The following is a 56,111-nucleotide window of genomic DNA, read 5'->3' on the forward strand; positions in this document are numbered from 1 at the left end:
CCCAGGTTGTGGGTCGAGACCAGCATCACTCGCCCTTCGTCACGCAGCGCACGCAGCAGCGCGATGATGGCATCCTCGGTCTTCACGTCGACGCCGGTGAAGGGCTCGTCGAGCAGGATCACGCGAGCATCCTGTGCCAGTGCGCGCGCGAGGAACACGCGCTTCTTCTGGCCGCCCGAGAGTTCACCGATCTGCCGCTGGCGCAGCTCCAGCAGCCCCACGCGCTGCAGCGCCTGCTCCACCGCCGCGTGGTCGGCGCGGCCCGGGATACGCAAAAAGCCCATGTGACCGTAGCGTCCCATCATCACCACATCCTCGACCAGCACCGGGAAGTTCCAGTCCACCTCCTCGCTCTGCGGCACATAGGCCACGAGGTTGCGGCGCATGGCTTCGCGCGCGGGCATGCCCAGCACGCGCACCTGCCCTTCGGAGAGGCGCAGCAAGCCCATGATGGACTTGAACAGCGTGGACTTGCCGCTGCCGTTGACGCCCACCAGCGCGGTGATGCTGCCCAGCGGCGTGCAAAAACTCGCATCGCGCAGGGCCGTGTGGCCATTGCGGTAGGTGATGGTGACATGCTGCACATCCAGACCACCAGCGCACCGCGCATCGGCGGCCTCATCCGGTGCCACCGCCGCCACTGCGGGCACCGCCGCGCCGGCAGCATGCAGTGCAGCGTCGCCGGATGCCGTCAGGGCCTCCGCCTGCCGGGTCATTGCGCCAGTCCCTTGGCAATGGTCTCGGAGGTCACCCGCAGCAGGTCCAGGTAGGTGGGCACCGGGCCGCCGGGCTCGCTGAGCGAATCCACATACAGCACGCCGCCATAGCGAGCGCCGGTCTCGCGCGCGACCTGTTCGGCCGGCGCCGCCGAGACGGTGCTCTCGCTGAACACGGCCGGGATGTTGTGCGCACGCACCTGGTCGATCACATGCCGCACCTGCCGGGGCGTGCCCTGCTGGTCGGAATTGATGGGCCACAGGTACAACTCCTTGAGGCCGAAATCACGCGCCAGGTAGCTGAACGCACCTTCGCTGGTGACCAGCCAGCGACGCTGCTCGGGCAACTGCTCCAGCGCGTCATGGATGGGCCTGATGGCGGCGCGGATCTGCGCCTTGTAGGCCTCGGCATTGGCCCGATAGGTGTCGGCATTGCGCGGGTCGTGCTGGACCAGCGCATCGCGGATGTTGTCCACATAGATCTGCGCCGAGGTCGGCGACATCCACGCATGCGGGTTGGGCTTGCCGGCATAGGGCCCATCGCCGATGCCAATCGGCTCGACTCCGTTGGAGACCACCACGCTGGGCACGTTCCTCAGGCGTGCGAAGAACTTCTCGAACCACAGCTCCAGGTTCAGGCCGTTCCAGAGAATCAGTTGCGCGCCCTGCGCACGCACCAGATCGCCCGGCGTCGGCTGGTACTCGTGGATTTCCGCGCCGGGTTTGGTGATCGATTCGACCACGGCGGCATCGCCGGCCACGTTGCGCGCCATGTCGGCGATCACCGTGAAAGTGGTGACGACCTTGAACTTGCCGGCCGCAGCCGTCTGCGCCGCTGCCGGCAAGGCCAGGGCCAGCGCGGTGAATCCGAGACTGGCCAACGCCATGCGCCAGCCCAAACGGTGAAATTGCCTGCGTTGGTTATTCATTCCTGCTCCTGTCGTGAAAACATGAATACGCGCTGATGCGTACGCCTGGGCCGCCGGGTCTTCCCATGCATGAACCGGGGCCGGTTTCGTCCTTGATGGCGGAACGCCTCGGCGGATTTATAGCACTGGCTAATGCATGAATATAGCCTAAGCTAAAAATAGCCTGCCCGGCAACATGGGCGATTTCAGGATAATCAGCAGGTTGAAACTCCAGCGTCTGTCCACGAGATCCATACCCCATGACCAGAAACAGCCCCCTTCCCGACGCTGCTCCCGAGCTGCCGGATGCCAGCACCCAGATGGAAGGCTTCCAGCAGGTGCGCGAAGCCCACCGGCTCGAACTCATCGAGGATTACGTGGAGCTGATCTCCGACCTGATCCACAGCATCGGCGAGGCGCGGCAGGTGCAGATCGCCGAGCGGCTGGGCGTGGCGCAACCCACCGTGGCCAAGATGCTCAAACGCCTCGAAGCCGATGGCTATGTGCAGTTGCGCCCCTACCAGGGCACGCTGCTGACCGACAAGGGCGAAGCCATGGCGCAGTACAGCCGCGCCCGCCACCAACTGGTCGAGTCGTTCCTGCTGGCGCTGGGGGTCGACGAGGACAGCGCCCGGCGCGATGCAGAAGGCATGGAGCACCACGTCAGCCAGGCCACGCTTGACGCGTTCCGGCACTATCTGGACCGGCATGGCCGCTGAGCCACGGCACAGCGTCGATGCGCGCTCGCATCAACGCTCCGTCATGCAGCGCATCGGTCTCGCCGTGACTCGCCGCCTCAGCCGGCGCCCCACTCCAGATAACGCAACTCCTCCTCGGTAAAGCCAGCGGCGCGCCGTGCCGCGATGTTCAGCGGCGCCTTCGGGCGCGGCGCCTCGTACTGTGCCACCAGTTGCGGGTACAGTGCCACCGGCTCCAGATCGCGCTGCTGGCAGAGCCAGCGGTACCAGTGGTTGCCGATCGCCACGTGCCCGACCTCCTCGCGCAGGATGATGTCCAGCACCGCGTTGACGGCATGGGCATCGGCCGTATCGACCTGGCGCAGCTTGCGCTGGATCAGCGGCGTGGCATCCAGCCCGCGCGCCTCCAGCGTGCGCGGCACCAGCGCCATGCGTGCGAGGATGTCGCCGCTGGTCTTCTCGCACATGCTCCACAGGCCCTGGTGCGCAGGGAAGTCGCCATAGTCATGGCCCATGGCCTGCAATTGCGCCGCCAGCAACTGGAAGTGGCGCGCCTCCTCGGCCGCCACTTTGAGCCAATCCTCGTAGTACGCGGGCGGCATGCCCGCGAAGCGCCAGACGGCATCGAGCGCGAGATTGATGGCATTGAATTCGATGTGCACGATGGCGTGTACCAGCACCGCGCGCCCGGCCAACGTGGCCGGCGAGCGCCGCGCCACGTCGGTGTGCGGCAGCAGTTGCAGGCCGGGCGGCATCCCCGGCTGCACCGGCCCGGCCGGCGCGATGGCCCGCTGCGGGTCGAGCGGCCACTGCGCCCGCTGCGCGTAAAGCTGCGATGCGGCATGCGCCTTGCCCGCCGCATCGCGCATTTGCAGAATCTCCAGCGCGCGGGCGCGCCACTCGCCGTCCATCATCTCGGTGCTCACATCGGTCATGGGCGGCATTCTAGTGTCGCGGTACACATCAGATGTCGCAGGATGGGCGTCGCGATCGGATTGCGTCGCGACGCCAGGGTATGCAGACAGGCTGGCGCTTCCTTCATAATCGGAGCCGGTGCCCACGACGGCGCGCCAGCGCCAGCCCCCAAACAGCAGAACACCAAGGAGACGATCCATGGCCCTTTACGCCCTCGAAGACATCCAGCCCCAGGTCGACCCCAGCGCCTGGGTCGCCGACAGCGCCGCCGTGATCGGCAAGGTCACCCTGGCAGTGGACACCAGCGTCTGGTTCGGTGCGGTCATCCGCGGCGACACGGAGGATATCCGCATCGGCGCCGGCAGCAACATTCAGGACGCCAGCGTACTGCATGCCGATTTCGGCAAGCCGCTGACCATCGGCCGCGACGTGACCGTGGGCCATCAGGTGATGCTGCATGGCTGCACCATCGGCGACGAATCACTGATCGGCATCGGCGCGGTGATCCTCAATGGCGCGCGCATCGGCAGGAACTGCCTGGTCGGCGCCCGCGCGCTGGTCACCGAGAACAAGGAATTTCCCGATGGCAGCATGATCCTCGGCAGTCCCGCCAAGGTGGTGCGCGCGCTCAGCCCCGAGGAGATCGAAGGGCTGCGCCAAAGTGCCCGCCACTATGTCGAGAATGCGCGGCGCTTCGCCAAAGGGCTGCGCCCGTTGAAGCAGGGCTGAGAACCTGTTCACGATCTGTCCATGGGCACGGGGCTCGCCATCTTGCAATCCAGGGCTGGCACCCCCATGTGGACAGGCATGCGCGTGAAACATCTGCGGGGCACAATGCACACTGCGCACCGCCAAACAGACCACCTGCAGCCCGCCAGTCCCGCGCTGGCTGCCGGACCCTGTTCCTGACCCATCCGAATCTGCGAAACCCCACCGTGTCCGAAATCCAAAAATTCCTGTTTGACGGCCTGCCAGTGCGAGGCGCCATCGTGCGCGTCGATCACGCCTGGCAGGAAGTGCTGCGCCGCCGCGCCGCCAACACCGAAACCGGCCCCTACCCGCCCGATGTCACTCGGCTGCTCGGCGAAATGGCCGCGGCCGGCCTGCTGCTGCAGTCGAACATCAATTTCGAGGGCGCGCTGGTGCTGCAGATCCAGGGGGATGGCCCGCTGCGTCTGGCCGTAGCCGAAGTGCAGTCGAACCTGGAGTTTCGCGTCACCGCCAACCTCGACCCCAGCCAGCGTGAAGCGCTCGCCGAGGGCTGTGACCTGGCCACGCTGGTGAACCAGCACGGCCAGGGCCGCTGCGCCATCACGCTCGACGCCGATGACAAGCGGCCCGGTTACCGCCCCTACCAGGGCATCGTTTCGCTGTGCGACGAGCAGGGCGAAACCCTGCCGGACCTCGCCGCCATCCTGCAACAGTACATGCGCCAGTCCGAGCAGCTCGACACGGTCATCGTGCTGGCCGCCGATGCGCAGGTGGCCGCGGGCCTCCTGATCCAGCGCATTCCCGTCAAGGGCGAGGCCAACCTGGCCGGCCGCCAGCTCGATACCGAGGCGACCGACGCGCTCGGCCAGAACGAGGATTTCAACCGCATCGCCACATTGGCTGCCAGCCTGCGCCAGGACGAACTGCTCGGCCTCGACAGCGAAGCCATCCTGCACCGCCTCTTCTGGCAGGAACCGCTGATGCGCATCGGCACCAATGCGGCGGCGCCCGCCTTTGCCTGCCGCTGCAACCGCGAGCGCGTGGCCACGATGCTACGCACCCTGGGGGCCGAGGAGGTCGAAGGCATCGTCGCCGAACGCGGCCTGGTCGAGATCGGCTGTGACTTCTGCGGTCAGCAATACCGCTTCGACGCGGTGGATGTGGGCCGCCTCTTCAGCCCGCTGGCCTCGCCGCCGGGCAGCGAACACCTGCAGTGACCTGCAGTGAACGGCACAGGCGCGGCCTGGAAACCTCCTGGTCTGCTGGCCAGCGCCCTCAGAACCCGTTCACACCGTCGCCTTGACGCTGCGCTGCAGCACGTCCAGCAACCACTGGATGGCGGCCGGGTGGCGGTTCTGCCGCAGCCATAGCATGGTCACGCTCACCGGTGCGAGCTGGATGGGCAGTTCGCGCATCACCAGATGATGCGCCAGTCCGCTGGGTGCCAGAAAGTGCCGGGGCAAGGCGGTCAGCAGTTGCGTTTGCGCAACAACTCGGGCAGCCGTCAGGTACTGGTTGACGGTCATCACAACCTGGCGGCGCAGGCCGCGCGCGGCCAGAGCCTCGTCGATGAAACCGTAGGGTCGGCCGGAAAAGCTCACCAGCAAGTGCCGGGCATCGCAGAAGCGCTCCAGCGTCAACGGTTGCTCGGCCAGTGGATGCTGCGCATTCATCACGCACACATATTCGCGCTGGTACAGCAGCCGCGCTTCGAAAGCCACACCGGCTTCGGCCTGGGCCCGCGCAGTCAGGTCCGCCAGCACTGCCGGGAAATAGCCCACCGCCACATCGATCTCGGCCGATTCCAGCATGCGGCGCGGGTCACGGGTCGTCAGCGGCATCACCTGCACACTCACGCGTGGGGCCTCTTTTTCCAGAATTTGCACCAAATGAGGGAGAAGCAAGGCCGCTGTGGCATCGATCATGCCCATGTGCACCGTCATGTCGGTGCGGGCCGGGTCAAAGCTTTCCGGCGATATGGCGTCGCGTAATTGCAACATCACATCGCGTACCGTGTCCCACAGCTCCACCGCACGCGCCGTCGGCTCCAGGCCCTGGCCGGAGCGCACCAGCAACTCATCCTCCAGAGCTTCACGCAGACGTCGCAGCGCATTGCTGACAGCAGGCTGCGTCAGGTTCAGGCGCTCAGCCGCCTTGGTGAGCGAGCGCTCCTGCATCACCACGTCAAAGACGCGCAGCAGGTTCAGATCCAGCGAGCGGAAATTGGCCATGCGATCCTCCTCGCCAAAATATTCACATCATGAATATTGATGATTCAATAAATAAACTTGAGCGGCACTGGGGCAAACCCTAACATTGCGTCATTCGATATTTTTCAAGGCGCCATCAGCGCCGAGCAACAGACAGACTCCCAAAAGGAACCTTCATCATGACCGCCTTTGTACACTCCGACGTCCATCAAGAACACGATGGCATGAACCGCATCCTCAACGGCATGGCCGACCTGGTCCGCCGCGCCCACGAATCGCGCCTGTTCTTCGCCGCGATGATCGCTGGCGCCGTGGTTGCCACCGACTACCTGATCAGCCCCGCCGGCACCAGCCTGACAGCCTGGCTGCTGCTGTGGGCCGTGGCCTTCGGCATCGCCTCGCTGCTCAACCCGTCCCGTCAGGTGCATGCCCGCCGCGCCGGCCTGTTCGAACGCTGGATGCAAAGCCAGCGCGACGCCCGCGCCAACGAACAGATGTGGCAACTGGCCATGAGCGACCACCGCGTGATGGCAGATCTGGTGCGCAGCATGAACAACCAGCACTGATCCCCCCGGATCGGAAGGAACGGCAGGAAAATCTTCCTGCCGTTTTTTTTTGTTTGTCAGTTGCCCACGCGCAACAGTCAAGAAAATAGTACTCCGCCGGTCGAAATCGCCCGGAACCCCGCGGCAATTTCTCAGGGGCGGCCAGCCGCCGCGCGCGCGCGCGCACGTTCCTCGGTGGTCTGCGCCACCTTGTCGCGCACATAGAGCGGTGCGATGTCCTGCGCCTCCTGGCTCCGGCCCTGCGCCATCAGGGCCGGAGCCAGGCGCAGCATGGCCTCGGCCGCAGGCAGGGCCGGCAGCCATGGCTGGCCGGTGAATGCCTCTGGATAGACCTCGAAGGCATTTCCAGCCAGTGCATGACCGGGGGGCACCTGCAGTTGCGCGGGTGGCAGCACGGCAATCGCGGCCTCGCGCTGCCAGGTACCACCGTCAGGCGCCCCCTCATCGGGCTGCCAGCGGTAAGGTGCCGCATACACCTCCTGCATGCGTGCATCGAGCACCGCCATGACCTGCTCTGCGCCATACTGCCGGCGCGCCTGCTCGGCCACCGCCAGCAGGGACTCGACCGGCACGGCCGGCAGGCCGCTGCCCCAGGCCAGGCCCTGGGCCACCGCGCAACTGGTGCGCAAACCGGTGAAGGAGCCCGGCCCGCAGCCATAGACGATGGCGTCGAGCGCCGTCAGCGCCAGTTGCGCCTGGCGCAGCAACTCGAGAATGGCTGGCAGGGCCTGCTGCGAGGACTGTGGCCCGCCCGCGCCTTCATACTGCCAGAGGCGCTCGCCGCTTTGCAGCGCAATCGACAGCCGTTCGGTGCTGGTATCCAGGGCAAGCAGTTTCATGGGGATGGAGTTCAGGGTATTCTCGGCCAGGCGCCATTATCGGCGCCTTGGCAACTGCGCCACAGCAGCGCGGGCGTTTGCCACACAGGCCCTGCAGATGGCACACAATGCGGCTTGCTTTTTCCGATTCAGACCATGCGATCGATCCACACCCGTTTCCTGCCTCGCGCCTGCCTGGGTACCCTGGCGCTGCTTGGCCTTGCCGGCCTGCCGGCGGCCCAGACACCACAGGCCGCACTCGCGACATCTCCCAATCATGCGGCGCTGGTGGCCAGCGGCGAAGCCAGCGCCCAGCCTCAGCTGCCGGCCGGTTTCGTCGCCGCACTGGATCGCGCCAAGATCCCCTCCGGCGCCGTCTCCGTGTGGGTGCAGGAGGTCGAGGGCCAGGCGCCGCCGCGCATCGCCTACCATGCCGACACCCCTGTCAGTCCGGCATCGGTGATGAAGCTGGTGACGACCTACGCCGCCCTCGACCAGCTCGGTCCGGCCTACACCTGGAAGACGCGCGTCTACGCCGATGGCCCCATCGAGGGTGGCAGCCTGCGCGGCAATGTCTACATCCAGGGTGGCGGCGACCCCAAGCTGGTGATGGAGCGCCTGTGGGCGCTGCTGCGCCAGCTGCAGCAGCGCGGCATCCGCGTGGTGCTGGGCGACATCGTGCTCGACCGCGGCGCCTACGAGTTGCCCGACCACGACCCGGCCGCTTTCGACGACGAGCCCCTGCGCCCCTACAATGCTGCGCCCGATGCACTGCTGATCAACTACAAGTCGGTGGTGCTGCGCTTCGTGCCCGATCCAGCCAATGGCGTGGCGCAGGTGCTGCAGTCACCACCGATGGCTCAGCTTGCCATCCCCGCCACCGTACCGCTGTCGAACGGCAAGGGCTGCCCGGCCACTTGGCGTCAGAACCTGAAGCTCGACGTCAGCGAGCGCGGCCGCTGGAGCATGGCCGGCAGCTACCCGGCGGCCTGTGGCGAGCTGAACTGGCCAGTGGCCTACCCGGACCCGCAAGTCTTCGCCGGCAAGGCCATCGAGGGCATGTGGCGCGAGATGGGCGGCAGCCTCACCGGCACGGTGCGCACCGGCGCCACGCCGCGCGGCCTGCGTCCGCTGGTCACCGAGCTCTCGCCTCCGCTGGCCGAGGTGATCCGGGACGTCAACAAGTACAGCAACAACGTGATGGCCGACCATGTCTTCCTGGCGCTGGGCAACGACCAGGCCGACGACAGCGGCCAGAACGGCGCCTCGGTCAGCCAGCACGACAGCTTTGCGCTGGCGCAGCAACATGTGCAGCGCTGGTGGACGCGACGCATCGGCAACCCGGAGGGCTCGCTCGTCATCGACAACGGCTCGGGCCTGAGCCGCGACGCGCGGGTGACGGCCCACGCGCTGGCGCTCATGCTGCGCCATGCCTGGCAGGCGCCGGTGATGCCAGAGCTGGTGGCGTCGCTGCCGGTCACCGGCGTCGATGGCACCATGCGCCGCAGCAAGGCCCAGGCGCCGGCCCACCTCAAGACCGGCTCGCTGCGCAACGTCAATGCCATCGCCGGCTACGTACACGGCCACAGCGGCAAGCGCTACGTGCTGGTGGCCATCGTCAATCATGCCAACGCGGCCGGCGCGCGCGGCCCGGCGTTCGACGCGCTGATCGACTGGGTGGCAGAAGACTGACGGGTCCGAGCGACCCGGCCCGAGCGGCGCGGCGGGGCTCGGCGATAATCGGCGGCATCCATGCCATCATCGACCACGGGGAGTGACTTTTGTTTTCCATCATCCAAGCCGCAGGCTGGCCGATCTGGCCACTGATCGCCTGTTCGATCCTGGCCCTTGCCATCATCGCCGAACGCCTCTACAGCCTGCGCCGCCCACTGGTCGCGCCCAGCGGCCTGCTGGACGAGGCACTGAGCGTCTCCGCCAAGTACGTGCCGCCCGCCGACGTGATCGACAAGCTCGCGCAGAACTCGCCTTTGGGCGAGGTGCTTGCCAGCGGCCTGCAGACGCTCAAGAACAATCCCAAGGCCAGCGAGGATGAGCTGCGCTCGGCCATGCAGAACAGCGGCCGCGTCGTCGTCAGCCGCCTGGGCCGCTACCTGCAGGCGCTGGCCACCATCGCCTCGGCAGCGCCGCTGCTGGGCCTGCTGGGCACCGTCATCGGCATGATCGCCATCTTCGCCTCGCAGGGCACGATCGACTCGGGCATCATCACCGGCAACCCTGGCCAGCTCGCGCACGGCATCTCCATCGCGCTTTACAACACCGCCTTCGGCCTGATCGTGGCGATTCCGGCGCTGATCTTCTGGCGCTACTTCAAGAGCCGCGTCGACGGCTACGTGCTGGAGCTGGAGGTGGCCGCCGAGACCTTCGTCAAACACCTCAAGGGTCTGCAGAAATGAACTTCCGACCCCAGGCGGACAGCGAGCCGGAAATCAACCTGATCCCCTTCATCGACGTGCTGCTGGTGATCCTGATCTTTCTGATGCTGACCACCACCTACAGCCGCTTCAACGAGCTGCAGCTGACCCTGCCGCTGGCCAATGCCGAGCAGTTGAGCGAGCGCCCGCAGGAAATCACCGTGGCCATCGATGCAGGCGGCCAGTACGCCATCGACGGCCAGTTGCTGGGCAAGGCCACGCCCTCGCAGCTGACGGCCGAGCTGCGCCAGTTCGCCAGCAGCCGGCCCGAGGCCATTCTCATCATCAGCGCCGATGCCATGGCCTCGCACCAGTCGGTGATCTCGGTCATGGAGGCGGCTCGCAATGCCGGGCTGGTGCGCGTGACCTTTGCCACCCAGGCCGCCTCCGGCGACTGAGCCCGTGCGGCACCATTCTTTCGGCCGCATGTCTTTCTCCCTGCAACAAGCCTGGCGCCGCCGCAGCGGCCTCGCAGCACTGCTGTGGCCGCTCTCGGTCCTCTATGGCACCCTCGCCGGCCTGCGCCGCGCCCTCTACCGGCTGGGCCTGCGCCAAAGCCGGCACCTGCCGGTGCCCACCGTGGTGGTAGGCAATGTGATCGCCGGCGGTGCCGGCAAGACGCCGGTGACGATTGCACTGGTGCAGGCGCTGCAGCACGCCGGCATTGCCGCCGGCGTGATTGCGCGCGGCTATGGCCGCCAGAGCCGGGACTGCCGAGCCGTGACGGCCACCAGCAGTGCCGGCGAAGTCGGCGACGAGCCACTGCTGATCCACCGCGCCACCGGTGCCCCGGTCTTCGTGGCGGCGCGCCGCCACGACGCCGGCATGGCGCTGCTGCAGGCCCACCCCGAGGTGCGCATCATCGTCTGCGACGATGGCCTGCAGCATCTCGCGCTGGAGCGCGACTTCGAGATCTGCGTGTTCCCGGCCAATGGCATCGGCAACGGCTGGCTGCTGCCGGCCGGCCCCTTGCGCGAACCCTGGCCGCGCAAGGTCGACGCCGTGCTGCAGGCGCCCGGCATCGCGCCGGCGCTGCCGCTGCCAGCGGCAACGCCAAGCTGGACCCTGCAGCGGCGCCTCGCCGATGCCGCGCACAACGCCCAGGGCCAGACCATCCCGCTGGCGCAGCTGGCCGCGCTGCAGGCCGAAGCTGGCGCCGCACCTCTGGCCGCTGTCGCCGGCATCGCCCGACCCGAATCCTTCTTCGAGATGCTGCAGGCGCGCGGCCTGCACCTGCACACGCGCATCGCCCTGCCCGACCACTTCGACTATGCCGCGCCGCCTGCTGCAACTCCAACGCTGCAGGCATGGCAAGCCTTGCAAGTGCTGCCGGTCGGCACGCCGCTGCTCTGCACCGAGAAAGACGCCGTCAAACTCTGGTCGCTGCGACCCGATGCCTGGGCGGTGCCGCTGGAGGTGACGCTGCCTCAGCCGCTGGTCAATGCCGTGCTGGCGCTGTTGGATACAAACGATGCCGCGTCGCTGCGCTCAAGCAGCATGCAGTCGCCATAGCTGAAGAAGCGGTAGCGCCCGGCCACCGCATGCTGGTAGAGCGCGCGGATATGCGCATAGCCGGCCAAGGCGCTCACCAGCATCATCAGCGTGCTCTTGGGCAGGTGGAAATTGGTCAACAGCAAATCGACCACCTGAAACCGGAAGCCCGGTGTGATGAAGATTTGCGTATCCCCCTGCACCTGGCCCGTGCGCGCCCAGGATTCGAGCGTGCGCACACTGGTGGTGCCCACCGCCACCACGCGCCCGCCCCTGGCACGACAGGCCTCGACGGCCTGCACGGTCTCGGGCGGAATGCGGTAATACTCGCTGTGCATGCGATGCTGCGAAAGGTCCTCGGTCTTGACCGGCTGGAAGGTGCCGGCACCGACGTGCAGCGTGATGCTGGCACGCTCGACGCCCGCCGCCTGCAGCGCCGCCAGGGTCTTCTCATCGAAATGCAGCGCTGCCGTCGGCGCGGCCACCGCGCCGGGGGTGCGGGCAAAGACGGTCTGGTAGCGCTCGGCGTCCTCCTCGGCATCGGCATCATCGCCCTCGGCCTGGTGGCGTTCGATGTAGGGCGGCAGCGGCAGGTGGCCAAAGCGCTCCATCAGGCTCCAGGGTGTCTCACCGGCGGCGCCATGGAGGCGCAGCAGAAAGAGCGGGCCATCCGCATCGGGCCAGCGCCCCAGCAGCTCTGCATCGAAGCCGCCGGCCGCGAGGCCACCGGCCAGATGCAGCACCGCGCCGGCCGCCGGCTTCTTGCTGACCTTCATGTGTGCGGCCACGCAGCCGTCCTGCAGCACGCGCTCGATCAGGATTTCCAGCTTGCCGCCCGTGGCCTTCTCGCCGAAGATGCGCGCCTTGACCACCTGGGTGTCATTGAAGACCAGCAGATCCCCCGCCCGCAGCAACTGCGGCAACTCGTGAAAATGCCGGTCCTGCGGCGGCAGGCGGCGCCCATCCAGCAGCCGCGAGGCACTGCGCTCGCTGGCCGGATGCTGGGCAATCAGCTCGGGCGGCAGTGTGTAGTCGAAATCGCTGAGGCAGAACTCACCGGGGGAGCGGTGCGCGGAATCGGGCATGGCAGGGCGTGGGCAGGCAAAACCGGGCATTGTATGCTTGCGGCTTGTTCACCATGCAAAGCTCTCCCATGCCTTCCGAACTCGACGTCAGACTGCGCCCGCTGGAGCGCGACGACCTGCATTTCGTCCACCAGATGGACAACAACGCCAGCGTGATGCGCTACTGGTTCGAAGAGCCTTTCGAGACCTTCGCGGAACTGACGTCGCTCTACGAGCAGCACATCCACGACCAGGGCGAGCGCCGCTTCGTGGTCGAGTTCGCCAGCCAGAAGGCCGGCCTCGTGGAACTGGTGGAGATCGACCACGTGCACCGCCGCGCGGAATTCCAGATCATCATCGCGCCGGACTTCCAGGGCAAGGGCCTGGCCACGCGCGCGACGCGACTGGCGATGGATTACGGCTTCAGCGTGCTCAACCTCTACAAGCTCTACCTGATCGTCGACAAGGAGAACCACCGGGCCATCCACGTCTACACCAAGCTGGGTTTCAAGGTGGAGGGTGAGCTGATCCACGAATTCTTCATCAACGGCGAATACCGCAACGCCACCCGCATGTGCCTGTTCCAGCACGAGTACCTGGAGAAATTCCACCGCAAGGGCAGCACGCTGTTGCGCCCGACTGCGCAATGAGCGGAGGTATCCACGTACAAAGGGCGCACGTGGCCTCCCTGACCTGAAGGCTGGATTCGGCTTCTCCGACAATGCCCTTGAGGATGGCTCCGGGTTTGTACCCGGCCCCAAGCAGCGAGCCTCTGGAAGATGGGTGCGGTTTGACCTTGTCGCTGGAATCCGCATGCCATAACGGAGTCACGAATTGACTTGCGTGGCCTGGCGCTGCGCATGCTTGCGCACCCGCTCCTTGCACGTGCGCGGCCAGCCGTGGCCGCCCCGCATTTGAGCGTGGATCACCTTAAGGTGCGCCAGCAGTGTGTCGTCGCTGAGATGGTGTCGCTGGACCGCGCTGGCTCTACGAACGAAGTGTGTTCGTGGTAGCCGGCGATGCTGGCCTGCCGCCGGCAGGCCTCCATCTGCTCGGCGCTCACACCCCTTGCTCCCAGGCGATCCACCTCGACCCAGTTGAACAGCATCCGCTTTCCCCCAGCATCCTGGCCGCCGCTGCCATGCTCCGGCCACCGTGAACCAGTCGCACTGCCTCCTGCTTGAATTCCAGCGCGTGGCGTGCCCGCACTGCATGGTCCTCGTCATTTCCGTTTTCCTTGCTTGCATTGAACCATGCAGCAAGGGAGACGTTTTTCGGGCACAGGGTCAAGAGGCAGAGCGCGAATCCAGTCCGGTTCGGCTCACCCGCCGCACCATGTCACCACCGGCGATCGCACGACCGCCGGGCATGGTCACGCGGCGGCATACGCCGATAGGCACCCCGGCCAATGCCTTGCGGAAGATCATTCGTCCGGCGTTCATAGCGGCTCAACCCGTGTAGGCCAACCACAAAACCGCCCAAAGCCCGCGGCCATTGGGCCCGCGGGGCGACGCCGCTTGCTCTGCACCCACCTGGAGCCGCTTACCTGAGAATGCGCAGCCGCTGCAGCAGCGCAATCAGCTCGCCCATGACGCCGCGGCGGAACAGCAGCACGCAGACCACGAAGATCAGGCCGGTGACGATGGTGACCGATTCGCCCAGCGAGCGGAACCAGCCGATGCCCGAGAGCTGCGCCAGCCAGTTGCCCCATTCGCCCACCTTGTTCTCGATGGCCACGATCACCAACGAACCCATCAGCGGCCCCGACATGGTTCCCACGCCGCCCACCAGCGTCATCAGCACCACGTGGCCGGACATGCTCCAATGCCCGTCACTGAGCGTGGCAAAGCCCAGCACCAGCGTCTTGAGCGCGCCGGCCAGGCCCGCCAGCGCCGCCGAGAGCACGAACACCAGCAGCTTGAAGCGGTTGGTGTCATAGCCCAGCGAGATGGCGCGCGGCTCGTTCTCCTTGATGCTGCGCAGCACATGCCCGAAAGGCGAATGCACGATGCGCACGATCAGCAGGAAGGCCAGCACCACGATGGCCAGCGTGACGTAGTACATAGTCAGGTCGCTGCGCAGATCCAGCAGGCCCAGCAGGCGCCCGCGCGGTACGCCCTGCAGGCCGTCCTCGCCGCCGGTGAAAGGCGCCTGCAGCCAGACGAAGTACAGCATCTGCGCGAGCGCCAGCGTGATCATAGTGAAGTAGATGCCCTGGCGCTTGATGGCGAGGTAACCCATCACCAGGCCCAGCAGAGCACCGAAGGCGGTGCCCAGCAGCAGGCCCATCTCGGGCGGTACGCCCCAGACCTTGAGCGCATGGCCGGTGACGTAGCCCGCCCCGCCCAGGAAGGCCGCATGGCCGAAGGAGAGCAGCCCGGTGTAGCCGAACAGCAGGTTGAAGGCGCAGGCAAACAGTGCGAAGCAGAAGAGCTTCATCATGAAGATCGGATAGGCACCGAGGAATGGCGCCGCCAGCAGCGCCAGGAGCAGCGCCGCGTAGCCGATGGTTGCGAGTTTCTGGTTCATGGCGGGCGTCCTTGCGCGTCTCACTGTTCTTTGCCAAACAAGCCGGCCGGGCGGATCAGCAGCACGATGGCCATGATCACGAACACCACTGTCGAGGAGGCTTCCGGGTAGAACACACGGGTCAGGCCCTCGATCACGCCCAGCAGCAGGCCGGTGACGATGGAGCCCATGATGGAGCCCATGCCGCCGATCACCACCACGGCGAAGACGGTGATGATGAGGTTCTGCCCCATCAGCGGCGAGACCTGGTAGATGGGCGCGGCCAGCACGCCGGCAAAGGCGGCCAGCGCCACGCCGAAACCGTAGGTGAGCGTGATCATCAGCGGCACGTTGATGCCGAAGGCCTCAACCAGACGCGGGTTCTCGGTGCCGGCGCGCAGATAGGCGCCCAGCCGCGTCTTCTCGATCATGAACCAGGTGAAGAGGCATACCAGCAGCGAGGCCAGCACCACCCAGGCACGGTACTTGGGCATGAACATGAAGCCCAGGTTGAAGCCGCCCTGCAACAGCGCCGGGGTCTGGTAGCTCAGGCCCGAGACGCCGTAGGCGGAGCGAAAGCCGCCCTCTATCAGCAGCGCCAGCCCGAGCGTCAGCAACAGGCCGTAGATGTGGTCGAGCTTGTAGATCCAGCGCAGGAACAGGCGCTCGAGCACGATGCCCAGGAGCCCCACCACCAGCGGCGCGAGCAGCAGCATCGCCCAGTAATTGATGCCCAGGTAATGCAAGCCCATCCAGGTGACCACCGCACCCGTCATGAACAACGCGCCATGCGCGAAGTTGATGACGTTGAGCAGGCCGAAGATGACCGCCAGCCCCAGGCTCAGGATGGCATAGAAGGAGCCGTTGACCAGGCCCAGCAGCAATTGGCTGAGGATGGCTGGCAGGGATACACCGAAGAGTTCCATGGTTGAGAGGCCCGAAGTTGGCAAACCCAGTGCGCCATGTCCGCCGCCTGCCGGCGGCATCGCGCCGCCGGCATGGCCTCGGGCGCGGCGCCCGTCACGCGCTGCGCGCCTGGCTCACTTCCAGAGCGCGCACTTGCTCTCCTGCCGGGTGGTGAAAACGTCGCTGCCTTTGAGGGCCTGCACCACCTTGAGGTAGTCCCAGTCCCGGCTGGATTCACCCGGCTGCTTGACCTCCACCAGATACATGTCATGCTCGTAGCGGCCATCGGGGCGGATCTGGCCGCTGGCGTAGAAGTCCTTGAGCGGCTTGCTGCCCAGCAGTTCGCGCACTTTGGCACCGTCGGTGGTGCCGGCCTCCTGCACGGCCTGCAGCCAGTTGTAGACGGCCGAGTAGTTGGCCGCCTGCACCGAGGTTGGCATGCGCTTGGTCTTCTCGTAGAAACGCTGCGCCCAGGCACGTGACTCGTCGTTCAGGTCCCAGTACCAGCTGTCGGTGAACTGCAGGCCCTGCGTGGTCTGCAGGCCCATGCTGTGGATGTCCGAGAGGAACAGCAGCAGGCCGGCGAGCTTCATGGTGCTGGTGATGCCGAACTCGCTGGCGGCCTTGATGGTGTTGATGGTGTCGCCGCCCGCGTTGGCCATGCCCAGGATCTTGGCCTTGGAGCTTTGTGCCTGCAGCAGGAAGGAGGAGAAATCCGAGGCATTGAGCGGGTGGCGCACCGAGCCCAGCACCTTGCCGCCATTGGCCTTGACGGTGGCGGCGGTGTCGTTCTCCAGCGCGTGGCCGAAAGCGTAGTCGGCCGTCAGGAAGAACCAGGTGTCGCCACCGGCATCCAGGATGGCCTTGCCGGTGCCGCGCGCCAGCGCCACCGTGTCGTAGGCATAGTGCACCGTGAGCGGCGCACACTGCTCGTTGGTCAGCGCCGAGGTGCCGGCGCCATTGTTGATGTAGAGCACCTTCTTCTCGTTGGCGACAGTGCTGGTGGCCAGCGCGGTGCCGGAGTTGGTGCCGCCCAGGATCAGCGCCGCGCCCTGCGTGTCGATCCATTCGCGCGCCTTGGCGGCGGCGATGTCGGCCTTGTTCTGGTGGTCGGCCGTGAGCAGCTCGACGGGCTTGTCCAGCACCTTGCCGCCAAAGTCCTCGATGGCCATCTGCGCGGCCAGCACGCCACCGCGGCCGTCGACGTCCGAATACAGGCTGGACATGTCGGTGACGAAGCCGATCACGACCTTGTCCTGCGCCTGCGCGGCGCTCATCCACCCGGCCGCGCCCAGCATGGCGGCGATGAGGGTCAGTCTGGTTTTCATGAGGGTGTCTCCTTCGATCTCGATGGTCATGGTTGCGGGGAAATAACGGGACTCTCCAAAGGCGGTGCCGGTTGTGGCGGTGGCAATGGGCTGCGCGCGGCGGGCGTCGGAATCGGCGCTCAAACGCCCAAGCTCAGACGCCCAGAAGCTCGCCCAGCACGGGCATCTTGGCCTCCAGTTCGGCGGCGGCGAAATGCTCCACGACGCGGCCATGCTCGATGACATAGAAGCGGTCGGCCAGCGGCGCGGCGAAGCGGAAGTTCTGCTCGACCATGACCACCGTGTAGCCCTTCTCGCGCAGCGTGGCGATCATGCGCGCGAGCGCCTGCACGATCACCGGCGCCAGGCCTTCGGAAATTTCGTCGAGCAGCAGCAGGTTGGCACCGGTGCGCAGAATGCGCGCCACCGCCAGCATCTGCTGTTCGCCGCCCGAAAGACGGGTGCCGGGGCTGTGGCGGCGCTCGGCCAAGTTGGGAAACATCTGATAGATCTCGGCCACGCTCATGCCCGCGCTGGTGCCTGCGCCGGAGACGGCACCAGCGCTCTTGAGCGCGGGTGGCAGCAGCAGGTTCTCCTCGGCCGAAAGGCTGGCGAAGATGCCGCGCTCCTCGGGGCAGTAGCCCACGCCTAGGCGTGCGATGCGGTGCGTGGGCAGGCCGATGGTCTCGGTGCCGTCGATCTGGATCGAGCCCTCGCGCCGCCCGATCAGGCCCATGATGGCGCGCAGGATGGAGGTACGCCCGGCGCCATTGCGCCCGAGCAGCGTCACCACCTCGCCGCGCCGCACTTCCAGGTCCACGCCGTGCAACACGTGCGACTCGCCGTACCAGCCCTGCAGCTGGCAGATCCGCAGCGCGGACGTGCCGACCGTCTTCACCATGCTTGCGGAATCCACCGCGTCCGCCATGCTCGCCGTGTTGGATGTGGCCACGCCCATGTCAGTGTGCTCCTTGCAGTTGGCCTTCGGTGGTGCCCATGTAGGCCTCCATCACCTGCGGGTTGCGCGAAACATCGGCATAGCTGCCCTCGGCCAGCACGGCGCCGCGCTGCAGCACCGAGATGCGATCGGCGATGGTGGAGACCACTTTCATGTTGTGCTCGACCATCAGGATGGTCCGCCCTTTGGCGACCGCCTTGATGAGCTGGGTGACGCGGTCCACGTCCTCGTGGCCCATGCCCTGGGTCGGCTCGTCGAGCAGCATGAGTTCGGGCTCCATCGCCAGCGTGGTGGCAATCTCCAGCGCGCGCTTGCGGCCATAGGGCAGGTTGACGGTGACTTCCTCGGCCCAGTCCTGCAGGCCGACCTCGGCCAGCAGATCCAGCGCACGCTGGTTGAGCCGATCAAGCGAGCGCTCGCTCTTCCAGAAGTGGTACTGCGTGCCGAGCTGGCGCTGCAGCGCCACGCGGACGTTCTCGCGCACGCTCATGTGCGGGAACACCGCCGAGATCTGGAACGAGCGGATCACCCCGCGCCGGGCAATCTGCGCCGGCCGCTCGCCGGTGATGTCGATGCCGTTGAAGTGGATGCTGCCCTCGGTCGGCACCAGGAACTTGGTCAGCAGGTTGAAGCAGGTGGTCTTGCCCGCCCCGTTCGGGCCGATGAGCGCGTGGATGTGGCCGCGCTGGACCTGCAGGTTGACATCACTGACGGCCGTGAAGCCCTTGAACTGCTTCGTCAGATTTTGCGTTGCCAGAATGACATCACCCATGCGCGCCCCATCCCATCGACCGAGGAACGGCAGGTGCCGACAACCCGGCCTTCAGACCGGCGGCATCCGCCAACGAATGGGATCGATGCTAGGTTTGCTGCAACGCACACACAATGGGGAAAGCCTCCATCGTAGTTACCCGATGGAGGCTTTCCCGGTATGGCCCGATTGCGGCTTGATCACGGCATCTTCTCGGCCTGTTCATGAGCCCTTCACGGCCACACCATCTCACCCTTGGCCACCTTGGCGCTCAGTACCAGGCCGCCTTCTCCCTCCAGGCCGGGGTAGCGTTTCTCCATCGCGGCAATCAGCGCATCGGCATCGCGGGCCTTGGCGGCCTCCTCGTCGAAAGCGCGGATGTAATCGGCGGTGAATGCCACGGCGCTCAGATCCAGCCTGGCACCCGGAGCAAAGTGGCCGGGCACGACAACCCTGGGCTGCAGTGCCTCGATGGTCTCCAGCATGGCCAGCCAGTCGGCATGCGATTGCGGGGTCTGGGTGTCGGCCATCCAGACATGCAGACCGGCTTGCACCGGGATGCCGCCCGCCACGGTCTGGATGGAGGGGATCCACACGACACTGCGGTCGGGCGCGGGGCCGGCGAGCCCCACGATCTTCAGCTCCTGCCCTTCCAGCGTCAGCGTGTCGCCCTGCAAGGGCTGCGGCACGACGATGGCCTGCGGGGCGTTGCTGCCCAGTTGCGGGCCCCATACCTTGAGCTTCTCATCCTTGGTGGCCTGGATGTGGGCAATGGTCTGCGGCGTAGCCACAATCGCCGCTTGCGGAAAGGCCTGCCGCAGGGTGTCCAGGCCGAAGTAGTAGTCGGGGTCGCCGTGGCTGATGTAGATGGTGCGCAGGGTCTTGCCGGAGGCCGCAACCCGTTCGGCCAGCTTGCGGGCCTCGGCGGCGGAAAACTGCGCGTCGATCAACAGGGCGTCGGACTCGCCGCTGACCAGCACCGAGGAGACGGCAAAAATGGCCTCCTCGCCGGGGTTGAAGACCTCGATGTGCAATGGCGCACCGGCAACCGCAGGCACTGCGCCGGCCGCCAGGGCCGGCGCGCTACCGGCAGCCATGGCCAGGCCAAGTGCACCTGCCAGTGCGAAGGGGCGCCAGAACGAGAAAACATGCATTGAATTCACCTTGTCAGTGTGGAAAAACCGTTGAAAAAACCGTGGCGCAGAACCGCCGAGACATGCGCCGCCCGCACACGCCATCAGGTCGCCACCACCTGCTCGACCAGGGCCTCTGGCTGTGTGAATGCCGCGCCGGCCTGCAACAGCTGGCACCGGCCACCGGTCTCCAGCACGAAGGTAGGCACGCCCCGCGCGCCCATGGCCTGCATCAACTGCCGGGCTTGCCCGACCCGGCTGCGATTGACCTCCAGCGGTTCGGCCGAGGGTGTGCACAGCAAGACCGCAGCGGCTTCCAGGCCCAGGCCTTGCAGCACGGCGGCCAAAGTGGCCGGCTCGGTGATGTTGCGGCCATCCACATAGCGGGCCCGCTGCATGGCCTTGAGAGCTGCCAGTTCCTGTTCCGGCGCAGTCAGGGCCACGGCGGTCAGAGCCATGGTGGCGGGGCCGCTGTCGAACATCTGCAGGTGGTCGGCCAGCACGCAACGGCGGTAGGTCTCGCTGAAGGGCTGACCGGTCAGAAGCTGGATGCGCTGGTCGTTGTCCCATGCATAGTCGGCAAAGTCACGTGTCATCCGGCGAGCGCCATTGCCGGCGAACAGGCCGCTGGGCATCAGGTGCAGTTGCACGTCCCCGCCACGGGCCAGCGCGTCCAGCGCCGCGCTGGCGCCGTAGCACCAGCCGCACAGCGGATCAAAGAGGTAATGCACGGTTTTCAGCGGCTGTTTCTGCATGGTCCATTCCTGGACACCGCTCGACCATGGGGCGGCGGCTTGTTGAGGCGTCGTTGGAATCGCTGGGGTTCGTGCTGGTCAGGCGCTTGTCCTGCGACGCCGATGGGGTGAATGGAATTCTAGGAACAAGCAATTGATAGATAAATACATATTGAATATATTAAGAGTATGTCAAAAGCAAACAATGAAGATGGTGCTGGCCATGGCAACTACGCAAACCTCAAACGGCTGGCCTACTTTGTCGCGGTGGTCGAGACCGGCTCCTTCACCGCGGCGGCCGAGCGCCTGGGCATCACCAAGGCGGTGGTCAGTCAGCAGGTGGCGCGGCTCGAGCGCGAGTTCCGCACCAGCCTGCTCACACGCACCACACGCAAGGTCGTTCCCACCGAGACGGGCCAGGCCTTCTACCAGCGCTGTGCGCTGGTCCTGCGCGAGGCCGGTGACGCCTTTGACGAGCTGGCCCAAAGTGCCGAGACGCCAGCGGGCACGCTGCGCCTGACCGCCCCGCTGGACTTCGGCATTGCGGCGGTAGTGCCGGCCATCGCCACCTTCGCAAGGCGCTACCCGCAATGCCGGGTGGAGGCGATCTACAGCGATCAGGCGCTGGACCTCATGTCCGGACAGGTGGAACTGGCCATCCGCGTAGGCTGGCTCAGCGAGCCGCATCTGCAGGCGCGCCAGGTGGGCAGCTTCAGGCAGCTCCTGGTGGCCGGCGCCGACTGGGCCCGGAGTGCCGGGGAACTGCGCCATCCGCAGGCGCTCGCCACCCTGCCGTTTGTGGCCAACACCGCCCTGCGCGAGCCGCTGCAGTGGCATTTTTCGCATGAGGCCCAGGAACGCCAGTTCGTGCATCTGCAGGCCAGCGTCTACCTCAACGAAACCCTGGCGGTGCGCGAGGCAGTGCGCCTGGGCATGGGCCTTTCCGTGCTGCCCGATTTCGTCGTGGCACAGGATCTTGCCGCCGGCCGGCTCGCGCAGGTTCTGCCCGATTGGCAATTGCCGGCCGGCGGCATCCATGCCGTGTTTCCCACTGCGCGCTTTCGTCCGACCAAGGTGCGTGCCTTCGTCGAAGTCCTCGCCGAGCAGCTGGCGCAGCGCCAGTCGCTCGGCGATTGACAGGCGTTGTGCCTGGGCGCGTGGGCCGTAGAAAAATAGTCGGCTACGAAACGGCCATAGCGAGGCCTCTTCCCGCTTCGCCATTTTCTACCGCCCACGTTCCTCACTGGCGCCACGACACTGCCAGGCCCTGTTGACGATCTTTGCGCCGGCTGCAGGGCTGGCCATTGGGTTGCGCATACCATTGCAGGTTTCTGTCGTGCTGCGGCACTGGCCACCCCAACCTCGGCGGGCATGCAAGACAAGGCTCATCACGCCCTCATCAGCCCAGACGCCTCGAGTAAAAACATACGCCATTGATTCTGATGAACAAAACAGACCAATCCTCGCACACGCCGATGATGCAGCAGTATCTGTCGCTCAAGGCCGAGCATCCGAACACCCTGCTGTTCTATCGCATGGGTGATTTCTACGAACTCTTCTACGAAGACGCCCGAAAAGCCTCGCGCCTGCTCAACATCACGCTGACGCAGCGCGGCCAGTCGGCCGGCCAGCCTATCCCGATGGCAGGCGTGCCGTTCCACTCGGTCGAGACCTATCTGGCGCGCCTGATCAAGCTGGGCGAATCGGTGGCGATCTGCGAACAGATCGGCGACCCGGCCACCAGCAAGGGGCCCGTCGAGCGCAAGGTCGTGCGCATCATCACGCCCGGCACGCTGACTGACAGTGCGCTGCTGCCCGACAAGCAGGAGGCCGTGCTGCTGGCCGTCAGCGAGGCCGCCGGCAAGCCCGGCCGGGGCCGCGGCCAGCCGCGCCATGGCCTGGCCTGGATGAGCATCACCCAGGGCGTGGTCCACCTGGCCGAATGCCCGCAGGATGCACTGCCGGCCTGGCTGGACCGCATCGGCGCCAGCGAGGTCATCTTCAGCGGCGGCGCCTCCGAAGCGCTGGAGACGCTGCTGCGCCAGCGCAATCAGTCCGGCCAGGCGCAGGCGGCATTGCAGACCATTGCCGCCTGGCAGTTCGACGCCACGCTGGGCGAGCAGGCGCTGTGCCGCCACCTGCAGGCCGCCAGCCTGCAGGCCTGGTCGGCCGACAGTCTGCCCGCCGCCCATGCGGCCAGCGCCGCGCTGCTGCACTATGCGGCCCACACCCAGGGCCGCGCGCTGCAGCACGTGCAAGGCATCCAGGTCGAGCAGGATGATGCACTGATCCAGTTGCCAGCCACCACACGGCGCAATCTCGAACTGGTGCAAACCCTGCGCGGAGAGGCTGCGCCGACGCTGTTCTCGCTGCTGGACACCTGCGTCACCAGCCTGGGCAGCCGCAAGCTCAAGGACTGGCTGCTCAATCCGCGGCGCGATCGCGGCGAGGCCCGCCAGCGCCTCGCGCACATCGCCACGCTGCGCGACGAGGCCGCGCCCCTGCCGCTCTGGCAGCATTACCGCCAGCAGTTGCAGGGCGTGGCCGACGTCGAGCGCATCAGCGCCCGCATCTCGCTCGAACAGGTGCGTCCGCGCGAGCTGGTGGCCCTCAAGCACACGCTCTCGCAGGCCCGCGTCCTGGCTGCCGCCACAGGCACCCCAGACACCATCGAGGATGATGCCAAGGCCGGCCTCGCCAGCCTGCTGCAGCGCCTGGCGCCACCCGAAGGCGTGATCGAGCTGCTGCAGGTGGCCCTGCTGGAGGAGCCCGCCATGCTGATCCGAGATGGCGGTGTGATCGCCCCCGGTTTCGACGCAGTGCTCGACGAGCTGCGCGGCATCCAGGACAACGCCGACGGCTTTCTGCTGGAGCTGGAAGCGCGCGAGCGCGAGCGCACCGGCATCAGCAATCTGCGCGTGCAGTTCAACAAGGTGCATGGCTTTTACATCGAGGTCACGCAAGGCCAGCTCGACAAGGTGCCCACCGAATACAAGCGCCGCCAGACCCTCAAGAACGCCGAACGCTTCATCACGCCCGAACTCAAGGCGTTCGAGGACAAGGCCCTCTCCGCGCAGGAGCGCGCGCTGGCACGCGAGAAGCTCCTCTACGCACAGTTGCTCGAACAGCTGCAACCCAGGGTGCATGCGCTGATGCAGGTGGCCGCCGCGCTGGCCGAGCTCGACGCCCTCAGCACGCTGGCCGAGCGCTCCATCACGCTGGGCTGGTGCCAGCCGCAGTTCGTCATCGAGCCCTGCATCGACATCGAGCAGGGCCGCCACCCCGTCGTCGAGGCGCGTCTGGCCGAGACCGTGCAAGCCAGCTTCATCGCCAACGACACGCGCATGGGCGGGCGCACCCGCATGCAAGTCATCACTGGCCCCAACATGGGCGGTAAATCGACCTACATGCGCCAGGTCGCGCTGATCGTGCTGCTCGCGAGCATGGGCAGCTACGTGCCGGCCGGAAGCTGCCGCCTCGGCCCCATCGATGCCATCCACACCCGCATCGGCGCCGCCGACGATCTGGCCAACGCGCAATCGACCTTCATGCTGGAGATGACCGAGGCCGCACAGATCCTGCACAGCGCCACGGCGCACTCGCTGGTGCTGATGGACGAGATCGGCCGCGGCACCTCCACCTACGACGGCCTGGCGCTGGCCGGCAGCATCGCCAGCCACCTGCATGACAAAACCCAGGCCTTCACGCTGTTCGCCACGCATTACTTCGAGCTCACCGAGCTGCCAGCCACCCATCCGCATGCCGTCAACATGCATGTGGCCGCCACGGAAACGGGCAATCGCATCGTGTTCCTGCATGAGTTGCAACCCGGCCCCGCCAGCCGCAGCTACGGCATCCAGGTGGCCCGGCTGGCCGGCATGCCCGGCGCCGTGATCACCCAGGCCCGCCACACGCTGGAGAAGCTGCAGCAACAGGACCACGGCAACCAGCAGCCGGACCTCTTCGCCATCGACCCAGCGGTGCTGCACACCGAAACCCGGGCCGCTGCCGCGCCAGAGAACCTCACCCCGAGTGCCGTCGAGGAGGCCCTGCAGGTGTTGGATGTCGATGCGCTGTCGCCGCGCGAGGCGCTGCAGCAGCTCTATGCGCTCAAGGACCTGCTTCGGAACGATGGCGCATGACTTGCCGGGAAGGGACGGCCCCTGCTGTCCGGCCCCCCTCCGCCCACGAAAAAGCGCAGCCATGGCTGCGCTTTTTTTGCGAAGAGACGGGGCCTGAAACAGCATGGATGCCCGGCCTCCGGGGGTGAATGAGCGCGCTGCAGCCCCTCGGACATCGGACTGGACGGAGTTCCACCAAAAAGTAAGGCAAACTGACTATTTTTTGCTTCTTTTGCTCGGTATTCCGCAGGTAGGATAGCGCCACTCCACTCCCCATGCGTTGATGCCAGACAGTCCGGCCGGCGGACGATCAAGGACAGGAGGGGATGCCGTGAAGCAGTGATGGCCCCTAGAGCCCTTGTCTCTCACGATAGGTGCCGGGGCGTTGCGCCAACAACGCCCCGGCGTGTCACAAAGCGATAACTGTGCAAGGAATGTCGCCATGAAACACGTCAAGTCTAGCAGTTTTGATGCTGCCTACCCCGAGCCCCCGATCGGCGTGACCCGCCAGCCTCTCGGGCCCGATACCGAGACCCAATCCTTTGCGTCCGCCATCAACGCGCTGGCCATGGCGCGGCGCTATCTGATCGAGGGAGACGAACGCGCAGCCGAACGCAAGGCCAGCGCCGCGCTGGAAGCCTTGCGGACCCTGGTCATGACAGCCGCGCCATCGCGGGTGGCGCACTGAATGCATGGCCCGCCGATGCGGGCTTTGCACCTGCAGGGCATGGTGTATGCCCATGGCAGGCGCCGCGCCGCAAAGCGTGTTCAAAGTCCCGGTGCGCTTGCCGTAGTGCCTGAAGAATCGTGGCTGCAAGACGAAACCCCAGCCGGGCTTGCTGGCCCGGCGAGGATATAAAACGCCGCAAACGCGGTTTTCAGGTGCAATCCGAAGGAACGGGATCGCAGAACGCATGAGGTATGCGGCCGCTCCTGAGGTAGGTCGGGACGGATAAAAAAAAGCAGCCGACTGTCAGGACAGGGCTGCTTCATCTGGGAAGTACGCGCTGCGAGCACCGCGTCGCCTATCCCTGCATTTTGCTGATCTATCTGGCGGAGACGAAGGGATTCGAACCCTTGATGCAGCTCATCACCGCATACTCCCTTAGCAGGGGAGCACCTTCGGCCTCTCGGTCACGTCTCCGCGAAAGACGCACATTATGCCTGAAAAATCACGTCATTCCAGGCCGGATGCTCACTTTTCGTCATTGCGTTTGGGCACTTCGATAACCGTGTCGCCGTCGAGGCCGAAGGCGGTGTGCAGCGCACGCACGGCCAGTTCCACGTACTTCTCGTCGATCACCACCGAGGTCTTGATCTCGGATGTCGAGATCATCTGGATGTTGATGCCTTCCTGGCTGAGCGCGCGGAACATGGTGCTGGCCACACCCGCGTGGCTCTTCATGCCGATGCCGACGATGCTGACCTTGCTGATCTGGGTGTTGCTCACCACGCTGGTGCCCTCGCCCAGCTTGGGCAGCACGACTTCCTTGAGCAGCTTGACGGTGCGCTCGTATTCCGGACGGGCCACGGTGAAGCTGAAGTCGGTCTTGCCGTCCTTGCTGAGGTTCTGGATGATCACGTCCACCTCGATGTTGGCATCGGCCACCGTGCCGAGGATGCTGTATGCGATCCCCGGCTTGTCGGGCACGCCCAGCACCGACACCTTGGCTTCGTCACGGGTAAAGGCGATGCCAGAAACGACTGCTTTTTCCATTTTTTCGTCTTCCTCGAAAGTGATGAGTGTGCCCGACTGCGCTTCCTGGGCCAGGTCGATGTCCCACGGCGTGAAACTCGAGAGCACGCGCAGCGGCACGCGGTACTTGCCGGCAAACTCCACCGAGCGGATCTGCAGCACCTTGGAGCCCAGGCTGGCGAGTTCGAGCATTTCCTCGAAGCTGATGGTCTTCAGGCGCTGGGCATTGGGCACCACGCGCGGGTCGGTGGTGTAGACGCCATCGACGTCGGTATAGATCAGGCATTCGTCGGCCTTGATGGCCGCCGCAATCGCCACCGCCGAGGTGTCCGAGCCGCCGCGGCCCAGCGTGGTGACGTTGCCCTGCTCGTCGATGCCCTGAAAGCCCGTGACGATGACGACCCGGCCGCCATCGAGCTCCTTGCGGATGCGCTGGCCGTCGATCGATTCGATGCGCGCTTTCATGTAGGCGCTGTCGGTGCGCACCGGCACCTGCCAGCCGGTGAAGCTCACCGCCGGCTGGCCTTCGGCCTGCAGCGCAATGGCCAGCAGCGCCGAGGAGGCCTGCTCGCCAGTGGCCGCCAATGCATCGAGCTCGCGGCGCACGGTCTGGGTGCGCTCGGCCGGCTCCAATTCGGCGGCCAGCCCCAGCAGGCGGTTGGTCTCGCCGCTCATGGCACTGGGCACCACGACGACCTGATGGCCGGCCTTGACCCATTTGGCCACGCGCTTGGCGACGTTGCGGATGCGTTCGGTGGTGCCCATCGAGGTCCCACCGTATTTGTGAACAATCAGTGCCATGTGCCGTTCTAGTCCTGAGAGAGATGCCACAAGCGCAGGCCCGCCGGCCTTCGGGAGTCCCTCAAGGCCATGATGCGGCTGCCAGACGCAAAACCCGTCTATTCTAAGCTAAGGCAGGGGTCAACCAGCCGCCATGGATGGCGCCCATGCATTCAGGCATCGGGCGACGCCTGCCAATCGAGCACCGCACCATGCCGCAGCACATGGCCGCGCCCGACCTTGAGGCGGATCTGGTGGCCGCGCGTGCGGCAGGCAGCGAGCTGGCGCTGCAGTTCGCGCAGCTGCGCAGTGCTGGCTGCCGTGCCATGGCAGCGGGCCAGCCAGTGGCGCAGCACATTGGCCTGGCGCGCCGGCAGCAGCGCGCGCAACGCGGCAATGGCCGGTGGCGTGCCGATGCGCTGCAAATCCTCGGCTGCAACCTCCTCCAGCAACTGCTGCGCCTGTGCGGCATGGGCGCTGCTGCGCGCGAAGGTGTTGCGCCAGCCCGGCAGGGCCGCCTCCAGCGCCGGCAGCACCTGGTGGCGGATGCGGTTGCGGGTATAGCCGGCATCGGTGTTGCTCGGGTCCTCGATCCAGTCCTGCCCCCGCTCGCGCAGCCATTGCCGCAACTGCGCACCGGGCACGCCCAGCAGCGGGCGCCACCAGTGCCGGCCATCACGCAGCCAATGGGCCGGCATGGCCGCCAGGCCCGGCAGACCAGCGCCGCGGCTCAGGGCCAGCAGCAGGGTCTCGACCTGGTCGTCGGCGTGTTGCGCCAGCGCAATGGAGGGGATGGGCAGGCCCAGCCGCTGCTCGAGCGCGGCAGCACCACGCTCGAGCGCCGCGTAGCGGGCTCGCCGCGCGGCATCTTCGGGGCTTTCGCCAGGTGCATGGCGGGCATCGGTGTATTCGATGTGCAGCGTGATGCCGTGCGCGGCGCACAGGCGCGCGCAGAAGGCGGCAAAGCCGTCGGCCGCGACCTGCAGGCCATGGTGCACGTGGATGGCCACCACCTGACGCGGCCAGCGCTGCCGGCAGGCCAGCAGCAGGGCCGTCGAATCGGCACCGCCGCTCAGGGTCACCGCCAGCGGCAAGGGCGGATCGAAGTCTTGCAGCGCATCAGCGATGTACTCTGACGGAGTGGGTGATGCCATGCTGCGACCTCCAAGACGGCAACCGGAGGCCGATGGCAGCCGGCACTGGACCGTTTTGCCTTGCCGAAGGACGGCCGGGGCTGGACGCTCTGATGCCTGATGCCTGATGCCTGCTGTTCGTGGCTACCTTGTGGCTATTGCTTGTACTTACTCTTAGAACAGGTTCTTACTTCTTGACCGCGGCTTCGGTCTCGGCAAATTCGCCATAGCTGAGCAGGCGCTGATAGCGGCGCTCGAGCAGTTCGGGCGTGGCCAGTTCGCCCAGTTCGTGCAGGGCCTCATCGAGCGCGCGCTTGAGGTGCAGCGCCATCTGGCGATAGTCGCGCTGGGCGCCACCGACGGGCTCGTTGACGACCTTGTCCACCAGCCCGAGCGACTTCAGGCGCGGCGCTGTGATGCCCAGCGCCTGGGCGGCCTCCTCGGCCTTCTCACTGGTCTTCCAAAGGATGGAGGCACAGCCTTCGGGGCTGATGACCGAATACACCGCGTACTGCAGCATGATGACCACGTCGGCCACGCTGATGGCCAGCGCGCCGCCCGAGCCGCCCTCGCCGATGATGGTGCTGATGATGGGGGTCTTGAGCTGCGCCATCTCGTAGATGTTGCGGCCGATCGCCTCGGACTGGTTGCGCTCCTCGGCCTCGATGCCGGGGTAGGCGCCGGGCGTGTCCACGAAGGTGAAGACCGGCAGCCCGAACTTCTCGGCCAGCTTCATCAGGCGCAGCGCCTTGCGGTAGCCCTCGGGCTTGCTCATGCCAAAGTTGCGGCGGGCCCGCTCCTTGGTGTCGCGACCTTTCTGGTGGCCGATCACCACGCAGGGGCGGCCTTCGAAGCGGGCCAGGCCTCCCACGATGGAAGCGTCATCGGCAAAGTGGCGGTCGCCGTGCAGCTCAGTGAAGTCGGTGAAGAGCGCGCGCACATAATCCAGCGTGTAGGGCCGGTCGGGGTGCCGCGCCACCTTGGTGGTCTGCCAAGGGGTGAGGTTCTTGTAGATATCCTTGGTCAGCTGCAGGCTTTTCTTGGAAAGCTGCTCGATTTCCGAGGCAAGGTTGACCGATTCATTGCTGTCGTTGACGGCGCGCAGCTCGTCGATCTTGCGATCGAGCTCGGCAATCGGCTGTTCGAAATCCAGGTAGGTCTTTTTGGCCATGGTGATCTGTCAGTCCCTGTTGCCGCCTGGGCCGGGAAGAATTGGGCAAACGGTTATTGTAGGGCAGGCGTCCCGAACGCCGCCCTTCGCGATGGAGGGCAGCAAACCGGCTGCCGGCCAGGCTCGGCAACTCAGTATCAGTAGGCCTGCGGCACGGCCAGCGAGCGCCACATGTACCAGGTGGCCACGCTGCGCCAGGGTTTCCAGGCCTCGGCCACTTCGCGGGCGTCGCTGCGGCTGACGGGCTCGCCGGAGAAGTAGTTGCGGCTGATGCCCTGGATCAGGCCGACGTCATCGAGCGGCAGCACATTGGGGCGCAGCAGGTGGAACATCAGGAACATCTCGGCCGTCCAGCGGCCGATGCCGCGCACCGCCGTCAGCTCGGAGATGATGGCTTCATCCTCCCACTGCGGCCAGTCCTGCACGGACAGGCGCTCTTCACCGAAGTGCAGGGCGAGGTCGCGCAGATACTCGATCTTGCGCATCGACAGGCCCGCCGCGCGCATGTCGGTCGGCGCCAGCACCAGGATCTGAGCAGGCGTCATGGCGCTGCCAGCCAGCGCCTCGAAGCGGCCCCACACGGTCTTGGCGGCCGCCACTGAAATCTGCTGGCCGACGATGCTGCGCGCCAGCGTGGCAAAGGCATCGCCACGCGACTCGATGCTCGCGCCTTGGTATTGCGGAATCAGGCGGCGCAGGATGCGGTCCTTCTTGACCAGGTGGCGGCAAGCCTCATCCCAGTAATCGGGCCGGGCCACCGCATCGGAGCCGTCACTGGCGGCAGGCACAGTTGCAGGCGTCTTGCTGCGAGGTTTGCCGGCCATCTTGACCGCCGTCTTTGTTGCGGGCTTTGCCACCGTTTTGGGCGCAGGCTTGGCAAGCGCCTTCGCAGCGGTCTTGGTCGCGGCCGTTCTGGCAGCGGGCTTGCCACTGGCGCCGGCCGGAGTGTCCTCAAGGGCGGATGGGCGCAGCGGGCGGGAATCGGGCGGCTTCATGCGAGGGCCATCTCCCAGCTCGTGCCTTGCGGCGTGTCCTTGAGCACCACGCCCTGCTCCAGCAGTTCGGCGCGGATCTGGTCGGCCCGCGCATAGTTCTTCGACGCCTTGGCGGCGGCGCGCTCGGCGATCAAGGCCTCGATGGACGAGGCATCCAGCCCGGCGCCGGCCTGCAGGAAGGCGGTCGGGTCACCCTGCAGGATGCCGATGGTGCCCCCCAGCGCCTTGAGGAGTGCGGCGGCCTGCGCGTCCTGGCTGCGGTTGACTTCGCCGGCCAGCTCGAACAGCACGGCGATCGCCTCGGGCGTGCCGAAGTCCTCGTTCATCGCGGCCTGGAAACGCGCGGCATGCGGCTCGCTCCAGTCGATGCCCGCCAGCGCGGCCGGCGCCACCAGATCCAGCGCGGTATAGAGGCGCTTGAGCGCGGCGCGCGCATCCCGCAGGTGCACGTCACTGTAGTTGAGCGGGCTGCGGTAGTGGCTGCGCAGGATGAAGAAGCGCACGGTCTCGGCATCGAACTGCTGCAGCACGTCGCGGATGGTGAAGAAGTTGCCCAGGCTCTTGGACATCTTCTCGTTGTCGACGTTGATGAAGCCGTTGTGCATCCACACGTTGACGAAACGCTCGCCGCTGGCGCCTTCGCTCTGGGCGATCTCGTTCTCGTGGTGCGGGAAAGTGAGGTCGGCGCCGCCGCCGTGGATGTCGAAATGCTCCCCCAGCAATGCACAGCTCATGGCAGAGCACTCGATGTGCCAGCCGGGCCGTCCGGTGCCGAACGGGCTGCCCCATTGGGCATCCTGCGGCTCATCGGGCTTGGCGCTCTTCCACAGTACGAAGTCGAGCGGATCCTGCTTGCCGTCGAGCACGGCCACGCGTTCGCCGGCGCGCAACTCCTCCAGCGACTTGCCCGAGAGCTTGCCGTAGCCGGGAAACTTGCGCACCGCATAGTTGACGTCGCCCTCGCCGCTGTCGCCGGCGCTGCGGTAGGCCAGGCCCTTTTGTTCGAGACGGCCGATCATCTCGAGCATCTGCGGCACGTACTCGGTCGCGCGCGGCTCGTGCGTGGGCCGCTCGATGCCCAGCGCATCGGCGTCGGCATGCAAGGCCTCGGTCATGCGGTTGGTCAGGCTGCGGATGCTCTCGCCGTTCTCCAGCGCGCGGCGGATGATCTTGTCATCGATGTCGGTGATGTTGCGCACATAGGTCACGCGGTAGCCGCTCACCTTGAGCCAGCGCTGCACCACATCGAAGGCCACCATCGAGCGTGCATGCCCCAGGTGACACAGGTCATAGACGGTCATGCCGCACACGTACATGCGCACGTGGCCCGGTTCGATGGGCTCGAAGGCCTGGATGGATCGTGAGAGGGTGTTGTAGATGCGAAGGCTCATACCCACGGACTGTTACAAAGACGCAAAGTGTTCGATTATCGAGGCATTTGGCCCGGCATGCCCGCACATGGCCGGCAATGGCCCCAATCCATGCGCGCATGGGCGCGCCAGCGGCCCATGCGCGCTGCCCGCTGCCCGCTGCCCTGGTCGGCAGGGCCCCTATACTATGCGATTGTTCCCGGCCTCCCCGCAGCCATGTCCACGCCCTCCTCCTCCCTCCCTCTCCCAGTTCGCCGCCTGGCTGGCCTGCTGGCCCTGCTGCTGGCATTGAGTCTCGCCGCTGCCGCCGCGCAGGCGCAGACTGCGCAGCACGTCCAGATTGCCCAATGGCTGGCCAACGGGCAGGCCGAACAGGCCCTGGCCGCCGCCGAGGCCGGAATAGCCGAATTCCCGCGCGATCCGCAACTGCAGTTCCTCAAGGCCAATGCCGAATCGGCGCTGGGCCGCCAGGGCGATGCGGAAAAAACCCTCACCGACCTCACCCAGCAATACCCGGAATTGCCCGAACCCTGGAACAACCTGGCGGCGATCCGCGCCGGCCAGGGCCGCCTGGAAGAAGCACGCAGCCTCCTGGAAGAAGCGCTGCGCAGCAACCCCAACTATGCCCAGGCCCATGCCAACCTCGCCGACGTGCTGCTGCGCCTGGCGGACGGCCACCTGCAAACGGCCCAGGAGCTCGCCCCCTCTGCCGCCCAGGCACAGCAGATCGAGGCCTTGCGCCCCCTTCTGGACGCCAATGCCCAGCAGCCGCGCTGAACCCGGCCTGTCCCCGGCCCTGCCGGGAACTTTCCGCCTCGTCCGGCGCACGCATGCCCCTTCTCCAAGCCTCCCGCAACCCTTGAAGCGACTGAACCGACCATGACCATGATCCACGCCAAACGCCAGACCCTGCGCACCCTGCTGCTCGGCGCCTGCGCCGCACTGGCCCTGCATCCTGTGCTGGCGCAGAATGCCACCCCGGCCCCAACCAGCGCGAGCGCCAATGCGGCGGCGGCCGCAACCGCAGATGCGCCGCGCGTCAAGCTCGAGACCAGCGCCGGCCCCATCGTGCTCGAACTCAACCGCGAGAAGGCCCCCCGCACGGTCGAGAACTTCCTGCAGTACGTGCAGGACAAGCACTACGACGGCACCATCTTCCACCGCGTGATCGACGGTTTCATGATCCAGGGTGGCGGCTTCACACCCGAGCTGCAGCAAAAACCGGTGCGTGCGCCCATCGTGCTCGAGGCCGACAACGGCCTCAAGAATGAACGCGGCACCATCGCCATGGCACGCACCATGGTGCCCAACTCCGCCACCAGCCAGTTCTTCATCAACGTCGCCAACAACACGCCGCTCGACGCGCGCCCGGGCAACCCCGGCTATGCCGTCTTCGGCAAGGTCGTCGAGGGCATGGACGTGGTCGACCAGATCAAGTCCGTCCCGACCGGCAACCAGGGCCCGCACCAGAACGTGCCCGTCCAGCCGATCCTCATCCTCTCGGCCAGCACTGTCGAGTAAAAGACCGGCCCACTCCCTCCCCCTTTCCACCATCAACCCGAGGAGCCCACCATGAGCAACCCAAAAGTCGAACTGCAGACCAGCCAAGGCACCATCACGCTCGAACTCGATGCCGAGAAGGCACCCAAGAGCGTCGAGAACTTCCTGAACTACGTCAACAGCGGCCACTATGACGGCACCATCTTCCACCGCGTGATCGGCAACTTCATGATCCAGGGCGGCGGCTTCGAGCCGAGCATGACGCAAAAGCCCACCAACGAGCCGATCGAGAACGAAGCCAAGAACGGCCTCAAGAACGACCAGTACACCATTGCCATGGCACGCACCAGCGCGCCGCATTCGGCCAGTGCGCAATTCTTCATCAACGTGCGCAACAACGACTTCCTGAACTACCCCGGCCAGGACGGCTGGGGCTACGCCGTGTTCGGCAAGGTGGTCGACGGCACCGAGGTGGTCGACAAGATCAAGGGCGTGGCGACCGGCCGCCGCGGTTTCCATGACGACGTGCCCAAGGAAGACGTGGTCATCACCAAGGCGGTGGTGGTCTAAGAACCCGCTCCCGGCCTTCCGAAGCGCCAGCGATGGGCCCAGCCCTGCCGCCCCTTGCCGAGCTGCCGCTGCCAGCGGCAGTGAACGCCCAACAGGCAAGATCGGAGATCATCGACTGCCTGGCCGATCTGCACCTGCAGCGCAGCCAGCCGGCCACCTGGCAGGCCTTCCGGCGGTACCTGCAGACAACCCCGGCAAACCGCATCCTCATGCTGGGGGATCTGTTCGAGGCCTGGATCGGCGACGACGTGCTGGACGAGTCCGGCAGCTTCGAAGCCGAAGTCGCTGCCGTGCTGCACGCCGCCAGTATCGGCGGCAAGCAGCTCTATTTCATGCACGGCAACCGCGACTTCCTGATCGGCGCGGCCTTTGCCGAGGCTGCCGGCCTCACGCTGCTGCCGGACCCGACCGTGCTGCCGCTCGCCGGGGACCGCACTCTGCTCTCGCACGGTGATGCGTTGTGCACCGACGACACCGATTACCAGCGCTTTCGCGCCCTCAGCCGCAACCCCGAATGGCAGCGGCAGTTCCTCGCTCAGCCGCTGGCCGAGCGGCGCCAGTTCGCCACCCGGCTGCGCACCGAAAGCGAAACGCGCAAAAGCGGCCAGGACAAAAGCAGCTACGTGGATCTCAACACCGAAGCCACGCGCGCCTGGCTGCGCGCCGCCGACTGCCGGACGCTGATCCACGGCCACACCCACATGCCCGGCGAGCATGCGCTGGGTGACGGATTGCAACGCATCGTCCTCAGTGACTGGGACCTCGCGGCCACCCCGCCACGTGCCGACGTGCTGCGTCATCAGGGCCAGGGGTCCTGGCAGCGCATCGATCTGGCCAGCCTGGCCGCTACGTACCCAAGCAACTGAGCAACCGAGCGGCCAAGCAATCGAACGGACGAGCGGACGAGCGGACGCTTCAGGTGTCTTGCCCTCGTGCGACCCGGCCGCGCATGCGAAAATAGCGCGATGTACCTATTGTTCGAAGAAACCGGCAAGTTCCTCGCCGGCCGCGTCCTCTCCGAGGCCGACGCCTCCTCCCAGGTCGAGCTCGCCAGTGGCAAGCGCGTCAAGGTCAAGAAGGCCAACGCATTGCTCCATTTCGAGCAGCCCGCGCCGCAGGCCCTGCTGGAGCAGGCCCAGGCGCTCGCGCCCGAGATCGACCTGGATCTGGCCTGGGAGTTCGCCCCTGACGAGGAGTTCGGCTTCGCCGAATTCGCACGCGACTATTTCAGCGCCGACACCGACCTGGCCCACCAGGTCGCGGCGCTGCTGCGCCTCTACGATGCACCCCATTACTTCCGCCGCGCCGGCAAGGGGCGCTTTCGCAAGGCGCCCGAAGACGTGCTCCAGCAGGCCCTGGCCGCCATCGAGAAGAAGCGCCAGCAGCAGCTGCAGATCGACGCCTGGGCGGCCGAGCTGGCGGCCGGCCAGACGCCCGTGGCCATCCGCGAACAGCTCTACAAGATCCTCTTCAAGCCCGACAAGAACGCGCCCGAGTACAAGGCCGTGGTCGAAGCCACGCGCAGCACGCAGCTGCCGCCGCTGACACTGCTGCAGCGCGCCGGCGCCATCGCCTCAGCCTACGAGTTCCACTGGCAGCGCTTTCTGTTCGACCAGTTTCCCAAGGGCTATGCCTTCCCCCCCGTGCAAGCGCCCGAGCCCGCGCAGGACTTGCCGCTCGCGCCCGTGCAGGCCTTCTCGATCGACGACTCCAGCACCTCGGAGATCGACGATGCGCTCTCGGTACAGGGCCTGGGCAGCGGCCAGGTGACGCTGGGCATCCACATCGCCGCGCCGGGCCTGGCAATCCGCCCCGGCGACGCGCTCGACCAGCTTGCACGTGCGCGCCTCTCCACCGTGTACATGCCGGGCGCCAAGCTCACCATGCTGCCCGACGAGGTGGTGCAGAAATATACGTTGGAGGCCGGCCGCGCCAACCCGGCCCTCTCGCTTTACGTGACCTACGATGAAGGCACGCTCGAACCGCTGGCGGCCGAAACCCGCATCGAGCGCGTCAACACCGCGCACAACCTGCGGCTCGACAAGATCGAGCATATCGTCACTGCGGAATGGCTCGCGGGCGTGGCCAGCGGCCATGAAACCCCGGCCGAGCTGCAGGCGCTGCAGCCGCAGCTGGCCTTTCTGCACGGTCTGGCCAAGGTGCTCAAGGCGCGGCGCGAAGTGGTGCGCGGCAAGCCCGAGACCTTCAACCGGCCCGACTACAACTTCCGCCTGCAGGGTCAGCAAGGTGACATTCCCGATGGCAGCGAAACCGTGCAGATCAGTACGCGCCAGCGCGGCGCGCCGCTGGACCTGATCGTCGCCGAGGCCATGATCGTCGCCAACAGCCACTGGGGCGGCTGGCTTGCCGGCCTGGGCGTGCCGGCCATCTACCGCAGCCAGCACAGCCTTGCGCCGGGCGTGAAGGTGCGCATGGGCACCAAGGCGCTACCGCATGCCGGCATGGGCGTGGCCAGCTACGCCTGGAGCACCTCGCCGCTGCGCCGCTACGTCGATCTGCTCAACCAGTGGCAGATCATCGCCGCCGCGCAGCACGGCAGCACCGCCGCGCTGGCCGCGCCTTTCAAGCCCAGGGATGCCGAGCTGTTCTCCATCATCAGCGGCTTCGACGCCGCCTATACCGCCTACAACCGCTACCAGGGCGACATGGAGCGTTTCTGGACGCTGCGCTACCTGCAGCAAAACGGCATCCAGGACGTCGAGGCGACCATCATCAAGGACGCCTCGCAGGGCGACATCCCGCTGGTGCGCGCCGACACGCTGCCGCTGGTGCTGCGCGTGCTGGGCGCGCAGGATCTGGCGCGCGGCGCGCGGGTGCGCGTGCGCCTGGGCGAGATCGACCTGATCGCGCTGGAAGTCTCCGGCACCGTCACCGAGCGCCTCGAACGCCCTGCTGACGCTGCCGGCCAGGTCCCGCTGGCCGCCAACGACGCCGGCGAGGACGAAGAAGAAGGCGAGGAGCTGTCCGAATCCCTCGCCATTGCCGTGGACATGACCGATGGTGGAGGCAATGGCGAAGGCAGTAGCGACACCGCTGCGCCCCAAGGCCAGCAGCGATAATCGAGCGCCGTGACAATCCCTGAGCGCCTGCGCACCCTCTCGCCCTTCGCCATCGCACTGATCCTCTCGGTGCTGGTGCATGCCGTGCTGCTGACAATCCGCTTCGTCAGCCCGCAGACCTTCGAGCGCATGTTCTCCGAGCTGCCGCTGGAAGTCATTCTGGTCAATGCCGAAACCAATGAAAGGCCCGAGCAGGCCAAGGCCGTGGCGCAGGTTGCGCTCGCCGGTGGCGGCGATGCCGACCAGGGCCGCGCCACCAGTCCGTTGCCCTATTCAGCCTTGACCAGCGTCGGCAGCGACACCGAGCAGGCCGAACGCCGCGAGGAAACCGCCCGCGAGGTGCAAAACCGCCTGCTCGCCGAGCTGCGCCAGCAGGTTGCCGCGCTGCCCGTGCCAGACCCGCGCAAGACCCGACTGACGGCCAGGGAGCAGGCCCAGGAAGAAAAACGCCTGCTGCTCATCAAGCAGCTCGCCGAGATCGAACGCCTCGTCAAAATCGAAAACGAACGCCCCAAGAAGCGTTATATCAGCCCCGCCACGCAGGATTCGGTCTCGGCCATCTACCTGGACCAGACCCGCAATGCCATCGAGCAGCGCGGCACCAGCCAGTTTCCCACCCAGAACGGCCGCCAGCTCTACGGCAGCCTGCTGATGATCGTGATGATCAACCACGACGGCAGCGTCCTCTCCACCGAGGTGGTGCAAAGCTCGGGCAATCCGGCGCTGGACCGCCGCGCCGAGGCCATCGTGCACGCTGCCGGACCGTTCGGGCCCTTCAGCCAGGCCATGCGCGGCGCGGCCGACCAGATCGGTTTCATCTCGCGCTTCGAATTCAAGCGCGATGCCACCCTGGCCACCCAGTTGCAGGAGTTCTCCACCGATGGCAGCAACGACACCAATCCAGCCGACGCCCCCTAGCGCGGCGCGTGACACCGATGACGCGCATGACACGCATGACACGCATGACACGCATGACACGGCCGCCAACCATGCTGACGCAGACCGGTATGTCGTGATCGGCAACCCCATCGCACACAGCCGCTCGCCGGCCATCCACCGGCATTTCGCCGCGCTGACCGGGCAGGCGCTGGAATACGAGCGCCGCCTGGCGCCGCTCGACGGTTTTGCCGACACGCTGGCGCAGCTGTGCCAAAGTGGTGTGCGGGGCTGCAATGTCACCGTGCCCTTCAAGCAGCAGGCCGCCGCGCTGGCCAGCATCCGCAGCCAGCGCGTCGAGCTCGCCGGTGCCGCCAACACGCTGATCCTGCACGCCGACGGGCGCATCGAGGCGCACAACACCGACGGCATCGGCCTGGTGCGCGACATCACCGCCAATGCCGGCTTCGCACTGGCCGGCCGCCACCTGCTGCTGCTCGGCGCGGGTGGGGCTGCCGCCGGCGCGCTGGCGCCGCTGCTGCAGGAGCGCCCGGCCTCCATCACCGTGGCCAACCGCAGTGCCGGGCGCGCGCAGGCGCTGGTGGCGCTGCACCAGCCGCTCGCGCAGCAGCTGGGCGTGGCGCTGCGGGCACTGGCCCTCGACGCGGTGGACAAATCCGCGCTGCCGCGCATGCACGCCCTCATCAATGCCACCGCCAGCAGCCTGCAGGGCCAGGCGCTGCCACTGCAGCGCCTGGATCAACTGCTCACCGACGACGCTCTGGCCTACGACATGATGTACGGCCCGGCCGCGCAGGGCTTTCTCGGCTGGGTAGGGCAGCACTGCCCCGAGGCCCGGCTGCGCGACGGCCTGGGCATGCTGGTCGAGCAGGCGGCCGAATCCTTCCAGCTTTGGCGCGGCCTGCGCCCGCCCAGCCAGCCGGTGTTGCAGGCGCTGCGGCAGGAATTGGACCTGACGCCATGACCGGCGGCGGCCGCTCTGCCCGGAGCCTGCCGGCGGCGGCCGGGCGCTGGCTGGTGATGGTGCTGCTGGCGGTGCTGAGCCTGCAGCTCTTTCTGCTGGCGTCCATCGCCACACTGCGCTGGTGGCAGCCACCTTCGACCAGCTTCCAGCGCACGGCCATCTGGGAAAACCTGCGCGATGGCCGCGCCATCCGCTGGCAACACCAGAACGTGGCCGCGGACGCGATTGCCGACCATGCCCGGCGTGCCGTCGTCGCCTCCGAGGACAGCCTGTTCTTCGCGCACCGCGGCGCCGACTGGCAGGCCATCGAGCGGGCCTGGCAACGCAACACGCGCAGCGAGGAGGACGCGCGCATCCACGGCGGCTCGACCATCACCCAGCAGCTCGCCAAGAACCTTTTTCTCTCCAGTGAGCGCAGCCTGCTGCGCAAGGGCCAGGAGCTGGTGCTGGCCTGGATGCTGGAATGGACGCTGCCCAAGGAGCGCATCCTCGACATCTACCTCAACCAGGTCGAATGGGGCGACGGCATCTACGGCATCCAGGCTGCCGCCCGCCACTATTTCAAGACCGGTGCGGCGCGCCTGGGCGCCGAGCAGGCCGCCCGCCTGGCGGTGATGCTGCCGCAGCCACGCCGGCTCGGCCAGAACCCCTACAGCCCCTATATGCAGCAGCGCACGCGTACCATCGCGGCGCGCATGGGAGCGGTCCAGATCCCGGCGGCGCAGCAGGATTGAGCGCAGCGGCGGCATCTCTCGCCGATGGATACGGACCTCTCAGAACCCGAGCATAGTTTCGCCATGCAGCCGGATGGCATGCGCATGCCATTCGGGTTGCACTGGAGAACCGCGTCTGCGGCGTTGCCCGCGTTGCCCAGACACCCAGTCCGGGCTGCGACAGGCATCTTGCCCGCTGCATTCTTGACCTCCTGCGTGACCCGCGAAAAGATCGTCAACAGGTTCTCAACAGGCGCCGGCCAGGGCCGCCTGCAGCTCTGGCGACAGATTGCGCCACGACACGCCGCCCGCGCCCATGGCCGAAGATGCAAGCGATGGCAGGGCCGGCAGTGCCAGCACATGTGCCGCGCCTGCCGCCACGCTGTCGATCAGCGGCACCCCCACCTCCGCCTGGATGCGGGCCGCCATGCCGGCCAGCGCCGCGCCGCCCAGCACGATGGCCTGCACATCCAGGCGCCGGGCCATGTCGGCGCAGGCAGCGGCAAGCACCGCGTGGGCACGCTGCGGATCGGCCGCCAGTTGGGCCCCGGTCAAAGGCACGGTATCGATGCCGGCCAGCGCCTCGCAGCCGAGCACCTGCGCCAGGCGCGCCAGCATGGGCTTCCAGCGCTCGCCGCCGGTGACGACGCCGAAGCGGCCATGGCGGGCCGCCTGGATGAACGAGGCCTCGGCGAGGCCACTGACGGGCACCGGCGAGAGCTCACGCAAGGCCAGCAGGCCCGGATCGCCAAAGCAGCCGATCAGCACCGCATCCGGCCGCCATGGAGGCTCCAGTGCAGGTGCAGGTACAGGTGCTGCTGCAGACGCTGACGGCGCCATGGCAGCCGCCCAGGCATCGAGTGCGGCATGGCAGGCGATGGCGTAGCTGGCCTCGGACGAGATGTAGGCCGCGCCCAGGCGCGCGGTCACGCAGCGCACCTCAACGGCTGGTACAGCCGGTACAGCCTGCGCCGCCGGCACTGCGGCGGCATCGCCCTGTTGAGAGGCCTGCACCGCATCCTGCACATGGTGCTGCAGCAAGGCGGTGACCGAATCGCTGGTATTGGGGTTGATGACCAGCAGCTGACGTGCGGGCGCGGGGGATGGCATGGTGGGAATCTTCCTTGCGATCAGGCCAGCATGCTGCCCAGGTCAACTTCGGCGGCAGCGGTCTCGAAGCACAGGGTGCTCTCCAGATCCTGCAGGTGTTCGAGCATCAGTGTCACGGCCATCGGCGCATCCCGCAGGGAGATCGCATCGATCAGGCGCTCATGCTCGACGCAACGGCAATTGCTCAGCCGCAGGCTCTCCGGACTCGCCTGCACGGCATCGGACTGGCCATACAGCATCAGCACCAGCGAGGTGCGCGAGATCAGGTCCTGCAGGATGGCCGCCAGCGTCTGCTGACCGGCCCCTTGTGCAAGCAATCCATGGAACTGGCCGGAATGGCGAATGGCCTTGTGGCGATCACCGTGGCTGCGCGCGGCCTGCTCGTCGCGCACGCACTGGCGCAGCGCATCGATCTCGGCGGCCGAGGCGTGCTGCACGAAGCCGCTGACCAGGCGCGGCTCGATCAGGCGGCGCGCCTCGAATACTTCGCGGGCTTCCTCGGCACTGGGCGAGGCCACGGCGGCGCTGCGGTGCGGGCGCAGCGTCACCAGCCGGTCGTGCGCCAGGCGCACCAGCACGGGTCGCACGCGCGTGCGCGAGACGCCGAAGATGCCGGCGAGCTTGTCCTCGCCCAGCCGGGTGCCGGGCAGCAGGCGGTGCTCAAGGATGGCATTGATCATGCGTTCATACATGGCATCATCGCTGGGAGCGGCTGTGCCACCCCCAGTGGATGCGTCGTGGTCGATTCGTGTGTCCAGCATGTTCATCAAAAAAGCAAGTTCCTGCCATTGCGCTCAGGCCGCGCCGGCGCGCCGTCGCCGCAGCAGCCAGGCCAGGCCCAGCGCCAGGCCGATGGCCAGGAACGAAATCAGCGTGGTCACCGTGCCGAGGGCATAGATGGCCGGCGTGGTCACCGTGGTCGTCAGGCCCTGCAGTTCCAGCGGCAGGGTGTTGACATCACCGATGGCCTGCGAGGTGCGGGCAATCTCGTCCCACGAGAGCGTGAAACCGAACATGCCGATGCCCACCACCGACGGCGCGATCAGTGGCAGCACCACATGGCAGAAGCGCTGCCAGGGCGTGGCGCCCAGGTCGTCGGCCGCCTCCTCGTAGGCGCGGTTGAAGCGGTTGAACACGGCGAACATGATCAGCAGCCCGAAAGGCAGCGTCCAGGTCAGGTGCGCGCCCAGCGCCGAGGTGAAGAGGCCCAGGCTGGTGCCATACCGCTCCAGCGCATCCTGCATGCCAAACAGGCCCAGCGCACCCTTGAACAGGTCGTCGAGCAGGCGGAACTCCAGCGCAATGCCCAGCGAGACGATGATCGAGGGCATGATGAGGCTGGCCACCGCCACCAGGAACACCAGCGAAGCACCCCGGAAGCCACGCCGGAATGCCAGCCCGGCCAGCACCGAGAGCACCACCGTCAGCAGCATCACCGCCACGCCCAGCGCCAGCGAGCGGCGCAGCGCAGCGCCGATGTCCACCACGCCCAGGCCCTCGGCCAACTGGCGGAACCAGTGCAGCGAGACACCGCGCATCGGAAAGGTGAGGCCGCCCTCGGGGCCCTGGAAGCTCAGCAGGAAAATCACCAGTGTCGGCCCGTACATGAACAGCACGAACAGCGAGAAAATCAATGCCAGCAGCCAGAAGCTGCGCGGGCGTGTCTCGGGTTTGCGCATCATGCTCACAGCTCCTTGCGGATATCGACCAGGCGCGTGAGCGCCCAGATCATCATCATCACCACCACCAGCAGGATCACCGCATTGGCCGCCGCCAGCGGGAACTGCAGGTACGAGGTCTGCACCTGGATGATCTTGCCCACCGAAGCGATCTGCTGTCCGCCCATCACGCCGATCGTGACGAAATCCCCCATCACGATGGTGATGACGAAGATCGAGCCGATGATGATACCGGTCTTCGAGAGCGGCACGATCACGTTCCACAGCGTCTGCCAGCCACTGGCGCCGCTGTCGCTGGCGGCCTCGATGAGGCTGCGGTCGATGCGCATCATGCTGTTGAAGATCGGCACGATCATGAACATGGTGTAGAGGTGCACGAAGGCGAGCACCACCGAAAAATCGGAGAACAGCAACCAGTCGAGCGGCGCGCTGGTCAGGCCCAGGCCCTGCAGCGTCTGGTTCACCAAACCGTTGCGGCCCAGCAGCGGCACCCAGGAGATCATGCGGATCACGTTCGAGGTCCAGAACGGGATGGTGCACAGCACGAACAGCAAGGTCTGCACCGTGCTGCTGCGCACGTGAAAGGCCAGGAAGTAGGCCACCGTGAAGCCCAACGCCAGCGTGATGGCCCATACCAGCAGACCGAACTTCAGCGTCGACCAGTAGGTGCGCAGCGTCACGCACCAGTCGGCGGTGTTGGAGCAGCCGCGGAAAATGGAGGCGTAGTTGTCCAGCGTGAAGCCGGGCAGCAACTCATACTCGTTGTAGTTCCAGAAGCTCACCATCAGGATGAGCGCCAGCGGCACCAGGAAGAACAGCAGAAAGACCAGACTCATCGGCAGCGCCTGCCACCAGGCCGAGAAGCCTTGTGGCAGACCGCGGCGGCCTGCGCCCGTGCCGGTATCCGTGCTGCGCGCAGGCGGCGCGGCCGCGATGGAGGATGTCAAGGGAGATGTGCTCATGGTGTCTGCCATTGGTAGGTTGCCATGGTGGCGTCCTGATACTGCCCTGGTAGTGCCCTGTTGGCGCCTTGATGTGGGGATGGCTGCCGGAGCCGGGGCATGGCACCGGCAGCACCCACCAGCCTTGAACGATCAAGCGCTCAGTTGCTTAGCTACTTAGCTACTTAGCTACTTAGCTACTTAGCTACTTAGCTACTTAGCTACTCAAGCGGCGACGAACTCGTTCCACTTCTGCACCATGTAGTTGTTCTCGTCCATCACCGCGTTCCAGCAGGCGATGTTGCCCATGCGCTGCTCGTAACTGCCGCCGTCGCGCACCTCGCCGGCCTTGGCGATCACCACGCCCTGCGGGCTCTTGATGTCCTGCGCAGCGGGTTGGCCTTCCATCCAGTAGGCCCATTCGTATGGCTCCATGTTGGCCTGCGCGGTCTCCAGCACGGCGCTGTAGTAGCCCTGGCGGTTGAGGTAGGCACCGGCCCAGCCGTCGAGGAACCAGTTGATGAACTCATAGGCCGCGTCCAGTTTGGCGCCCGAGAGCGTGGTGGGCAGGCCAAAGCCCGAGGCCCAGGCGCGGTAGCCCTCCTTGAGCGGCTGGAACACGCACGGGATGCCCTTGCCCCGCACGGCGGTGACGGCCGGGCTCCACATCGACTGGATCACCACTTCGCCCGAGGACATCAGGTTGACCGACTCGTTGAAATCCTTCCACAGCGCGCGGAACTGGCCGGCGCGCTTGGCTTCGATCAACGTCTTGATGGTCAGGTCGATTTCGGCCTTGGTCATGTTGCCCTTGTCGGCGTACTGGTGGATGCCCTGGGCCTCGACCACCATGGCCGCATCCATGATGCCGATGGAAGGGATGTTCAGGATCGAGGCCTTACCCTTGAATTCCGGGTTGAGCAGTTCGGCCCAGGATTCGATCGGGCGCCCGATCAGGTCGGGGCGGATGCCCAGCGTGTCGGCGTTGTAGGTGGTCGGGATCAGCGACAGCCATTCAGTGGGTGCGCTGGCGAAGTCCTTGCTCTTCTCACCTTCGAGGAAGATCACCTTCTTGGGCGCGGTGCCCTGGTCGCCCACGGTCTTGCCACCCACCGTGCCGTTGGTGAAGAGCGAGGTGATCTTGCCGGCGTTCTTCACGCGCCTGGCATCGATGCCCTTGAGGTTGCCGGTCGGCACGATTTTCTTCAGGGAGAAGTACTCGGTGTCGATCAGGTCGAAACTGTTGGGCTGCGTGACGGCACGGCGCGTCACGTCATCGGTGGTCACGGCCACGTACTGCAGCGTGATGCCGGTGTCGGCCTTGAACTTGTCGGCAATCGCCTTGTCCTGGTTGACCGCCGTGCCCAGGTAGCGCAGCACCGGCTTCTCCTGGGCATGCACGGCCGGGAACAGGCCTGTGGCCAGAATGGCCGCCGTGCCCTTGAGCATGGTACGGCGCTGCACGCCGGCTCTCAGGCCGCTCTTGAGGCGTTGCGGGAAATCATGGGTATCGGACATGGCGGATCACTCCTGTGTGGGATGGGAAGGGGGAAGGGAACATGGATACGTGCACGGTGGCGCCAACGGAGCTCAGGCCGTCAGCACATGCGCCGCGCCGGTGCGCCAGTGCATGCAGGCAGGCTGGCCCACGGCGAACGGCATGGCAGCGTAGACGGCCTCCGGCACCATGGCAGAGAACTCCGCCGTGGCATGCGCGGCAAACTTGCGGCCCTGCTGCTGCAGGCCCAACAGCACGTAGGTGCCCTGATACTCGACATCGGTGACGATCACCGGCAGTTGCGGCTCGGCCGCATCGAGCGGCGCGTCATCCGGGCTGATGCACACCTGATCGGTACGCACGCCGATCTTGCCCTGCGGCGTCTCGATCACGTTATGCCCGCCCATGAAACGCGCCACGAATTCGGTGGACGGACGGTTGTAGACCTCGTAGGGTGAGCCCATCTGCTCGATGCGACCATGGTTCATCACCACCATCGTGTCGGCCAGCGCCATCGCCTCCTCCTGCGAGTGCGTGACGTGGATGAAGGTGAGGCCCAGTTCCTGCTGCCAGCGGCGCAACTCGGCGCGCATCTGCACGCGCAGGAATGGATCCAGCGCCGAGAGCGGCTCATCGAGCAGCAGCACACGCGGCTGCGTGATCAGTGCGCGTGCCAGCGCCACACGCTGTTGCTGCCCACCCGACAACTCTGCCGGCTTGCGCGCCGCCAGGTGGCCCATGGCCACGCGTTCAAGCAGTTCCTGCGCGCGGGCGTGGCGCTCGGCCCGGCGCACACCCCTCATCTTCAAGCTGAAGGCCACGTTGTCCAGTGCCGAGAGATGCGGGAACAGCGCAAAGCTCTGGAACATCATGGCCGTGCCCCGCGCCGCGGCCGGCAGGTCGGTGATGTTCTTGTCGTCCAGCAGGATATCGCCGCTGGTGGCGCTCTCATGCCCTGCGATCATGCGCAGCGTGGTGCTCTTGCCGCAGCCCGAAGGCCCCAGCAGACAGCAATAGCTGCCGCCCTCGACCTTGAGGTTGATGGCATCGACGGCCGGCTTGCCCTGCGCGTATTGCTTGGTCAGGGCAACGACCTCGATGGCGGCGGGAGACAGTGCGGATTCATTCATGCCCAAACCTGTATGCAAATGCCGTGCCACTAACGCATACGACATGAACATCAAATTGCATACAAGTTTTTTGAGTATTGCGTACAAATTGCGCCAATACGGTGCAGTGGATGGCGCACGCGCACCGGAATCTCCCGCGCATGGTGCAAGCAGCCGGACGAAGTTCGCTACACTCGTGCCCATCCAATCGCTTAGAACCAGCCCGTCCGGCCCGCCCTCCCCCACCGCCCCCGAACCACCTCCCCATGCGCATCCTCGGCATTGATCCCGGCCTGCAAACCACCGGCTTTGGCGTGATCGACGTGCAGGGTCAACAACTGAACTACGTGGCCAGCGGCACCATCCGCACCACCGCCATTGCGCGCGGCGACCTGCCCGCACGCCTGAAAATCATCTTCGACGGCATCGCCCAGTTGAGCAGCCAGTACCGACCCGACGAAGCCTGCGTGGAGATCGTCTTCGTCAACGTCAACCCGCAATCGACGCTGCTGCTGGGCCAGGCCCGCGGCGCCTGCCTGACCGCGCTGGTGGCACACGATCTGCCGGTGGCCGAATACACCGCATTGCAGATGAAAAAGGCCATGACGGGCCACGGCCGCGCCGCCAAATCGCAGATCCAGGAGATGGTCAGGCGCCTGCTACAGTTGCCCGGCCTGCCCGGCACCGATGCCGCCGATGCCCTGGGCCTGGCCATCACCCACGCACACGCCAGCCACACCCGCCAGGCACTGGCGCAAACGGCCACCCTGCAGCGCCGCCAGCACGCCATGTACAAGGCCGGGCGCAACTACTGAGTAACCTGTTCACGCCGGCTCCAGTTCGCGCTCTTTCTCTCCTCTGCTTGCAGGTCCCCGCCCGCGCCTCGTCACGCAAGCGTCACAGCGACGTCACCTGAAATTCATGCCACCTGCCTACATTGGGCAGTCATGAATGCGTCCAGCCCACCCCACACCGGCCGCATGACGGCCTTGCACAGTACCGCCATGCCAACCGGCGCGTCTGCGGCCGCGCCGCTGCGGGTGGCACTGGTGACGGAGACCTTCCCGCCTGAACTCAATGGCGTGGCCATGACGGCCGGGCGGGTCGTCAACGGCCTGCAGGCGCTCGGCCATCGGCTGCGCATCGTGCGTCCCCGCCAACCCGACGAAGACGCCGCACGCCTGGCAAGCTTTGCCGACCTGCCCACCACACTGGTATCCGGTATCGGCGTGCCGGGCTACAACGGCATCCGCTTCGGACTGCCCGCAAAAAGCACCCTGCGCCACCTCTGGCAAAGCGAACGCCCGGATGTCGTGCATATCCTGACCGAAGGCCCGCTGGGGCGCTCGGCCCTGCAGGCTGCCACCGGGCTGCAACTGCCAGTGGTGGCCGGCTACCACACCCATTTCGACCGCTACACCGAGCATTACCGGCTGGGCTTTCTGCGCCCGGCAGTGGAAGGCTATCTGCGACGCTTTCACAACCGCTGCCAGATCAACCTGGCGCCTACGCGGGAGCTGGTCGCGCAACTCTCGGACATGGGCATGCACAACCTGCGCCTGATGTCGCGCGGCATCGATCGCCAGCAGTTCAACCCGCAGCAGCGCAACATCCGCTTGCGCGCCGAATGGGGTGCAGGCGCCGATGACCTGGTGATGCTGTGCGTCGGGCGGCTGGCGGCCGAGAAGAATCTCGATCTGGTGGTCCAGGCCTGGCAGGCGGTGCGGCGCGAACGTCCCTACACCAAGCTGGTGCTGGTCGGCAGCGGTCCCGAGTACGCGCGCCTGGCCCGGCTCGACCCCGACATCATCCTCACCGGCGCCGTCAGCAGCGACCAATTGGGCATGCACTATGCCTCGGCCGACCTGTTCGTTTTTGCCAGCATGAGCGAGACTTTCGGCAACGTCGTACAAGAAGCCATGGTCAGCGGCCTGCCGGTGATCGGCTTCGACTACGCCGCCGCGCGCGAACTCATCACGGACGGCCACAACGGCCTGCTGGTATCCTTTGGCAACGTGCCGGATTTCATCGCCCGCACGGTGATGGCCTCCCGCGCTCCGCAGACACTGCGCGCCATGGGAGCAGCTGCCAGCCAGAGCGGCCGCAGCTGGCAGAGCGTCACGGATGAACTGGTTTGCAACTACCGCGACGCCATCGCCCTGGCCGCCGCGACCATCAGGAGGCCCCTCCATGCCGCACCAGCCCGAAATGCCTGATCTCGCCGAACTCGCGGACATCCCCAATGTGCCGCTGGGCTTCAGTCACCGTGAACTGCGATGGTGCCTGCAGTTGCAGCAGCGCCTCTGCCATACCGGCTTCAACGCCATGCTCGGCCTCGTCAGCCGGCTGGGCAATGGCGTGTTCTGGTACACGCTCATGCTGGTGATCCTCGCCAGCGGCAATGACGAGGCCGTGCCCGCTTTCACCCGCATGGCCGCCGTCGGGCTCATCGGCGTGCTGCTCTACAAGTGGCTCAAGAAAACCACCAGCCGCCCCCGCCCCTGTGCGCGCAATGGCCGCATCGTCGCACGCGTGGCGCCACTCGATGAATTCAGCTTCCCGTCCGGTCACACCTTGCACGCAGTGGCCTTCACCATCGTGGCCACGGCCTATTTCCCATGGCTGGCGCTGCTGCTGGTGCCATTCACGCTGCTCGTTGCACTCTCGCGCGTGGTGCTGGGCCTGCACTATCCCAGCGACGTGCTTGCCGGTGCATTGCTGGGCACGGCACTGGCAACGGGCGTGCTGCTCTGGTGAAACTGGGGAGCGGCCTGACCCAAGCGCAGGGTCTGGCCGCGATCACCAAGCCAGCGCCGGCTGTGCAAAGCCCTTGGGGGCACGCTTCTCTTCCTCGAAGCTGACCAACTCCCACGCATCGCGTTCGGCCAGCAGGGCACGCAGCAACTGATTGTTCATGGCGTGACCAGAGCGATAAGCGCTGTAGGCAGCCAGCAGTGGCTTGCCAAGCAGATACAGGTCGCCCATCGCATCGAGGATCTTGTGCTTGGCAAACTCGTCGCCGTAGCGCAGACCGTCGCTGTTGAGCACTTTGTAGTCGTCCATCACGATGGCGTTGTCGTAGCCGCCACCGAGCGCCAGACCGTGCGAGCGCAGAGCCTCCACGTCGCGGGTGAAACCAAAGGTGCGCGCGCGGGCAATATCGCGCACGTAGTTGCCCTCTCCCATGTCGAACTCGACCGCCTGGCCGGTGGAATCCACCGCAGGGTGGCTGAAGTCGATCTCGAAGCGCAGCTTGAAGCCGTCGTACGGGTCGAGCCGGGCCCACTTGACCTCGCCCACACCATCGACGCGCACCTCCACCCGCCGCAGCACCCGCACGAACTGCTTGGGCGCCGCCTGCAACGCAATGCCTGCCTGGTGCAGCAGGTACACGAAGCCGGATGCCGAACCATCGAGAATCGGCACTTCCTCTGCTGTCAGGTCAACATAGAGGTTGTCAATACCCAGGCCCGCGCAGGCCGACATGATGTGCTCGACGGTGCTGACCTTTGCGCCGTCCTGGCCGATCGTCGACGCCATGCGGGTATCCGTGACGGCCTCGGCCGAGATCGGGATATCCACCGGCTCGACCAGATCGACGCGCCGGAACACAATGCCGGTATTCACCGCCGCCGGACGCAGCGTCAACTCGACCCGCAGCCCGCTGTGCAGGCCCACACCCACGGCGCGCGTGACGTTCTTGATGGTTCTTTGTGCAAGCATCACCGCATTTTACCGGGAGTGCCAGCAGGCGCCACGTGGACCAGAATCACCATGCAGCCCCCTGCGGCCTTCTGCAAAGCCAGCAGCCTCCCCACCCTCACAGTTGCTCTTCTGCCACACCCCATGCACCATAAGAGGTCATACAATCGCCTCGCATAACACGCTGAAACAGCAGATCCTGGAAGGCTTTCCGAACGCCTGTTGCAATTTCAGGGGTTCGGGAGCCTGCGGCGTGTGCTGAAATATAAAAAAAGAAACCAACACGATGTCCATCCAGAATCTGGTTCGGGCGCCAATCGGTCGCCTTGTCATCCAATCCACACTTGCAGCACGACTTGCAGCGCATTCAGGCGCGTCAAATTTGTCCACCCTGTCCTTGGCGTCATGCACCAACCGCCCTCTTTCATGCCTCTGACGACACACCGACAGGATGGGTGGAGTCCAGTCGATGCCAGCACAGAGACGGTACCGCATGTGGAAACGGAAGCCCAGGCCGCACCAGATAAGCCGCCCAGCGCTCCGCCCGAGCAGCCCGACAGCATGCATTCCATGCCGGTACCGTTGCCACTGCGCAGGCTGATGCGTCACAAACGGGTGCTGCTGCTTCAGGGCCCCATGGGTCCCTTCTTCTCGAAGCTGGCCCAATTCCTCAAGCGGCAGGACGTGGAGGTCGGCAAGGTCAACTTCAATGGCGGCGATGCGCTTTTCTACCGCGACCTTGATGCCGTTGCCTATACCGGTCGGCATGAAGACCTGCATGACTGGCTGCACGAACACATTCGGCAAAGAGGCTACGAAGCAATCGTTCTGTTCGGCCAATGCCGCCCCGTGCACAAGGTCGCTCGCGGCGTAGCGCAGGAACTGGGCCTGGCTGCGCACATCTTCGAAGAGGGCTATATTCGCCCCGACTACATCACACTGGAAGAAAGCGGCGTCAATGCCTGGTCACCGCTGCCACGCGATGCCGCGTTCTACCGTTCGCAAGCCGTGCCGGAAGAAGCCAGCCACAGGCCAAAGCCGCAACCCACCGCGCAACGCTTTCGCAAAACCGCTTCGCTTGCCACGCTGTATGCCATTGGCATGGCCATCGGCCGCATCAAGTACCGGCACCATGTCTACCATCGTCCCCTCAACCCCTTGGTACAGGGCTGGCAGTGGGGCGTGATCGGCGGGCTGCGCAAGCTGCGCGGCTATGTGCTTGACCGTCCCATTCTCAAACAGTTGACTGGACCCGAATGTAGCGGTCGCTACTTCGTCCTGCCTCTGCAAGTACACAATGACAGCCAGATGGTCGACAACTCGCCCTTTGGCAGTAATGAAGATCTGATTGAGCATGTGCTGCGCTCATTCGCCGCACATGCCAAGGCGGAGGATCTGCTGGTCATCAAGCACCATCCGATGGACCGCGCCTACCGCAACTACAGCCACTTCATCCATCAGCAGGCCTGCCGACTGGGCATCGGGAAGCGCATCATCGTCGCCCAGGACCTGCACCTGCCCACCCTGCTCGATCATGCGAAAGGTCTTGTTACCGTAAACAGCACCACTGGTCTGCAGGCCTTGCTGCACAATACGCCGGTCGCCGTGCTGGGTGCTTGCGCCTATGACATCGAGGGCCTGGTCTTCGGACAGGGTCGCCATCTCGATCAGTTCTGGGCCGCCCCCGGCAAGGTCGACCTTGATTTGTTCTGGCGCTATCGCAACTACCTGATCGAGCACACTCAACTCAACGCCAGTTTTTACGCCAGAGCGCCCGTTCTTGACTGAATCTCCCCGCGAAGGCAGACCCGACTGCCTCGCCAGACTGCAACAAGCCCGTTTTGACAGCATCTGCCGCCCCATCCGCCAGCAACGCCGGCACCTCTGCCGCCCCCCCCCCTCGCTCCCATTGGCAGGTGGCCTGGGCGGTCTGGCATGCGCTTTTCATGCGCGAGGCACTCACCCGCGTCTCCGGCAGGCGCATGGCGTGGCTCTGGCTGCTGCTGGAGCCGCTGGTGCATGTCGGCTTTCTGATGTTGATCTTCTCGACGCTGCGCAGCAGACAGCTCAGTGGCGTAGACTTTGCGCTGTTCCTGGCGCTCGGGTTCATGGGCTACCAGATGTTCGTCTCCATCGGCCGGCGCAGCGCCTCCGCCATCAACTCCAACCGCGGCCTGATGTCCTACCGGCAGGTGCTGCCGGTCGATACCGTATTGGCGCGCATTGGCCTGGAGTTCACGCTGCAAACGCTGGTTTTGATTCTGCTGCTGGCCATTGCCGCCCTGTTCGGCTTCGATATACTGCCACATGACCCGCTCACGGCTGCTGCAGCACTGGCCCTGCTGGCGCTGATGGGCGCGGGCTTCGCCCTCATGTTCTCCGTGTTCTACGTGCTGGTGCCCGAAACGGAAAAACTCATCGGCTTCATCTTCACCCCGCTGTACTTTGCCTCGGCCATCATGTACTCGCCGGCGCTCCTGCCCCCCGCCTTGCGCGACATCCTGCTCTACAACCCCATCGTGCATGGCGTGGAACTGGTCAGAGGCGGTTTTTTCGAGGGTTATCACCTGCTGCCCGGCATCAGCATGGGCTACCTCAGCACCTTTGCGCTGGGATTCACGGTGTTCGGCTTGCTGCTGCAGCGCCGCTTTGCCGCCCGCCTGCAGGCCCTTTGAGCCGCTAGTGCCCAAACGACATGATCGACGTCATCGACCTGCACAAGCGCTACCGCACCGACCATGGCCTGGGCCGCTGGGTGCTCAAAGGTATCAACCTGCGCATTCCCGCCAACCAAAGCGTGGGGCTGGTAGGGCGCAATGGCGCTGGCAAATCCACCCTGCTGCGCCTGATCGGCGGCATCGACGTGCCGGACAAGGGCCGCGTCATCCGGCACAGTCGCACATCCTGGCCGCTGGGCCTGGCCGGCGGCTTGCAGGGCTCCCTGACCGGCCGGCAGAATGCCAAGTTCGTCTGCCGGCTGCACGGCCATGAGAAGGACATGGCCGAAAAGCTCGAATTCATCAACGACTTTGCCGAACTCGGCGAAGCCTATGACGAGCCCATCAAAACCTATTCCAGCGGCATGCAGGCGCGCCTGAAATTCGCCATGAGCATGGCCTTCGAGTTCGACATCTACCTGGTCGACGAACTCACCGCCGTGGGCGATGCCGCATTCAGCAAAAAAGCCCGTGCCGCCTTCAAGCGCCTGGCCGGCCGCAGCAGTCTGATCATGGTCTCGCACAGTGAAGGCACGCTCAAGGAGTTCTGCGAGGCCGGCATTTGGCTGCATGACGGCCAAGCCCACTGGTTCGACGACATCAACGACACGCTGGCCAACTACAAACAAAGCCTTTCCCTATGACAGACGCCAACAAGCCTGCCGCCGAAACGAGCGCAGCCCCGCAAGAACCAGCAACCAGCGCAAGTGCCAGTGCAAGCGCGAAGGCGAGCCCCATCACGGGAGCCGTCTCCGCCGCAAGACGGCACCCATTGCTGGCGTTGGGCGTCCTGGCCGTGCTGCTGGCAGCCATCTACTGGAGCCTCATTGCCTCCGACCGCTACGTCTCCGAGACCCACCTCATTGTCGACAGCACCGACATCCAGAGCGGCGCCAGCTTCGACATCGCCAGCGCGCTCACTGGCAGCGGCTACAGCACCACCGATCTGCGCCTGCTGCGCGACCACCTGCGCTCGGTGGACATGCTGCAAAAGCTCGAAGAGCTGCTGCAGATCAAGGAGCACTACAGCGCCAGCGAACACGACTTCTTCTCGCGGCTGGCCAAGGATGCCAGCCAGGAACAGTTTCACGCGTACTACCTCAGGCGCAACAGCATCGAGATCGACGATCAGGTCGGCGTGCTGCGCATCCGCGTGCAGGCCTATGACACCGAGACTGCGCAAGCCATCGCCAAGGCATTGCTGCAGGAGGGCGAGGCTTTCATGAACCAGATGGGCCACGACATCGCCCGGACCCAGGTGGAGTTCCTGGACCGGCAGGTGGCACAAAGCAACCAGCGCGCACAGGAAACCCGCAACGCGCTGCTGCAGTATCAAAACGATACCGGCATGATCTCGCCCCAGGCGCAGGCGGAAAGCCTGGCCGCCATTGGCGCGCGGCTGGAGAGCGAACTGGTCAGCCTGCGCGCGCAACGCAGCGTGATGCTGGGCTACCTCAGTCCCGAAGCAGCGGACGTCAAGCAGTTGGAGCTGCAGATTGCCGCACTGGAAAAGCAGCTCAAGACCGAGCGCGCCAAGCTCACCTCGGGCGCCACCAAGAAGAACGAGGCGCTCAACCGCGCCGTAGAGGAATACCAACGACTGGAACTCGAAGCCCAGTTCGCCATGCAGGTTTACCAATCGAGCCTGCAAGCGCTCGAACGTGGCCGCATCGAGGCGCTGCGCATCCTCAAGAAGATCACCGTGCTGCAGCAACCCACGCTGGCCCAGGAGCCGCTGGAGCCGCGCCGGCTCTATAACCTGCTGGTGTTTGCACTGCTGGTGTTTGCCATTGCCATCATCACCAACCTGCTGGCAGCCATCGTGCGTGACCACAAGGATTGATGCCGAATCGATGCGACTTGAAGCAAGCGGGAATGGAAGAAGATCGACACCATCGACCGGCAAACAACCTCTGCGCAATTCCCACAATACCTGTTTCGCACCCATTGTCGACAGAATAGTGACAATTGTTTGCAACTGTCTCCCGAATCCAAGCATATGAATTTTTTATCCAGAAAACAGAATAAGATTCGGTCGCACCACGCTGCTCAACCGAACGACATGCTTCGACGTCTTGCCAGAACCCTGCTCCCGGCCCTGCTGGTCGCCATGAGTGGCTGGCCGGCCGTGCAGGCACAAAGCGACATATTCCCCGGAGGCCTGCCCGCGACCGACGGCAACACCAGCTATAGCAGCCAACGCACCACCAGCAGCGATACCGGTCCATCGTCTGCCGCCAGCCAAGGCGCCAATAATGGCAGCGGCAGCAGCTTTTCCCCGGTCGTACCGCAAGGCAGCCGCACAACCTATACGCAGCCGCAAGGCGGCGGTGCGCCGGCCCCGCAGGTGCAACCCAGCGCCCCTCAGTACTTCGACTACCAGAGCAACCTGGGCAGCGATGTCTTTGGCGCCCAGCTCTTTACCGGCGCCTTTGCCAATGCCGGTGCAGCGCAGTTCAACCCCGATTACGTAATCTCCAGCGGCGACAGCATCCAAGTGCGGCTGTGGGGCGCATTCGACTATGACGCGCAGCTCACCGTCGACCCGCAAGGCAACATCTTCCTGCCGCACGTGGGCCCGGTGCGCGTGCTGGGCGAGCGCAACCAGAACCTGGAGAGCGTCGTCAACAACGCGGTGCGCCGCGTGTTCCGCGCCAACGTGCAAAGCTATGCCAGCCTGGCTGCCGCACAGCCGGTACGCATATTCGTCAGCGGCTTCGTGCATCGCCCTGGTGCCTACAACGGCACCAGCATGGACAGCCTGCTGCACTACCTGGACCAGGCCGGCGGCGTGGACCCCGAGCGCGGCACCTTCCTGGCCGTGCAAGTCAAGCGCGGCGAGCAGGTGCGCGCCACCGTCAACCTGTACGACTTCTTGCTCAGCGGCTTCATGCCCACCGTACAACTGGCCAATGGTGACGTGATCTTCGTGCCGCCGCGTCAGAACGTGGTGCGTGTCAGCGGCCTGGTGGAAAACGCCAAACGCTTCGAAGTCAGCAGCGCCAGCCCCACCGTGGCCCAGCTCATCGCCGTGGCCAAACCCTTCGCAGAGGCCACCCACGTACGCGTGCAGCGCAATACCGGCGACCTGCGCAACACCGAGTACTACCCACTCTCGCAGGCCAGCCAGGTGTTCCTGCAAAACGGCGACGAACTGGAGTTCACCGCCGACAAGAAGCCCGGCACCATCACCGTGCGCGTGGAAGGCGAGCACATGAGCCCGCAAGAATACGTGCTGCCCTACGGCAGCAAGCTGGGCGAGTTGATTGGCCACATCCACTTCAACGACCGCTCGGAACTGGAGAGCATCCAGCTTTTCCGCCGCAGCGTGCAGGACCGCCAGAAGCAAATTCTGGAGACCTCGCTGCGCAGCCTGGAGACCTCGGTGCTGACGGCGCGCAGCGGCTCGACGGACGAAGCCCGCCTGCGCCAGGAAGAGGCCAACCTCACGCTGCAATGGATCGACCGCGCCCGCAAGGTCCAACCGCTGGGACAGGTCGTCATCGCTCCGATTCAGGAGCGCGCCACCCTGCTGCTGG

At 65.9% G+C, this 56,111-nt stretch carries 54 protein-coding genes and 1 tRNA gene (2 of these 55 only partly in view); 28 read left to right on the plus strand and 27 right to left on the minus strand.

Annotated elements, in window-relative coordinates; all coding sequences use genetic code 11:
• Both EV687_RS06470 and EV687_RS06475 read right to left on the minus strand, forming a co-directional pair.
• Positions 1-716, minus strand: partial view of a manganese/iron ABC transporter ATP-binding protein gene (locus EV687_RS06470; RefSeq protein ID WP_122231915.1) — the 5' portion only. 289 nt of this gene lie to the left of the window's left edge; 716 of the gene's 1,005 nt are visible here — the first part of the coding sequence; it begins with the start codon at positions 714-716; its stop codon lies off the left edge, out of view.
• Complete coding sequence (locus EV687_RS06475; RefSeq protein WP_122231914.1) at positions 713-1,645, minus strand: metal ABC transporter substrate-binding protein; 933 nt, start codon at positions 1,643-1,645, stop codon at positions 713-715. Before EV687_RS06475 ends, EV687_RS06470 begins: the two co-directional genes overlap by 4 nt.
• Before the next feature lie 239 nt (positions 1,646-1,884).
• Between EV687_RS06475 and mntR the strand changes: the two genes are divergently transcribed.
• Positions 1,885-2,343 (plus strand): manganese-binding transcriptional regulator MntR, encoded by a 459-nt coding sequence (mntR, locus tag EV687_RS06480; RefSeq protein WP_122231913.1) that lies wholly within the window; start codon positions 1,885-1,887, stop codon positions 2,341-2,343.
• Between the two features lie 77 nt (positions 2,344-2,420).
• On the opposite strand, the gene EV687_RS06485 is transcribed toward mntR, so the two are convergent.
• Complete coding sequence (locus EV687_RS06485; RefSeq protein WP_242612523.1) at positions 2,421-3,257, minus strand: ferritin-like domain-containing protein; 837 nt, start codon at positions 3,255-3,257, stop codon at positions 2,421-2,423.
• 178 nt (positions 3,258-3,435) lie between these two features.
• On the opposite strand from EV687_RS06485, the gene EV687_RS06490 reads away from it, so the two are divergent.
• Together EV687_RS06490 and hslO are read left to right on the plus strand one after the other, a co-directional pair.
• Complete coding sequence (locus tag EV687_RS06490) at positions 3,436-3,966, plus strand: gamma carbonic anhydrase family protein (protein WP_122231912.1); 531 nt, start codon at positions 3,436-3,438, stop codon at positions 3,964-3,966.
• A 206-nt stretch (positions 3,967-4,172) separates the two neighbouring features.
• On the plus strand, positions 4,173-5,165 hold the full coding sequence (gene hslO, locus EV687_RS06495) for an Hsp33 family molecular chaperone HslO (RefSeq protein WP_122231911.1): 993 nt from the start codon (positions 4,173-4,175) through the stop codon (positions 5,163-5,165).
• A 69-nt stretch (positions 5,166-5,234) separates the two neighbouring features.
• Here the strand turns inward: hslO and EV687_RS06500 are convergent, their stop codons facing one another.
• Positions 5,235-6,179: a LysR family transcriptional regulator gene (locus EV687_RS06500; RefSeq protein ID WP_122231910.1), complete on the minus strand. Its 945-nt coding sequence runs from the start codon at positions 6,177-6,179 to the stop codon at positions 5,235-5,237.
• A gap of 158 nt (positions 6,180-6,337) precedes the next feature.
• Between EV687_RS06500 and EV687_RS06505 the strand changes: the two genes are divergently transcribed.
• Positions 6,338-6,724, plus strand: coding sequence for a hypothetical protein (locus EV687_RS06505; protein ID WP_122231909.1), 387 nt, complete (start codon positions 6,338-6,340; stop codon positions 6,722-6,724).
• 131 nt (positions 6,725-6,855) lie between these two features.
• Here the strand turns inward: EV687_RS06505 and tsaB are convergent, their stop codons facing one another.
• Positions 6,856-7,563, minus strand: coding sequence for a tRNA (adenosine(37)-N6)-threonylcarbamoyltransferase complex dimerization subunit type 1 TsaB (gene tsaB, locus EV687_RS06510; RefSeq protein WP_122231908.1), 708 nt, complete (start codon positions 7,561-7,563; stop codon positions 6,856-6,858).
• A 135-nt stretch (positions 7,564-7,698) separates the two neighbouring features.
• Here tsaB and dacB point away from each other — a divergent pair, with 135 nt between their 5' ends.
• The 4 genes from dacB (at position 7,699) to lpxK (ending at position 11,486) form a co-directional block, all read left to right on the plus strand.
• Positions 7,699-9,234, plus strand: a complete 1,536-nt coding sequence (gene dacB / locus EV687_RS06515) for a D-alanyl-D-alanine carboxypeptidase/D-alanyl-D-alanine endopeptidase (RefSeq protein ID WP_122231907.1) — start codon at positions 7,699-7,701, stop codon at positions 9,232-9,234.
• A gap of 89 nt (positions 9,235-9,323) precedes the next feature.
• Positions 9,324-9,956: a MotA/TolQ/ExbB proton channel family protein gene (locus tag EV687_RS06520; RefSeq protein ID WP_122231906.1), complete on the plus strand. Its 633-nt coding sequence runs from the start codon at positions 9,324-9,326 to the stop codon at positions 9,954-9,956.
• Positions 9,953-10,372: an ExbD/TolR family protein gene (locus EV687_RS06525; RefSeq protein ID WP_122231905.1), complete on the plus strand. Its 420-nt coding sequence runs from the start codon at positions 9,953-9,955 to the stop codon at positions 10,370-10,372. The genes EV687_RS06520 and EV687_RS06525 overlap by 4 nt, the downstream gene beginning before the upstream one ends.
• Positions 10,373-10,400: 28 nt before the next feature.
• On the plus strand, positions 10,401-11,486 hold the full coding sequence (gene lpxK / locus EV687_RS06530; protein WP_122231970.1) for a tetraacyldisaccharide 4'-kinase: 1,086 nt from the start codon (positions 10,401-10,403) through the stop codon (positions 11,484-11,486).
• Here the strand turns inward: lpxK and queA are convergent.
• Complete coding sequence (queA, locus tag EV687_RS06535) at positions 11,402-12,550, minus strand: tRNA preQ1(34) S-adenosylmethionine ribosyltransferase-isomerase QueA (RefSeq protein ID WP_122231969.1); 1,149 nt, start codon at positions 12,548-12,550, stop codon at positions 11,402-11,404. The two genes, lpxK and queA, sit on opposite strands and share 85 nt — an antisense overlap.
• Positions 12,551-12,618: 68 nt before the next feature.
• On the opposite strand from queA, the gene speG reads away from it, so the two are divergent.
• On the plus strand, positions 12,619-13,179 hold the full coding sequence (gene speG, locus EV687_RS06540; protein WP_122231968.1) for a spermidine N1-acetyltransferase: 561 nt from the start codon (positions 12,619-12,621) through the stop codon (positions 13,177-13,179).
• Positions 13,180-14,071: 892 nt separating this feature from the next.
• Here speG and EV687_RS06550 read toward each other — a convergent pair.
• The 7 genes from EV687_RS06550 to EV687_RS06580 form a co-directional block, all read right to left on the minus strand.
• Positions 14,072-15,058, minus strand: coding sequence for a branched-chain amino acid ABC transporter permease (locus tag EV687_RS06550; protein WP_122231904.1), 987 nt, complete (start codon positions 15,056-15,058; stop codon positions 14,072-14,074).
• Between the two features lie 20 nt (positions 15,059-15,078).
• A complete protein-coding gene (locus EV687_RS06555; RefSeq protein WP_122231903.1) occupies positions 15,079-15,963 on the minus strand; it encodes a branched-chain amino acid ABC transporter permease in 885 nt (294 codons plus the stop codon).
• A gap of 114 nt (positions 15,964-16,077) precedes the next feature.
• Positions 16,078-17,271: an ABC transporter substrate-binding protein gene (locus EV687_RS06560; RefSeq protein WP_122231967.1), complete on the minus strand. Its 1,194-nt coding sequence runs from the start codon at positions 17,269-17,271 to the stop codon at positions 16,078-16,080.
• 133 nt (positions 17,272-17,404) lie between these two features.
• The gene (locus tag EV687_RS06565; RefSeq protein ID WP_122231966.1) at positions 17,405-18,151 is read right to left on the minus strand and encodes an ABC transporter ATP-binding protein; all 747 of its coding nucleotides are present in this window, start codon (positions 18,149-18,151) and stop codon (positions 17,405-17,407) included.
• Positions 18,152-18,209: 58 nt separating this feature from the next.
• Positions 18,210-18,980 carry an ABC transporter ATP-binding protein gene (locus tag EV687_RS06570; RefSeq protein ID WP_122231902.1) on the minus strand — a complete coding sequence of 257 codons (771 nt, stop codon included), beginning with the start codon at positions 18,978-18,980 and terminating at the stop codon, positions 18,210-18,212.
• Between the two features lie 212 nt (positions 18,981-19,192).
• The gene (locus EV687_RS06575; protein WP_122231901.1) at positions 19,193-20,113 is read right to left on the minus strand and encodes an MBL fold metallo-hydrolase; all 921 of its coding nucleotides are present in this window, start codon (positions 20,111-20,113) and stop codon (positions 19,193-19,195) included.
• An 83-nt stretch (positions 20,114-20,196) separates the two neighbouring features.
• Positions 20,197-20,847 carry a DsbA family protein gene (locus EV687_RS06580; RefSeq protein ID WP_122231900.1) on the minus strand — a complete coding sequence of 217 codons (651 nt, stop codon included), beginning with the start codon at positions 20,845-20,847 and terminating at the stop codon, positions 20,197-20,199.
• Positions 20,848-21,015: 168 nt separating this feature from the next.
• Here EV687_RS06580 and EV687_RS06585 point away from each other — a divergent pair, with 168 nt between their 5' ends.
• The 3 genes from EV687_RS06585 to EV687_RS06595 all read left to right on the plus strand — a co-directional run bounded on the left by EV687_RS06585 (position 21,016) and on the right by EV687_RS06595 (position 25,635).
• The gene (locus EV687_RS06585; RefSeq protein ID WP_122231899.1) at positions 21,016-21,963 is read left to right on the plus strand and encodes a LysR family transcriptional regulator; all 948 of its coding nucleotides are present in this window, start codon (positions 21,016-21,018) and stop codon (positions 21,961-21,963) included.
• A gap of 305 nt (positions 21,964-22,268) precedes the next feature.
• Positions 22,269-24,968 carry a DNA mismatch repair protein MutS gene (gene mutS / locus EV687_RS06590; protein WP_122231898.1) on the plus strand — a complete coding sequence of 900 codons (2,700 nt, stop codon included), beginning with the start codon at positions 22,269-22,271 and terminating at the stop codon, positions 24,966-24,968.
• A gap of 421 nt (positions 24,969-25,389) precedes the next feature.
• Positions 25,390-25,635: a hypothetical protein gene (locus tag EV687_RS06595; RefSeq protein ID WP_122231897.1), complete on the plus strand. Its 246-nt coding sequence runs from the start codon at positions 25,390-25,392 to the stop codon at positions 25,633-25,635.
• A 363-nt stretch (positions 25,636-25,998) separates the two neighbouring features.
• Here the strand turns inward: EV687_RS06595 and EV687_RS06600 are convergent.
• The 6 genes from EV687_RS06600 to cysS all read right to left on the minus strand — a co-directional run bounded on the left by EV687_RS06600 (position 25,999) and on the right by cysS (position 32,113).
• Positions 25,999-26,091, minus strand: a tRNA-Ser gene (locus EV687_RS06600).
• Positions 26,092-26,142: 51 nt separating this feature from the next.
• Positions 26,143-27,444 carry an aspartate kinase gene (locus EV687_RS06605; protein ID WP_122231896.1) on the minus strand — a complete coding sequence of 434 codons (1,302 nt, stop codon included), beginning with the start codon at positions 27,442-27,444 and terminating at the stop codon, positions 26,143-26,145.
• 152 nt (positions 27,445-27,596) lie between these two features.
• Positions 27,597-28,577, minus strand: coding sequence for a tRNA lysidine(34) synthetase TilS (tilS, locus tag EV687_RS06610; RefSeq protein ID WP_122231895.1), 981 nt, complete (start codon positions 28,575-28,577; stop codon positions 27,597-27,599).
• Positions 28,578-28,743: 166 nt separating this feature from the next.
• Positions 28,744-29,727, minus strand: coding sequence for an acetyl-CoA carboxylase carboxyltransferase subunit alpha (locus tag EV687_RS06615; RefSeq protein ID WP_122231894.1), 984 nt, complete (start codon positions 29,725-29,727; stop codon positions 28,744-28,746).
• A 137-nt stretch (positions 29,728-29,864) separates the two neighbouring features.
• Complete coding sequence (locus EV687_RS06620) at positions 29,865-30,551, minus strand: DNA-3-methyladenine glycosylase family protein (RefSeq protein ID WP_242612524.1); 687 nt, start codon at positions 30,549-30,551, stop codon at positions 29,865-29,867.
• A gap of 167 nt (positions 30,552-30,718) precedes the next feature.
• Positions 30,719-32,113, minus strand: coding sequence for a cysteine--tRNA ligase (gene cysS / locus EV687_RS06625; protein ID WP_122231892.1), 1,395 nt, complete (start codon positions 32,111-32,113; stop codon positions 30,719-30,721).
• A gap of 195 nt (positions 32,114-32,308) precedes the next feature.
• On the opposite strand from cysS, the gene EV687_RS06630 reads away from it, so the two are divergent.
• The 8 genes from EV687_RS06630 (at position 32,309) to mtgA (ending at position 39,837) form a co-directional block, all read left to right on the plus strand.
• The gene (locus EV687_RS06630) at positions 32,309-32,869 is read left to right on the plus strand and encodes a tetratricopeptide repeat protein (RefSeq protein ID WP_162846682.1); all 561 of its coding nucleotides are present in this window, start codon (positions 32,309-32,311) and stop codon (positions 32,867-32,869) included.
• Positions 32,870-32,971: 102 nt separating this feature from the next.
• Complete coding sequence (locus EV687_RS06635; protein WP_423201071.1) at positions 32,972-33,613, plus strand: peptidylprolyl isomerase; 642 nt, start codon at positions 32,972-32,974, stop codon at positions 33,611-33,613.
• Positions 33,614-33,664: 51 nt separating this feature from the next.
• Positions 33,665-34,162, plus strand: coding sequence for a peptidylprolyl isomerase (locus EV687_RS06640; protein WP_122231890.1), 498 nt, complete (start codon positions 33,665-33,667; stop codon positions 34,160-34,162).
• A 32-nt stretch (positions 34,163-34,194) separates the two neighbouring features.
• A complete protein-coding gene (locus EV687_RS06645) occupies positions 34,195-35,028 on the plus strand; it encodes a UDP-2,3-diacylglucosamine diphosphatase (RefSeq protein WP_122231889.1) in 834 nt (277 codons plus the stop codon).
• A 99-nt stretch (positions 35,029-35,127) separates the two neighbouring features.
• Positions 35,128-37,242 carry a ribonuclease catalytic domain-containing protein gene (locus EV687_RS06650; protein ID WP_122231888.1) on the plus strand — a complete coding sequence of 705 codons (2,115 nt, stop codon included), beginning with the start codon at positions 35,128-35,130 and terminating at the stop codon, positions 37,240-37,242.
• A 9-nt stretch (positions 37,243-37,251) separates the two neighbouring features.
• Positions 37,252-38,160, plus strand: coding sequence for an energy transducer TonB (locus EV687_RS06655; RefSeq protein ID WP_122231887.1), 909 nt, complete (start codon positions 37,252-37,254; stop codon positions 38,158-38,160).
• Complete coding sequence (aroE, locus tag EV687_RS06660; protein WP_122231886.1) at positions 38,123-39,103, plus strand: shikimate dehydrogenase; 981 nt, start codon at positions 38,123-38,125, stop codon at positions 39,101-39,103. Before EV687_RS06655 ends, aroE begins: the two co-directional genes overlap by 38 nt.
• On the plus strand, positions 39,100-39,837 hold the full coding sequence (gene mtgA / locus EV687_RS06665) for a monofunctional biosynthetic peptidoglycan transglycosylase (protein WP_122231885.1): 738 nt from the start codon (positions 39,100-39,102) through the stop codon (positions 39,835-39,837). The genes aroE and mtgA overlap by 4 nt, the downstream gene beginning before the upstream one ends.
• Before the next feature lie 225 nt (positions 39,838-40,062).
• Here mtgA and EV687_RS06670 read toward each other — a convergent pair whose 3' ends face one another.
• From EV687_RS06670 to EV687_RS06695, 6 genes are all read right to left on the minus strand, one after another.
• On the minus strand, positions 40,063-40,926 hold the full coding sequence (locus EV687_RS06670) for an aspartate/glutamate racemase family protein (RefSeq protein WP_122231884.1): 864 nt from the start codon (positions 40,924-40,926) through the stop codon (positions 40,063-40,065).
• A gap of 20 nt (positions 40,927-40,946) precedes the next feature.
• The gene (locus EV687_RS06675; protein WP_242612525.1) at positions 40,947-41,687 is read right to left on the minus strand and encodes a GntR family transcriptional regulator; all 741 of its coding nucleotides are present in this window, start codon (positions 41,685-41,687) and stop codon (positions 40,947-40,949) included.
• Between the two features lie 33 nt (positions 41,688-41,720).
• Complete coding sequence (locus EV687_RS06680) at positions 41,721-42,608, minus strand: ABC transporter permease (protein WP_162846681.1); 888 nt, start codon at positions 42,606-42,608, stop codon at positions 41,721-41,723.
• Positions 42,609-42,610: 2 nt separating this feature from the next.
• Positions 42,611-43,567, minus strand: a complete 957-nt coding sequence (locus tag EV687_RS06685; RefSeq protein ID WP_122231963.1) for an ABC transporter permease — start codon at positions 43,565-43,567, stop codon at positions 42,611-42,613.
• A 204-nt stretch (positions 43,568-43,771) separates the two neighbouring features.
• Positions 43,772-45,064, minus strand: coding sequence for an ABC transporter substrate-binding protein (locus tag EV687_RS06690; protein WP_122231882.1), 1,293 nt, complete (start codon positions 45,062-45,064; stop codon positions 43,772-43,774).
• A gap of 72 nt (positions 45,065-45,136) precedes the next feature.
• A complete protein-coding gene (locus EV687_RS06695; protein WP_122231881.1) occupies positions 45,137-46,174 on the minus strand; it encodes an ABC transporter ATP-binding protein in 1,038 nt (345 codons plus the stop codon).
• A 245-nt stretch (positions 46,175-46,419) separates the two neighbouring features.
• Here EV687_RS06695 and ruvC point away from each other — a divergent pair, with 245 nt between their 5' ends.
• The 3 genes from ruvC (at position 46,420) to EV687_RS06710 (ending at position 48,910) form a co-directional block, all read left to right on the plus strand.
• Positions 46,420-46,968, plus strand: coding sequence for a crossover junction endodeoxyribonuclease RuvC (ruvC, locus tag EV687_RS06700; RefSeq protein WP_122231880.1), 549 nt, complete (start codon positions 46,420-46,422; stop codon positions 46,966-46,968).
• Positions 46,969-47,133: 165 nt separating this feature from the next.
• Positions 47,134-48,369 (plus strand): glycosyltransferase family 4 protein, encoded by a 1,236-nt coding sequence (locus EV687_RS06705; protein WP_165392811.1) that lies wholly within the window; start codon positions 47,134-47,136, stop codon positions 48,367-48,369.
• Positions 48,344-48,910 carry a phosphatase PAP2 family protein gene (locus tag EV687_RS06710; protein ID WP_207226403.1) on the plus strand — a complete coding sequence of 189 codons (567 nt, stop codon included), beginning with the start codon at positions 48,344-48,346 and terminating at the stop codon, positions 48,908-48,910. Before EV687_RS06705 ends, EV687_RS06710 begins: the two co-directional genes overlap by 26 nt.
• 42 nt (positions 48,911-48,952) lie before the next feature.
• Here the strand turns inward: EV687_RS06710 and lpxC are convergent, their stop codons facing one another.
• Entirely contained in the window at positions 48,953-49,876 is a 924-nt protein-coding gene (gene lpxC / locus EV687_RS06715) for a UDP-3-O-acyl-N-acetylglucosamine deacetylase (protein ID WP_122231878.1), read from the minus strand.
• 97 nt (positions 49,877-49,973) lie between these two features.
• The gene (locus EV687_RS06720) at positions 49,974-50,192 is read right to left on the minus strand and encodes a hypothetical protein (RefSeq protein WP_130466465.1); all 219 of its coding nucleotides are present in this window, start codon (positions 50,190-50,192) and stop codon (positions 49,974-49,976) included.
• Positions 50,193-50,350: 158 nt separating this feature from the next.
• On the opposite strand from EV687_RS06720, the gene EV687_RS06725 reads away from it, so the two are divergent.
• The 5 genes from EV687_RS06725 to EV687_RS06745 form a co-directional block, all read left to right on the plus strand.
• Entirely contained in the window at positions 50,351-51,643 is a 1,293-nt protein-coding gene (locus EV687_RS06725) for a capsule biosynthesis protein (protein ID WP_162846680.1), read from the plus strand.
• A 158-nt stretch (positions 51,644-51,801) separates the two neighbouring features.
• Positions 51,802-52,530 carry an ABC transporter permease gene (locus EV687_RS06730; protein WP_122231961.1) on the plus strand — a complete coding sequence of 243 codons (729 nt, stop codon included), beginning with the start codon at positions 51,802-51,804 and terminating at the stop codon, positions 52,528-52,530.
• A gap of 20 nt (positions 52,531-52,550) precedes the next feature.
• Entirely contained in the window at positions 52,551-53,216 is a 666-nt protein-coding gene (locus EV687_RS06735) for an ABC transporter ATP-binding protein (RefSeq protein WP_122231876.1), read from the plus strand.
• Positions 53,213-54,415 (plus strand): KpsE/RkpR family capsule polysaccharide export protein, encoded by a 1,203-nt coding sequence (locus EV687_RS06740; RefSeq protein ID WP_207226404.1) that lies wholly within the window; start codon positions 53,213-53,215, stop codon positions 54,413-54,415. The genes EV687_RS06735 and EV687_RS06740 overlap by 4 nt, the downstream gene beginning before the upstream one ends.
• A gap of 219 nt (positions 54,416-54,634) precedes the next feature.
• A protein-coding gene (locus EV687_RS06745; RefSeq protein WP_242612526.1) for a polysaccharide biosynthesis/export family protein crosses the window boundary here: on the plus strand, positions 54,635-56,111 show its 5' portion. 353 nt of this gene lie beyond the right edge of the window; 1,477 of the gene's 1,830 nt are visible here — the first part of the coding sequence; it begins with the start codon at positions 54,635-54,637; its stop codon lies off the right edge, out of view.

The sequence above is a fragment of the Corticibacter populi genome (assembly GCF_004217315.1).
Classification (GTDB): domain Bacteria; phylum Pseudomonadota; class Gammaproteobacteria; order Burkholderiales; family Burkholderiaceae_C; genus Lampropedia; species Lampropedia populi.

Excerpts from the sequence above, each read along its gene's own strand:
- EV687_RS06710 (WP_207226403.1), top strand. The coding sequence starts at position 48,344 with ATGCCGCACCAGCCCGAAATGCCTGATCTCGCCGAACTCGCGGACATC.
- EV687_RS06595 (WP_122231897.1), top strand. The coding sequence starts at position 25,390 with ATGAAACACGTCAAGTCTAGCAGTTTTGATGCTGCCTACCCCGAGCCC.
- EV687_RS06565 (WP_122231966.1), bottom strand. The coding sequence starts at position 18,151 with ATGGTGAAGACGGTCGGCACGTCCGCGCTGCGGATCTGCCAGCTGCAG.
- EV687_RS06735 (WP_122231876.1), top strand. The coding sequence starts at position 52,551 with ATGATCGACGTCATCGACCTGCACAAGCGCTACCGCACCGACCATGGC.
- EV687_RS06560 (WP_122231967.1), bottom strand. The coding sequence starts at position 17,271 with ATGAAAACCAGACTGACCCTCATCGCCGCCATGCTGGGCGCGGCCGGG.
- EV687_RS06685 (WP_122231963.1), bottom strand. The coding sequence starts at position 43,567 with ATGAGCACATCTCCCTTGACATCCTCCATCGCGGCCGCGCCGCCTGCG.
- EV687_RS06605 (WP_122231896.1), bottom strand. The coding sequence starts at position 27,444 with ATGGCACTGATTGTTCACAAATACGGTGGGACCTCGATGGGCACCACC.
- EV687_RS06585 (WP_122231899.1), top strand. The coding sequence starts at position 21,016 with ATGTCAAAAGCAAACAATGAAGATGGTGCTGGCCATGGCAACTACGCA.
- EV687_RS06555 (WP_122231903.1), bottom strand. The coding sequence starts at position 15,963 with ATGGAACTCTTCGGTGTATCCCTGCCAGCCATCCTCAGCCAATTGCTG.
- EV687_RS06670 (WP_122231884.1), bottom strand. The coding sequence starts at position 40,926 with ATGCCATCCCCCGCGCCCGCACGTCAGCTGCTGGTCATCAACCCCAAT.
- EV687_RS06740 (WP_207226404.1), top strand. The coding sequence starts at position 53,213 with ATGACAGACGCCAACAAGCCTGCCGCCGAAACGAGCGCAGCCCCGCAA.
- dacB (WP_122231907.1), top strand. The coding sequence starts at position 7,699 with ATGCGATCGATCCACACCCGTTTCCTGCCTCGCGCCTGCCTGGGTACC.
- EV687_RS06705 (WP_165392811.1), top strand. The coding sequence starts at position 47,134 with ATGACGGCCTTGCACAGTACCGCCATGCCAACCGGCGCGTCTGCGGCC.
- EV687_RS06645 (WP_122231889.1), top strand. The coding sequence starts at position 34,195 with ATGGGCCCAGCCCTGCCGCCCCTTGCCGAGCTGCCGCTGCCAGCGGCA.
- speG (WP_122231968.1), top strand. The coding sequence starts at position 12,619 with ATGCCTTCCGAACTCGACGTCAGACTGCGCCCGCTGGAGCGCGACGAC.
- EV687_RS06650 (WP_122231888.1), top strand. The coding sequence starts at position 35,128 with ATGTACCTATTGTTCGAAGAAACCGGCAAGTTCCTCGCCGGCCGCGTC.
- tsaB (WP_122231908.1), bottom strand. The coding sequence starts at position 7,563 with ATGAAACTGCTTGCCCTGGATACCAGCACCGAACGGCTGTCGATTGCG.
- EV687_RS06550 (WP_122231904.1), bottom strand. The coding sequence starts at position 15,058 with ATGAACCAGAAACTCGCAACCATCGGCTACGCGGCGCTGCTCCTGGCG.
- EV687_RS06730 (WP_122231961.1), top strand. The coding sequence starts at position 51,802 with ATGCGCGAGGCACTCACCCGCGTCTCCGGCAGGCGCATGGCGTGGCTC.
- EV687_RS06690 (WP_122231882.1), bottom strand. The coding sequence starts at position 45,064 with ATGTCCGATACCCATGATTTCCCGCAACGCCTCAAGAGCGGCCTGAGA.
- EV687_RS06630 (WP_162846682.1), top strand. The coding sequence starts at position 32,309 with ATGTCCACGCCCTCCTCCTCCCTCCCTCTCCCAGTTCGCCGCCTGGCT.
- EV687_RS06695 (WP_122231881.1), bottom strand. The coding sequence starts at position 46,174 with ATGAATGAATCCGCACTGTCTCCCGCCGCCATCGAGGTCGTTGCCCTG.
- EV687_RS06505 (WP_122231909.1), top strand. The coding sequence starts at position 6,338 with ATGACCGCCTTTGTACACTCCGACGTCCATCAAGAACACGATGGCATG.
- EV687_RS06675 (WP_242612525.1), bottom strand. The coding sequence starts at position 41,687 with ATGCTGGACACACGAATCGACCACGACGCATCCACTGGGGGTGGCACA.
- mntR (WP_122231913.1), top strand. The coding sequence starts at position 1,885 with ATGACCAGAAACAGCCCCCTTCCCGACGCTGCTCCCGAGCTGCCGGAT.
- EV687_RS06570 (WP_122231902.1), bottom strand. The coding sequence starts at position 18,980 with ATGGGTGATGTCATTCTGGCAACGCAAAATCTGACGAAGCAGTTCAAG.
- lpxC (WP_122231878.1), bottom strand. The coding sequence starts at position 49,876 with ATGCTTGCACAAAGAACCATCAAGAACGTCACGCGCGCCGTGGGTGTG.
- EV687_RS06640 (WP_122231890.1), top strand. The coding sequence starts at position 33,665 with ATGAGCAACCCAAAAGTCGAACTGCAGACCAGCCAAGGCACCATCACG.
- EV687_RS06490 (WP_122231912.1), top strand. The coding sequence starts at position 3,436 with ATGGCCCTTTACGCCCTCGAAGACATCCAGCCCCAGGTCGACCCCAGC.
- ruvC (WP_122231880.1), top strand. The coding sequence starts at position 46,420 with ATGCGCATCCTCGGCATTGATCCCGGCCTGCAAACCACCGGCTTTGGC.
- EV687_RS06615 (WP_122231894.1), bottom strand. The coding sequence starts at position 29,727 with ATGGCCAAAAAGACCTACCTGGATTTCGAACAGCCGATTGCCGAGCTC.
- EV687_RS06635 (WP_423201071.1), top strand. The coding sequence starts at position 32,972 with ATGACCATGATCCACGCCAAACGCCAGACCCTGCGCACCCTGCTGCTC.
- EV687_RS06575 (WP_122231901.1), bottom strand. The coding sequence starts at position 20,113 with ATGCATGTTTTCTCGTTCTGGCGCCCCTTCGCACTGGCAGGTGCACTT.
- EV687_RS06580 (WP_122231900.1), bottom strand. The coding sequence starts at position 20,847 with ATGCAGAAACAGCCGCTGAAAACCGTGCATTACCTCTTTGATCCGCTG.
- EV687_RS06620 (WP_242612524.1), bottom strand. The coding sequence starts at position 30,551 with ATGGCCGGCAAACCTCGCAGCAAGACGCCTGCAACTGTGCCTGCCGCC.
- mtgA (WP_122231885.1), top strand. The coding sequence starts at position 39,100 with ATGACCGGCGGCGGCCGCTCTGCCCGGAGCCTGCCGGCGGCGGCCGGG.
- EV687_RS06525 (WP_122231905.1), top strand. The coding sequence starts at position 9,953 with ATGAACTTCCGACCCCAGGCGGACAGCGAGCCGGAAATCAACCTGATC.
- EV687_RS06500 (WP_122231910.1), bottom strand. The coding sequence starts at position 6,179 with ATGGCCAATTTCCGCTCGCTGGATCTGAACCTGCTGCGCGTCTTTGAC.
- cysS (WP_122231892.1), bottom strand. The coding sequence starts at position 32,113 with ATGAGCCTTCGCATCTACAACACCCTCTCACGATCCATCCAGGCCTTC.
- mutS (WP_122231898.1), top strand. The coding sequence starts at position 22,269 with ATGAACAAAACAGACCAATCCTCGCACACGCCGATGATGCAGCAGTAT.
- tilS (WP_122231895.1), bottom strand. The coding sequence starts at position 28,577 with ATGGCATCACCCACTCCGTCAGAGTACATCGCTGATGCGCTGCAAGAC.
- aroE (WP_122231886.1), top strand. The coding sequence starts at position 38,123 with ATGGCAGCAACGACACCAATCCAGCCGACGCCCCCTAGCGCGGCGCGT.
- EV687_RS06475 (WP_122231914.1), bottom strand. The coding sequence starts at position 1,645 with ATGAATAACCAACGCAGGCAATTTCACCGTTTGGGCTGGCGCATGGCG.
- EV687_RS06680 (WP_162846681.1), bottom strand. The coding sequence starts at position 42,608 with ATGATGCGCAAACCCGAGACACGCCCGCGCAGCTTCTGGCTGCTGGCA.
- queA (WP_122231969.1), bottom strand. The coding sequence starts at position 12,550 with ATGCCCGATTCCGCGCACCGCTCCCCCGGTGAGTTCTGCCTCAGCGAT.
- EV687_RS06485 (WP_242612523.1), bottom strand. The coding sequence starts at position 3,257 with ATGACCGATGTGAGCACCGAGATGATGGACGGCGAGTGGCGCGCCCGC.
- lpxK (WP_122231970.1), top strand. The coding sequence starts at position 10,401 with ATGTCTTTCTCCCTGCAACAAGCCTGGCGCCGCCGCAGCGGCCTCGCA.